This is a genomic window from Mycolicibacterium arcueilense (assembly GCF_058536225.1).
Map to the genome: position 1 here is coordinate 1 of NZ_JBZTYL010000022.1, position 55,682 is coordinate 55,682.

Sequence of the window (55,682 nt, forward strand, 5' to 3'; positions counted from 1 at the left end):
GAATCATCAGCCGCACAGAAAATGCAACAGCCACATAGTGACTGCAATCCGCCGCAACGACGACTACGCGTGCTCTAGGTGTTCGACCGCTCCATCGCGCGCGCCACGACGCCGCGCGCCGGGCGCTGACGCACCAGCTGCGGCCACCAGAACCAGCGGCCCATCAGTGCCGCGATCGACGGTGTCATGAAGGACCGGATCACCAGGGTGTCGAACAGCAGACCCAACCCGATCGTCGAGCCGACCTGGGCGACCACGATCATCTCGCTGACCACCATCGACATCATCGTGAACGCGAACACCAGCCCCGCCGCGGTCACCACCGAACCGCTGCCGCCCATGGCCCGGATGATGCCGGTGTTGATGCCCGCGGGCAGCTCCTCTTTGAGTCGCGCCACCAACAGCAGGTTGTAGTCGGCGCCGACGGCCAACAGCACGATCACCGCCATCGCCATCACCATGAAGTGCAGTTCGATGCCGATCAGGTGTTGCCACACCAGGATTGACAATCCGAACGAGGTTCCCAGCGATATCAGCACGGTGCCGACGATCACCGCGGCGGCGATCAGGCTGCGCGTGATGATCAGCATGATGATGAAGATCAGGCACAGGGCCGAGATGCCGGCGATGATCAGGTCGTAGTTGTTGCCTTCCTGCATGTCCTTGAAGGCCGACGCCGTACCGCCCATGTAGATCTTGGAACCCTCGAACGGCGTGTTCTTCATGGCCTCCTTGGCGGCCAGCTTGATCCCGTCGATCAGCTTGATGCCTTCCGGCGTCAGCGGGTCACCCTCGTGAGAGATGATGAAGCGCACCGCTTTTCCGTCGGGGGAGATGAAGCTCTTCATGCCGCGTTTGAAGTCGGCGTTGTTGAAGATCTCGGGCGGCAGATAGAAGGTGTCGTCGTTCTTGGCGTCGTTGAAGGCCGTGCCCATGGCGGTCTGGTTCTCCGACATCGCCGCCATCTGATCCTGCAGACCCTTCTGGGTCTGGTACATGGTCAGCATCATCGTCTTCATCGTCCGCATGGTCTCGATCTGCGGTTGCATCATGGTGGCCATCTGCGGCATCAGTTCGTCGAGGCGATGCATGTCGGGCATCAGTTCCTGGATGCTGTCGGTCAAGGCGTCGACACCGTCGAGGCCGTCGAACACCGAACGCATCGACCAGCAGACCGGGATGTTGTAGCAGTGCGGTTCCCAGTACAGGTAGTTGCGCAGTGGCCGCAGGAAGTCGTCGAAATCGGAGATATGGTCCCGGAGTTCCTTGACGTCGACGACCATCTGGTCCATCTTGCCGACCATGTTGTGCGTGATGCCGCTCATCTCCTGCATCAACGCGATCATCTGATCCATCGTGTTGATGGTCTTCTGCATCTCGTCGGCCTGCAGCAACATGTCGTCGGCGCGGTCGGTCAGGTACTTGCGGTTCATGGTCTGCATGACCCCACCCATGCTCATCTGAGCGGGAATGGTGCTGAATTCCAGCGGTTCACCCTGCGGTCGGGTGATGGCCTGCACGCTCCCGACCCCGGGCACCTCGAAGATCTTCTTGGCGATCCGGTCGATCACGAGGAAGTCCGCGGAATTGCGGATGTCGTGGTCGGTTTCGATGAGCAGTAGCTCGGGGTTCATCTTGGCCGCCGAGAAGTGCCGGTCGGCCGCGGCGTAACCCTCCTGCGCGGGCAGATCGGTCGGCAGATAGTTGCGGTCGTTGTAGTTGGTGCGGTACCCCGGCAGGGTCAGCAGACCGACCAGCGACAGCAGGATGGTGCCCAGCAGCACCGGACCCGGCCAGCGGACCACGAAGGCGCCCAGCCGCCGCCAGAAGCGGATGCGCATGGCGCGTTTGGGTTCGAGCACCTTGCCGAACCGGCTGGCCACCGTGATCACCGCCGGCCCCAGGCTCAATGCAGCCAGCACCGTGACGGTCATGCCGACAGCCATCGGAATGCCCAGGGTCTGGAAGTAGGGCAGCCGGGTGAAATGCAGACACAACGTCGCGCCGGCGATCGTCATACCGGAGCCGAGGACCACGTGCGCAGTGCCGTGGAACATCGTGTAGTACGCCTGTTCTCGGTCCTCGCCGACGCTGCGGGCCTCCTGATATCGCCCGATCAGGAAGATCGCGTAATCGGTGGCCGCGGCGATCGCGAGCGTGACCAAAAGCTGTGTCGCGAACGTCGAGAGGCCGATCAGGTTGTGATAGCCGAGGAATGCGACGAAGCCGCGGGCCACGGACAGCTCGATCACCACCATCACCAGCACCAGGAGCACCGTGATGATGGACCGGTACACCAGCAGCAGCATCGTGATGATGACGAGGAAGGTGACGCCTTCGATGATCTTGACGCTGCGATCGCCGGAGATCTGCTGATCGGCTGCCAGGGCGGTGGGTCCGGTGACGTACACCTTCAGCCCCGGCGGCGGGGACAGCTCCGCGATCAGCTTCTGGACGGCCTCCACCGATTCGTTGGCCAACAACTCACCCATGTTGCCGGCCATATAGACCTGGACGTAGGCGGCCTTGCCGTCATTGCTCTGGGCGCCGGCCTCGGTGAGCGGGTCGCCCCAGAAATCCTGGACGTGCTCGACGTGCTTCTTGTCGGCCTCGAGCCGGTCGACCATGTCGTTGTAGAACCGGTGCGCGTCGTCGTTGAGCTTGTTGTCCCCCTGGGCCTCCAGCACGATCATCGCCGAGCTGTCGGAATGAAACTCGTCGAACACCTTGCCGACGCGCTTCATCGCGATCACCGACGGTGCCTCTTCGGGGCTCATCGACACCGAGCGCATCTGACCGACCACCTCGAGCGGCGGGACGGTCACGCTCAGAAACGCCAGGAGGGCGATCCAGCCGACAATCACCGGAACGGCGAGTCGACGGATCCATCGAGCAATCCCCGTGTGGGGAGCTCTGGAATCGGCCATCAGGAACCCTTGGTGGTCGGTGGGGAGGACACGATGCAGCGGTCGGGCATTGTGTGAAGGCTTACCTTACTACGCGGTGTCGTTCCCACCGTCTTACCAGACGCGCTACGGCGACAGGCGGCCAGCTTTCGTCACCAGGCGCTATACGCCGACTGGTTCGGCCTCGTCGACTGGGCCCAGCCGCCACCTTCCCTCGCCGAGCAGTTCCAGGTGGGTGTTGTGGTGGCGGTGGACCGTGGAGCGGTGGGTGACGCTGACCAGCACGGTGTCGGGTAGTTCGCGGCGGACCAGGCTGTAGATCATGAACTCCAGCGGCTCGTCGAGCGCCGAGGTCGCCTCGTCGAGGAACGCCACCTTGGGTTTGGTCAGCAGCACCCGGGCGAATGCGACCCGTTGCTGTTCGCCGGGGGAGAGCACCTTGGCCCAGTCGGCGTCCTCGTCGAGCCGGTCGACGTAGCGCGGCAGCGCGACCGCGAGCAGGGCATCGCGCAGCGCCGAATCGGGCAGCGCCCCGGGTTGCTGCGGATAGGACACCACGGTCCGCAGATCACCCAACGGGATGTAGGGCACCTGCGACAGATACAGCGTCTCGTTGTCACCCTGAGGACACCGCACCGCCCCGGAGGCGTACGGCCACAGCTGGGCGATGCTGCGCAGCAGTGTGGTCTTGCCGGTGCCCGACTTGCCGGTGATGATCATCGCCTCGCCGGCGGCCAGCGACAGGGTCAGATCGTCGATCAGCTGCTCGCCCGCCGGGTTCCGCACCTCGACGTCGTCCAGCTCGACCAGGCTGTCGGTGTCGGTGGCAAGCCCTGCGACGTCCAGCTTGGGCAACTCGCGGCTCTGCTTGTCGGCGGTGACCAACCCGTGCAGGCGGATGATCGACGCGCGGTAACCCGCGAAGGTGTCATAGGAATTGCGGAAGAACGACAACGCGTCCTGGATGGCGCCGAACGCGGCCACCGACTGGTTGACCGTGCCGAGCTGGATCTGGCCGGTGAACAATCGCGGAGCCTGCAGCATCCACGGCAGCGGAATGATGATGTGGTTCATCGACAGGTTCCACCCGGTGAAGGCCATGGTCCGGTTGATGAAGTGCTTGTAGTTGGTGACGACGGCCGCGAAGCGTTCGCGCAGTTGTGACCGCTCGGCCCTCTCCCCGCGGTACAGCGCCACCGATTCGGCGGCGTCGCGCAGGCGCACCAGCGCGTAACGGAATGCGGCATTGAACTTCTCGTTGTTGAACGACAGCCGGATCAACGGTCGGCCGAGAGCGAAGGCGACCACGGTGGCGAACGCGACATAGACGAACACCGACCAGAACATCGCCCGCGGAATCTCGACCCCGAACAACGAGAGGTCGCCGGAGAGGTTCCACAGGATCGAGGTGAACGAGATGACCGAGACGATCGACGAGATGGCGCCGAACGGCAGTGTGCCGTTGCTGGTCTGGTGCGGGGTGTTGGGCTGCGGGCCGGACAACGCGGTGAATACGTCGATGTCGGACTGGATGCGCTGATCCGGGTTGTCGATGGTCTGGTCGATGAACCGGGACCGGTAGTAGGCGCGGCCGTCGAGCCAGTCGCCGGTGAGCCGGTCGGTCAGCCACGCACGCCAGGCCAGCATGAAGCGCTGCGTCATGAAGAGGTCGATCAGAACCCGCGTGACCAGAATCGCGGCCAGCCCCATGAACGTCGCCAGCGCGACCCAGAAGCCGCGGATCCCGGAGTCCCTGACCTCGTCGTTGCCGGTGGCCAAACCTTCGACGGCGACCTGGGCCGAGGTGAACAGGTCGTTGCCCTGATAGCTGAACAGCACCGACAAACGCACGCCGATGATCACCGACAGCAACATCGCGGCCAGGATCAGCCAGGGCTTGATGCTGTGGCGTCCGGTGAAGTAGGCGCCGGTGACGGTCCAGAACTGCCGCCCCCAGGTGGTGAACCGGGCGAGCAGGGTCAGTACCGCCAGGGTGCAGACCGCGGTGATGGTCCAGGCCTGGACCAGCCACCACAGCGAGTGCAGTAGCTCGTTGCTCCAGTCGATCGAGGGCGAGAACGGTTTCAGTTCATTCACCGGGGCCCTCCTGATGTGCCGTCCGGATTACCAGACGTGTCTGCGTGAAGCTACCGCAGCGGATGGGTCCGGCCGCCACGCAACACCGGAAGTCGGACAAGTCCGCCGCGAACGTTAAAAGGTCCAAACTTTGGGGCTCTATTGCCAAAGTGGCGCGCCAATACCGGCGTTCGTCGGTAGTGTGACGTTTGTCGACAGAGCAGGTCCCGGCAACGTTAAGGAAACCTGTTGGTTCTCTACGAATTTCGGTGTGCGTCCGGTTGCGGCGTGACCAAGAAGATGTACTCGATGAGTGCCCGTCCGGACGCGATCGACTGCCCCGACTGCCGGGGGCCTGCGCGCCGGACCATCGCCGCGCCGAACCTGGGCCGCGGTGGCTCGAGCGCCATGGCGCTTCAGGACGCAACCCGCGCCACGGCCGATCGTCCGGCGTTGGTGACCGGATCGCCACCGGCCGGTCGGCGACAGTCAGTGACCACCAACCCGCTTCACCAGAAGTTGCCCCGTCCCTGAAGTCTTCGAAGGAGGATCAATGCCTGAAGTCGTATTCCCGCTCGACTCGACCAAGAAGTTCACCGATCAGGAGAAGCTGGGCCACAACCGGTGGCACCCCGACATCCCGGCCGCGGTGACGGTCAAACAGGGCGACTCTTTCCGGGTTCACTGTCGCGAGTGGTTCGACGGCGCGATCGTCAACGACGATTCGGCCGACGACATCCTCAACGCCCCGCTGACCACGGTGCATGTGCTCTCCGGCCCGATCGCGGTGGAGGGCGCCAAGCCCGGCGACCTGCTGATCGTCGACATCCTCGATGTCGGTCCGATCCCGCAGGAGGACTCCGGGCCGCTGGCCGGCCAGGGCTGGGGCTACACGGGTATCTTTCCCAAGCTCAACGGTGGCGGGTTCCTGACCGATCAGTTCCCGGACGCCTATAAGGCGATCTGGGACTTCTCCGGCCAGAAGGCCACGTCACGCCACGTGCCGCACGTGGAGTTCACCGGCATCGTGCATCCCGGGTTGATGGGCACCGCGCCCTCGACCGGGCTGCTCGGCAAGTGGAACACCCGCGAGGCCGCACTGATCGCGACGGACCCCGACCGGGTGCCGCCGCTCGCCCTGCCGCCGGAACCGCGCGACGCGATTCTGGGCGGGCTGACCGGGGACGCCTTCACCAAAGCAGCCGCCGAGGCTGCCCGCACCGCACCGCCGCGCGAGAACGGCGGCAACCAGGACATCAAAAACCTCACCAAGGGCAGCCGGGTGTTCTATCCGGTGTACGTCGACGGGGCGAACCTCTCGGTGGGTGACCTGCATTTCTCGCAGGGCGACGGCGAGATCACCTTCTGCGGTGCCATCGAGATGGGCGGCTTCATCGACCTGCGCGTCGACGTGATCCCCGGCGGCATGGAGACCTACGGGGTGAGCGAGAACGCCATATTCATGCCGGGTAACACCGATCCGCAGTACTCCGAATGGATCGCGTTCTCCGGCACCTCGGTCACCCTCGACGGTGAGCAGCGCTACCTGGACTCGCACCTGTCCTATCAGCGGGCCTGCCTGCACGCGATCGAATATCTGACGAAATTCGGTTACAGCCCCGAGCAGGCGTACCTGCTGTTGGGTGCAGCACCCATTGAGGGGCGGCTGTCCGGTGTCGTCGATATCCCGAATGCCTGTGCGACGGTGTACATCCCGACTGCCATCTTCGATTTCCCGGTCGCGCCGTCGGCTTCGGGACCGGTGAAGATCGACCCGGGTATGGGGGCCCCGCACTCGTCGTTCGGCTGACGCGTCCGGACACCGCTGGCGGCGGGCCGGGCCGCGGTCGAACTATCCTCGTCACCGAGACGACCGCTGCCCGCCCCACTCCGAGGGGCATGGTGCAACCGGAAAGGATCGCGCAATGACCCCGCCCCCTGGTGCCTCGCGCCTCGGCACCCGGTTCGGACCCTACGAGCTGAAATCGCTGATCGGTGTCGGTGGCATGGGTGAGGTGTACCGCGCCTACGACACGGTCAAGGAACGCATGGTGGCGGTCAAGCTGCTGCGCACCGAGATCGCCGCCGACGCGAGCTTTCAGGAGCGGTTCCGGCGTGAGTCCCGCGTGGCGGCCCGGCTGCAGGAACCCCACGTCATCCCGGTACACGATTTCGGCGAGATCGACGGCGTCCTGTACATCGACATGCGCCTGGTCGAGGGCGCCAGCGTCAAGGAACTGCTGCGGTCGGGCGGCCCGCTCACCCCGGAACGGGCCACTGCCATCGTCACCCAGGTGGCTGCCGCGCTGGACGCCGCGCACGCCGACGGCCTGGTGCACCGCGACATCAAGCCGGAGAACGTACTGCTCACCCCGGACGACTTCGCCTATCTGGTGGATTTCGGCATCGCCCACGTCGGGGGTGAGGCCAGCGTCACCATGACGGGCGTGCTGATCGGGTCGAGCGCCTACATGGCGCCCGAGAGGTTCTCCGGAGGCCCGGTCGGACCGGCCGCCGATGTTTATGCGCTGACCTGCCTGCTCTACGAGATGATGATCGGCCGGCCGCCGTACGAGGCCGGTGATCTGCGCCAGCTGATGAGCGCCCACATGTTCTCCCCGGCGCCCCGACCCAGCATCATGCGTCGCGGCATCCCGCGGGCATTCGACGAAATCGTCGCCAAAGGCATGGCCAAGGACGCTGTCGACCGCTATTCCAGTGCCGGCGAACTGGCCAAGGCTGCCCGAGTTGCCACGACGTCCGGTCCCTCGACGGCACCTCCGCCACCTCCGCCACCACCGGTACCGCCCACTCCGGCTCCCGCGCCACCACCGCTACCGTCACCGACACCGCCATCTCCGGCAGCGACACAGTCGCACCCGCCGGGCACCCGGGAGTTCTCGTCGATCTACCCGAACCCGGATCACACCGGCTTCACGCCGTACCCGCCGGCGCCGCCCGCACCGCAAGCGCCGCAGGCTCCGGCCCGCAGGCCGCGGTTCAGCCGGACTCAGCTGAGCTTGATCGTGGCGTCTGTGGGGTTGTTCGGGATCGCCGCGGTGCTGGCCGCAGTGCTTGCCGGCGGCGGCGACAGCTCCTCGACGCATGAGACGCTGACCGCGCCGACCCCACCGAACACCACGTCCGAGTCGCCGACGACGACCACCACGAAGGCCGGCTCGGCGACAGCCGACGTCAGCGGCACCGACGAGCAGGGCTTCATCGATCACACCGCGCGCTGCGTCGAGGGGACCACCCCGGCCGCCGTGATCCGGACCGCGTCGTCACTGGCGGTCATCTGCCAGAGCGGTCCCGATTCCTTCTCCTACCGCGGTGAGCGGCTCAGTGACGGCGCCAATCTCCAGATCCCCACGGCCGAGCGCTCCGGAAACGGTTTCGTGGCAACCAATCCCGCTGACGGTGCCCGCTACGAGGTCGGGCCCGACGGGCTCACCATCAGCAGCTACGGCCACGTCGATTCGTCAGAGCCGCCCCTGGAGTACGGCGAGCGCTGACACGTCGGGGCGTACACGGCCACCGGGTTGGTCTTGCCCTTGAGCGCCAACCCGGGGCGGGCCTCGAAATGACCTTGGTCCCTGGTGAGTTGACTCAACGTGGCCCCGGTGAGCAGCACGGTGTCACCGGTCTGGCGGGTCGCGGTCTCCACCCGGGAGGCGATGTTCACCGCGTCGCCGATCACGGAGAACTCCAAACGTCCTGCGCCACCGACATTTCCGGCCACCACCGGCCCGGAGTTCAGTCCCACGCCCACCGACAGCGTGCCGCTGAACTCGTCGTGCACGGCGGCGGCGATCTGCAGCGCCGCGCCCAGGGCGTCGTCCGCGTGGCGGTCCTGGTGCCGGGGCGCGCCGAAGACGGCCATCAGTCCGTCGCCCGCGTACTTGTCCACGTGGCCGCCGTGATCGTGCACGATCGGGACGATTCGCTCGAACAGCCGGTTGAGCGTCGTGACCACCTCGGTGGGCTGCAACTGCTCGGCAAGCGTGGTGAATCCGCGGACGTCGACGAACATCAGCGTGACGTCCACCTCCTGGGCTTCCACCGATCCGGCGGCGCACAGAATGTGTTCGGCCACATCGCGATCCACATAGGTGCCGAAGGTATGACGGATGCGCTCGCGTTCGGCCAGGCCCGCCGTCATCGTGTTGAAACCGGCTTGCAGGCGCCCGATCTCGCTGGCGTCGTCGACCTCGACCCGCGCACCGAAATCACCGGCCTGCACCTGGGCCAGAGCCCGGCGCAGCGCGGTGACCCGCTCGGTGACCGACCGGATGGCGATCAGGATCGCGAACAGCCCAACCACGATCGCCACTGCCACCAGGATCAGGATCGCCGCGAAGGTGCGTTGGGCGCGGAAACCGACGTCGGCCAGATAGCCCACCGCCAACACCGCCACGCCGAACAACGGAACCCCGGTCGCCAGCAGCCAGGCCATCATCAGCCTGCGCCCGATCGTCGGGCCGAACCGTCGGTCCGGGGTGGAGCCGTCGAGGGCACGGGCCGAGACCGGCCGCATGACCCGCTCGACGATCAGATACCAGACCGCGCTCGTCGAGATACCGCCCAGCGCCACGACACTGAAGATGTACACCGCGGTGGACACCTGCTGACTGAGCGCCAGCGACCCGAAGATCACCGCGCCGACACCCCACACCGCCGCCGACAACCGCACCGCCTCCCCGGAGGCACCCAGTGTCATCCGCTGCTCCTTCGGGGTGGGCGCACGGCCCTCACTGAGCCAGGCGGTGCCTGCGGCGAACCGGTGGCGCCGGACCCGCATCATCACCGGGACCGCGACGGCCAGGAATACGACCAGCACGGTGCCGCCGCGCATCAGCAGGTGTTGGGTGTCGGCCGGGCTCAACACGATGGGAGCAGCGAAGGCCAGGAAGGCGCCGACTATCCCGCCGCCACCGGCGCCGACCACGGCCGCACTGAGCACCCAGCGCTTGAAGGTCTGATCCCGAAGTTCGGCCCCGGCGTCGCGGGGGGTGACGTCGGAGGCGACAGCGACGGGCGCCCTGAGGTGGGCCAGGCCGTTCACGGTGGCATCCATGAGCTGAGCTTGCGCGCGTAACCAGAGCGGCCGATAGCGTAGTCGGCTACCTGCTTTTCGGTCGGTGTGCAAACCCGATGGGTACTCCCACCGCCCTCTAGTCTGGGATCGGAGGCACGAACCGGACCGCACGAACGGAGCAAGGGGACCCACATGAAGGTAGTGCTCGGGTATGACGGGTCGCTGGCGGCCAACTCGGCGATCAACAGCGGTGCTGCGCTGTTCCCGGCAGCCGATGCGGTGGTCGTCTATCTGTGCACGCCACCGTTCGGCAGCAAGGGGCTGCGGGCCCGGCTGCGGCACTCGGCACGCAATGTCGACGAGCTGATCGATCTCGTCGACAGTGAAAGCGAGGGTGAGGCTGCGCGACTGGTCGACACCGGCGCGATCCTCGCCCGGGCCGCCGGCTGGAATCCCGAGGCGTTGGTCAAGCGGACCTGGGCGGGAGAGGGCCTCGGGCTGGCGCAGGTGGCCGAACAACTCGAGCCCGACGTGCTGATCGTCGGTGCCCGCGGCGCAGGCGCGAGCGACTCGAAGCTGGGCAGCGTCTCGGATCTGGTGGTCCACCACGCACCCCGCGCGGTGCTCGTGGTGTCGCAGAACATGATCTCGGCCGAATACGAGGCGGTGGCCGACGGGCCGGTCGTGGTGGGAGTCGACGGTTCGAAGGGTTCCGACCGGGCGCTGGCCACCGCCGGCGCGCTGTTCCCCGACCGCGAGGTGGTCTCGGTCGGGGTGGACGACGGTGGCGCGGTCGACGTGGCTACCGCCCAACCCGGGCACCGCGTGCCCAGGTTCCGCGGATCAGGCGCCGGCGCCACCGCCGATGCGCTCGTGGCCTTTGCCGAAGACCAACGGGCAAGCGTCGTGGTGGTGGGCTCGCGCGGACGGTCCGCGCTGAAGAAGGTTCTGTTGGGCAGCGTGGCTGCAGCGACGCTGCAGCGCACGTACCGGCCGGTCCTGGTGGTGCCGGGAGGCTAGGAGCCTTACCTGCTCATCCCGCTGTCTTGCCGGCATCGACGATGTAGACCGCACCGTGCACGGCGGCTGCGTCGTCACTGGCCAGGAACGCGATGGTCTTGGCGACATCGGCCACGTCCATCATTCCGCGGGGCGCAGCGATCCTCATGATGAGATTCCAGTCGGCGTCCTCCGGGGCGGCGAACTCGGTGGTCTGTGGAGTGAGCATGCCGCCCGGGCACACCGCGTTGACGCGGAGGCGCTCCGAGGTGAACTCGATGGCCAGGGCGCGGGTGAGTCCGACGAGACCGTGCTTGGCGGCGCAGTACCCCGCCGAGTACACCTCACCCTCGATGCCCGCGATCGACGCGACGTTGACGATGTTGCCGCCGGCCTCCAGCAGATGTGGAAGTGCCGCCCGGCACAGGAAGAACGGGCCGTTCAGGTTCACCGCGAGATCCTTGTCCCAGTCCTCGTCGGTTACCGACACCGTGTGGCGCATCTGGTGGAATCCCGCGACGTTGATCAGTGCGTCGAGACGGCCGAACTTCTCGACGCACTGGGCCACCGCGTCCCGGCAGGCTTCCGAGGAGGAGATGTCCACCGAGGCGTACGCGCCTCCGGGCACATCCTCGAACACCGTGGCCATCCGTTCGGCGTCGCGGGCCACCCCGAACACCTTCGCGCCGCGCGCGGCGAACAACTGGGCCACTGCCGCGCCGAGTCCCGATGAGGCACCGGTGACGAGCGCGACCTTTCCATCCAGAGCAGTCATGGCTCACACCTTCTCACGCGGCCTGGCCGGCGGAACCGCGGCCAGCAGGGTCCGGGTGTAGGAGTGCTGCGGCGCCCTGAACAACTCGGCGGCCGGGCCGTACTCGACCACCTCGCCGGCCCGCATCACCAGCACGTCGTGGCACATGCGGTGCACCACCGCCAGGTCGTGCGCGATGAACAGATAGGTCAGACCCAGCTCACGCTGCAGCTCGGACAGCAGGTCGAGCACCCGTGACTGCACCGACACATCCAGCGACGCGGTGGACTCGTCGAGGATCAACAGATCCGGCTCGGTGGCCAGCGCACGGGCGATACTGACCCGCTGCCGCTGACCACCGGAGAGCTCGTGCGGATAGCGAGATGCGAAATCCGTTGGTAATCCAACGAGTTCGAGGAGTTCTGCCACCCGCGCGGCGCGGGCACGCCGTCCTGCCGCCAGCCGGTGCACCCGCAGCGGCTCACCGATCGCCGAGCTCACCCGGGCCCGTGGATCGAGTGAGGCGAACGGGTCCTGGAAGACCAGGCTGATCCGTCGGCGCAACTCATGCCCGCCGGCGAAGACGTCGTCGCCGGCCAGTGTCGCCGTGCCCGCCGACGGTGCCGCCAGTCCGGTCAGGGCGGCTGCTACCGTCGACTTGCCCGACCCTGATTCGCCCACGATGCCCAGCGTCGTCGCCCGTCGGATCTCGAACGACACGTCCTTGACCGCCTGCACCGCGCCGTAGCGCACCTCAAGTCCCTTGGTCTGCAACAGAACCGGTGTATCGACGTCAGCCGGTTCGGGCCCGGGGCCGTCCACCAGGGGGCGGGCCGCCAGCAACTCACGGGTGTAGGCGTGCTGCGGATGATCGAAGACATCGAGGATCGGCGCCTGCTCGACGGCTTCGCCGTCACGCAGCACCGTCACCTCATCGGCCACCTGACCGATCACCCCGAGGTCGTGGCTGATCCACACCACCGCGGTGCCGAAATCCCGCTGCAGGTCCGCGACCAGCTCGATGATCTGGGCCTGGGTGGTCACATCGAGGGCGGTGGTGGGTTCGTCAGCGATGAGCAGTTCCGGATCGCAAGCCAGCGCGATCGCGATCATCACCCGCTGTCGTTGCCCGCCGGACAGTTGATGCGGGTAGGCATCGAGCCGGTCCTGGGGGAGTCCGACGGCATCGAGCAGCTCGCCGGCGCGGACACGGGACTGACGGCGGGTCATCTTGCGATGTGTCTCAAGGGTTTCGGTGATCTGACGTTCCAGAGTCAGCAGGGGGTTCAGCGACGTTCCGGGATCCTGGAAGACGAATCCGATCCGGCTTCCGTGCACCGCCCGCAGGGCCCGGGCCGACGCCCCGACCAATTGGGTGCCACCGGTCAGCGTGCTGCTCCCGGCGACCACCGCGCCCGGTGCGTCCAACAGACCGGTGGCAGCCAGCACCGTCATCGACTTGCCGGACCCGGATTCTCCGACGATGCCGACGGTCTGCTCACGGTGCACGTCGAACGACACACCCCGCACGATCTCGCGGCGGCCGATCGCGACCCGGAGGTCGCTGACTTCCAGTACCGGTGAGGTCATCGTCGACCCGCCCTTCTCGCCTCGATGGACGTTCGTTGCTTGGGGTCGAGGACATCTCGGAGACCATCACCGAACAGGTTGAACGCCAACACCATCACGAAGATCGCCGCACCCGGGAACACCGCCATCCACCAGGCCAGGGTGACGAATCCCTGGGCGTCGAAGATCATCCGGCCCAGCGAGGGCTGCGGTGGCTGGATACCCAGCCCCAGGAACGACAGTGCGGCCTCGGCCAGGATTGCGAACGCCAGCGACAACGACAGTTGAACGATCAACGGCCCGGCGATATTCGGCAGGATGTGCCGAATCAGGATGTAGCCGTCTCCGGTACCCATACTCCGCGACACCGCGACGAACGGTTCCACCCGCACGCCCAGCGCCGACGCCCGGGCCACGCGGGCGAAGATCGGAATGTAGACGATCCCGATGGCCAGCATGGTGGTGGTGATGCCGGGGCCGAGAACCGCCACGATCGCCAGGGCGAGCAGCAACACCGGAAACGCGAACATCACATCGACGATGCGCATGACCACGGTGTCGATCCAGCCCCCGCGGTAACCGGCGAGGACACCGATCAGTACGCCGATCACCGCGGCCAGCGTCACCGAGACCACCGCCACCCGAAGCGACGCCGCGATCGCCACCAGTACCCGCGAGAACACATCGCGGCCGAGTTCATCGGTGCCGAACCAGTGTGCGGTGCCGGGGCCCTGCAGCGCGCTGGGCACGTCGATGTCGTTGATCCCGTACGGCGCGATCCACGAGGCGGAGACGGCGACGATCAGCACGGCGAGCAGTACCGCGGCGCTGATCGCCGTCACCGGATTGGACAGCAATAGTCGCCACGAGGCGACGCGGGAATCCTGAGTTTCTGTCATGACAGCCGGATCCTCGGGTCGACGATCGCATACAGCACATCCACCAGCAGGTTGATCAGCAGGAACAGCACCGCGATCAACAGGACCGCCCCCTGGATCACCGGATAATCCCGGGCGGCAACCGAATTGAACACCAGTCGACCCAAACCCGGCCAGGCGAACACGACTTCGACCACGATCACCCCACCCAGGATCGTGGCCAACTGGATTCCGGTGATGGTCAACACCGGCAGCAGCGCGTTGCGCACAATGTGACGGAACGTGACCACCGGCGGGGGCAAACCCTTCGACCGTGCGGTTCGGACATAGCCCATGGCCGCGACCTCCAGCACCGCCGAGCGCACATACCGGGTCATGATCGCGCCGGCCACCAGGCCCACGGTCAGTCCGGGCAGGATGATGTGGCGCAGCCAGCCGCCCGGATCCGCAAGCAGCGGGCGGTATCCCGAGGTGGGCAACCAGCCCAGCGTCGAGGCGAAGAGCCCGATCAGCAGGATGCCCAACCAGAAATCCGGGACCGACACGCCGAATTGGCTGGCGACCCGCACGATTCCGTCGCTGAGCCGACCTTCCCGCAGCGCCGAGAAGATCCCGGCGGGCAGCGCGATCACCAACGCGATGAGGATCCCGACCACGCCGAGGGACAACGTGGCCGGCAGCCGGTCGAGCAGGGTCAGCGTGACCGGGTCACCGTCGCGGAAACTGACGCCGAGGTCGCCGGTCAGCGCCGAGCCGAGATAGGAGAAGAACTGCTCGACGATGGGCCGGTCCATACCGCTGGCGGCCCGCAGCGCGTCGTAGGCCTGCGGGGTGTAGCGGGTGCCGAGCGCGATCCGGACCGGATCGCCGGGCACCAGATGGACCAAGGCAAATACCACGATCAGCACGCCGATGAGCACCACCGCCGAGTACAGCAGCCGTCGGGCCAGGAACTCCGCGATCGGGTGGTCGGCACGGGCCTTGTTGAAAGCTGTCAGATTCACCGGGTTTCACCTTGATCCAGGTCGGCAGTGCGGAACCGGACGGCGCCGTCGCGGCGCACCTGATACCCCGACAGGTTGTTGGCCCAGGCCTGGATCACCGACGGGTTGTACAGGTAGATGTAGCTGGCCTCATCGGCGATCCGGGTTGCGGCCTTGGCATAGAGGTCTTTTCGTTTGGCGACATCGGTTTCGGTGCGGCCGGCGTCCAACAGGTGGTCGACCTCGGGATCGGAGAACTTCTGGGCATTGCTGGTGCCGTTCGTGTGGTGCTGGGCGTAGTAGAAGTCATCCGGGTCGATATTTCCGAGCCAGCCCATCATCAACATGTCGAAGTGTCCGGTGTTCTGTTCATCGAGCCAGGTGGCGAAGTCCACGGTGCGAATGTTCACCGTGATGCCAAGGGGTGCAAGGTTGTCGGCGATGATCTGGGCCGCCGTCACCGTCTCGGGGTACTCACTGGTCACCAGCATGTCCAGGTTGTGCGGTGCGGCGCCGGCTTCGGTGAGGAGCTTTCGCGCTTCTTCGACGGAGTAGCGATAGCGGTGGTAATCGGTGAACCACGGGCTGCCCTGCGGGATCGCCAGTTGATTGGTCTCGGCAGTGCGATAACTGGTGGCCGTGGCGATCGCGTCGCGGTCGATGCCGTACGCGATGGCCTGCCGCACCCGCGGGTCATTCCACGGTGCGCGGGCCTCGTTGAGTGCGAGGTACCAGTAGTCGTTGCCCGGTGTGACGGCCAGTGTCAGCGAATCGTCGTCACGCAGCTGGGCGACGCGCTGTGGCGGTACCGAATCCGTCCAGTCGACCTCGCCGGCCTGCAGCGCCGACAAGGCCGTCGTCGGCTCGGAGATGAACCGGAACGTCACCCCTGAAATCGGGGGAGGGCCGCCCCAGTAGTGCGGGTTGGCCTTCAGAGTGATGGAGTCACCGCTGCGGCGTCCGGCGAACGAGAACGGACCGGTGCCGACCGGATGGGTCGCGATCTGGCCGCTCTCGACGTTGGCCCGCTGCACGATCGCCATGCCCTTGAACCCGCCGAGATTGGTCAGCAGATTCGGCGTGGGCCGGCGGACCGTGATCCGGACGGTCGCGGGATCGAGCGCGGTGACACCGCTGACGGCACTGAATTTGTCGACGTTGGTCAGCTGCTCGTCGATGATGCGCCGGTACGAATACACCACGTCGTCGGCCGTCAGCGGGGTGCCGTCGTGCCAGCGGACGCCGTCGCGCAGGTGAAAGGTCCAGACCAGTTGGTCGTCGCTGACATCCCAGGACCGGGCCAGCGCGGGACGCATCTGCAGGTTCTCGTCCGGCTCGACCAGCGTGTCGAACACGTTCTCCAGCACCTCGAACGAGAAGTAGGCACTGGTGCGGTGCGGGTCGAGTTGATCGGGTTCTCCCGCGATGGCCGCGATGAGATTGCCCGCCGATTCGTCGCCGAGGTCCACCCGGCTGCCGGTGGAACACGCCGTCGAACAGGCAGCCAGCACGAACACCAGGACTGCTGCCAACGCTTTCACCGCTGGTCGTGTGGTCACGATTTCTCCAGGATCACCGCGGGCGATCCGCCACTGCGCTCACCCGCTGGGGCCGTCAGGCGGGTCCAGATTGACGCGTATGGGCCCATACCGGTGACGACGCTGATGAAGACTGCGATACTCACCCATTGTGACCTTCAAGCGCACGGCGGCCGCGACCGCCCTGATGTCGGCCCTGGGAATCGGACTCAGCCTGGGGGTTGCAGCTCCTGCACAGGCCGAGCCGCTCATGCAGGGCATCTACAACTACACGCAGGAGGGCCTCGCGCACGAGTCCTGGTCGGTCTGGCCGTCCTGCGTCCCGACGGTCGGAGATCTGCGTGAGCCGCTGGAGTTGGCGGTGGCGTGCCGACTGCACGTGGAAACCACCCGCGGCACCAAGGGCGGCGATGCCCGGCTGACGGGCGGACAGTGGGTCTATTCGACCGCGGTGCTCGAGGGCATCGAGTGCTCGGATGGCAGTTGGGCGCCGACCAACGAGACCTACAAATTCGACGACATCGCACTCACCGGCACCCGCAGCGTTGCGAACAACGAGGCGTGTGGCGGCACGTTGGCGCCGGCGATCCACACCTTTCCGTTCACCTTGAAATACGATCGGCCGCTGCAGATTCCGGTCGACACCTATCCGCTGAATTGTCAGACCTGGGGCCTGCGCTTGTGCATGTGAGCGGTGCCGTCCCGTTGATCGACGGCAAGGTCGTCGACATCACCGGGCCGGGACGCACCGACCGGTTCGGGGTCACCGCCACCGATCTCGGCGCGTCGATCATCGCCCCCAACGGCAAGTTGGTGTCGGTGTTCGGTGACACGTTCTCCGGCAGCCGCGTCGGGCAGGGCGACTGGCGTTCACCGGTGGTGCTGATCGGCACCGGCGACGCCAACCACGAGATCGTCTACGAATACGCCGGCGGGCCCGACCCCGCCTATGCGCGGCAACTGTGGGATTACCTCCACGACGACGAGGCGTCCGGTTGGCGGCGCGGCGGCATCAGCACCGTGATCCCGTCGGATCTACTGCGCGTCGGCGACTCGCTGTACCTGCACGCGATCGTCAACCATGGCTTCGGCACGGTCATCTGGACCGAGATCTGGCGCTCCGACGACAGCGGGGTGTCCTGGACCCATATGGGGGAGCAGGCGAAGTTCCCGGCAGATCTGCACGACGGTCACGCGCAATGCTGGTCCTGGGACTACGACCCCCACGACGGTTGGGTGTACGTGGTGGCGACCGGATTTCAGCGCGACAAGGGCATCATCCTGATGCGGGTGCGGCCCGACCAGATCGGCCGGCGGTCGCAGTATTCCAGTTGGGGGTTCGTCAACGGGCGCTGGCAGTGGGGAACCCAGGCCACTCCGATCACCCCACCCGACGAGCACTGGGGTGAGCTGAGCTTCCGCCGCACCGCCCCCGGCCGATGGGTCCTCGGCGGATTCCTCGCGTCCTCATATGCGTTGGGCTACCGGGTGGTGTCCTCGCCGGTGGCCAACATTTACACCACCCCGATTCAGACACCGATCACCGGATCGTCGTGGGATGCCGAGGACCAGGCGAACAGCAAGGTTGCCCAGCTGTACGGCGGCTACCTGCTGCCGGGCTCGCGCTTCGGCATCACCGGCGGTGTCGGGCTGGTGGTCTCGCAGTGGCGCACCGACACCGGATGGCCTTACCGCGCAATGCAATTCAAGTCCACACTGAAGGACACGTCCAAGAAGCCGCAACGGCCCGACCCGATCAACCTGTGAGCGATCAGGCGGTGAAGCCGCCGTCCACGTTCCAGTTCGCCCCGGTGACGTAGCCCGACTCCGGGCCGGCCAGGAAACTCACCACGGCCGCGATGTCGCGGGTATGCCCGTAGCGTCCCAGCGCGGTGGTCTGCCGTACGGCATCGGCGAATTCGCCTTCGTCAGGGTTCAAGTCGGTGGCGATCGGCCCTGGCTGCACGTTGTTGACGGTGATACCGCGAGGCCCCAGATCGCGGGCCAGGGCGCGGGTCAGGGAGGACACCGCCCCCTTGGTCATGGCGTACACGGCGGTCCCACCGGTGGGTACCCGGTCGGCGTTGATGCTGCCGATGTTGATGATCCGGGATCCCTCACCGAGATGGCTGACCGCGCTGCGGATGGCCGAGTACACCCCGCCGATGTTGATGGCGACCAGCCGGTCGAACTGCTCCTGCGGGAAGTCGTCGATCGGGGCCAGGTACGCCGTTCCGGCGTTGTTGACCAATACGTCCAATCCGCCGAGCGCGCCCACCGCCTCTTCGACGGCGCTGGACACCTGCGCCGGATCGGCGCTGTCAGCCTGGATCGCGACGACCTTCGCGCCGTCGGCGCTCAACTCGCCGACCAGTTTGTCGGCCTCGGCGGCTGAGGCCCCGTAGGTGAAGGCCACCGCGGCGCCGTCGGCGGCGAGCCGTCGCACGATTCCTGCGCCGATTCCGCGGGATCCGCCGGTCACCAGTGCGCGTCGTCCGGCCAGTGTGTTTGTGCTCATCGGAGTCCCTTTCGTCCTGAGTTCGAAGCTGTGCGAAACCGATCGATTACTAAGGACATGCGGCCGCGCGATATCGATGCCCGGTGTGACCGGTATCACCGCGCGAACATCTGGCGACGGGCTGGCCGGATCCGCCACGGGGAGGTACCTAGTACACCTAAGGTGAACGCCGTGACGAAACGAGTTGTGGTCTGGGGCACCGGGTTTGTGGGCAGCATGGTGATCGCCGAGATCATGCGGCATCCGCTGTTCGAGCTGGTCGGCGTCGGTGTCAGCAATCCGGAGAAGGTGGGCCGCGACGTCGGCGAGATCTGTGGTCTGGGCGCTCCGATCGGCGTCACCGCCACCGACGACATCGCCGCGCTGATCGCGCTGAAGCCCGATGCGCTGGTCCATTACGGTCCCACGGCGGCCCACGCGGACGTCAACATCGACGTCATCACCCGGTTCCTGCGGGCCGGTATCGACGTCTGCTCCACCGCGATGACCCCGTGGGTGTGGCCCAAGATGCACCTCAACCCGCCCAACTGGATCGAGCCCATCACCGAGGCGTGCGAGGCAGGCGGGGCGTCGTGCTTCACCACCGGAATCGACCCCGGCTTCGCCAACGACCTGTTCCCGATGACCCTGATGGGCCTGTGCTCGGAGGTGCGCCAGGTGCGGGCCTCGGAACTGCTCGACTACACCAACTACACGGGCGACTACGAATTCGAGATGGGCATCGGCAAACCGCCTGAGCACCGGGCCCTGCTCGAAACCCCGGACATCCTCATCTTCGCCTGGGGCGCAACGGTTCCGATGATCGCGCACGCCGCGGGGATCGAACTCGACGAGATCACCACCACGTGGGACAAGTGGATCACCCCCGACGAACGCAAGTCCGCCAAGGGCATCATCCCGGCCGGCAACGTGGCCGCGGTGCGGTTCACGATCAACGGTGTATACCGCGGCGAGACGCGGATCCAGCTCGAACACGTCAACCGGATCGGCCTGGACGCCGCACCGGACTGGCCATCCGGAAACGACAACGACGTTTACCGCGTCGACATCGAAGGCACTCCGAGCATCTTCCAGGAGACCGCGTTCCGGTTCACCGACGGTTCCGGTCGCGATGCCGCTGCCGCGGGCTGCCTGGCCACCGGACTGCGCGCGCTGAATGCCGTGCCTGCGGTGAATGAACATTTGCCCGGCTGGGTGACTCCACTGGATCTACCTCTGATTCCTGGGTTTGGCACCATTCGCTAGGTAACGCTCGCCGCGTCAAACGAGATGGAATACCGGATAGGGTCCTTCTCGAAACGGGGTGACATGGCTGACGGGATCGGGTTGTCGATCGGATCGACGAACCTCACAGCGGTAGTGGTGGGCCGCGCCGCGGTGACGCGGTCGCCGGTGCTGACGCTCTTCGGCCACCGGGCTCCCGAAGTTGGCGTACCCAGCGAGAACCCCAACCTGAACGAACGCGGTCTGATCCTCACCGACTTCGTCGAGCGGGTGGGCGATCCGGTCGGCATGCTGGCTCCCGACGGCTCGTCGCACCGGGGCGAGACCGTGCTGGCAGACGCCCTGGCGGCGCTGCTGCGCACGTTGACCGGGGGACGCCCGCCGGCCGATCCGATCGTGGTCACCCATCCTGCCCATTGGCGGGCCAACCAGGTCGAGGCGCTGCGCGCCGAACTGGCCGCCCTCGGCGGGTTCGGTGATCCGGTTCTGGTGCCCGACGCGAAGGCGTCGTTGGTCGCACTGCAGGACAACCCCGGGGTGCCGACGCGGGGTGTGATCGCCGTGTGTGACTTCGGGGGCAGTGGCACCAGCATCACCCTCGCCGACGCCGACCGCGGCTTTCAGCCGATCGCTCCGACGATCCGACATTCCGATCTGTCCGGCGACCTGATCGACCAGGGACTGCTCACCCATGTGGTGAACGACCTGTCTGCGGCCGGGACGATCGACCTGGCCAGCACCTCCGCGATCGGCTCGCTCGGTCGTCTACGCGCCGAATGCCGGCGGGCCAAGGAACGCCTGTCCACCGAATCCGTCACCGCTCTGGTCGCCGAACTTCCGGGCCATCGCAGCGACGTGCGGCTGAACCGCAACGAACTCGACGACGTGATCGCCCAACCTCTGCGCGAGTTCATGTCGGTCCTGCAGGGTGCGATAGAACGCACCGGGCTGCGCCCCGGAGAACTCGTGGCGGTGGCGTCCATGGGCGGGGGCGCCCGGATCCCGGCGATCACGACGACGCTGTCCGAACATCTCCGCCTGCCGGTCATCACCGCGGCCCAGCCGGAGCTGACCCCGGCCATCGGTGGCGGCCTCATCGCGGTGCGCGGCACCGTCGAGGACGGGAAGACGGCCATGGCCCCGGCCTCCATGGCCGCGGCCCCGCCGACGCAGGCCGCGGCCCTGGTGGCGCCCGAGCCTCCGGCCGCGTCACAGGCACTGGCCTGGTCCGATGCCGAGAACGTGCCCGACGTCGCGCCGATCGATGACTACCGGGCAGAGGAGTACGGCGACGACTACGGGACCGACTTCGATACCGGGTTGGACGCCGCGGGCGGAGGACGGACCACGGCGCGACCGCAACTCGAGTTCGGTGAGCGGGAGCTGACCGAACGCGACGAGATCGCAGCCATGCCCTGGTATCGGCGGCCGCCGGTCCTCCTGGGTGCCGGCGCCGCGGCGGTGTTGGTCGGTGTTGTCGCGGTGTTGGTGAGCATCATGGGGAGTGACGAGCCCACCCGTCCGGCGTCCACCTCCAAGGCGGTCACGTCGAGCACCGCAGCCCCGGATGAGCAGGCTCCTGCTACGGCGGTCGACCAACCGGATAATGACCAGGCGCCGCAGACCGTCACTCGGGAGGCGCCGGCCCCGCACACCGTGACGCAGACGGTGGAACAGCCGGCCCCCGAGGCCCCGCCGGTGACGGAGAACCCGCCGCCCGCCGAGACGCCGCCACCGCCGACGACCACGGAAGCGCCGCCGACGACGACGGAAGCTCCGCCCACCACCACGACACAACCGCCGACCACCACGCAGGCGCCCACCACCACGCAGGCGCCCACCACCACGCAGGCACCGTGGAGTCCGACCGCCCCGTATCCGACGATCCCCGGCCTGCCGTGGGTGCCGGCACCCGGCGGCGGTCACACCGGGGGCTGAGGCTCAGCGCCGAACCGATTCGGTGTCGCCGTTGCACGGTGGGCCCCACAGGCCGCGATGCGCTTGTCGCGCTTCGTTTTCGGCCGCCGCGATCGCGTCATAGCGCGTGACGGGACGGTGACCGTAGACGTAGGCGTGGGCCATTCCGGCCCTCGCGGCTTCCACTGAGTAATCCCAACCGTCGGCTCGGACCAGGTACGCCAGGGTGCGGTTAACTGCAGTTGGATGATCCACGTGGTGCGGCTGTGCAGGCTCAACTTGTCGGCCGGTGCGTTTAGTCTCCACGCAGATTGAACTTCCGGACCAGGGGCTGTGATGGATGACGGGATCGAACCGAGACTTGTGGAGGTTCTCGATGTCCCGAGGCTTGGTGCGGTCGTTCGCGGCAATGCGGGCTCGTTGCCGTGGCGTTTGGTCGACGAGTCGGGTGCCGGCGTAAACCACGTCAATCTGTGGTTGGCCGACCTGTTCGCGTGCGACAACTCGCCTGCGACGCTGCGCGCCTATGCGTACGACCTACTGAGCTGGAGTCGTTTCCTCGGCGCACTGCAGGTTTCGTGGACTCAGGCAACGCGGGGCGAAGTCCGGGACTGGGTGAGGTGGTACCGGTGTCGCGCGAACCCGCAACGACGCCGCGGATCGAGTGCGGATACTCATCGGCCGACCCCAGGTTCTGTGAACGAGCGGACGGGCAAGGCCTACCTGGAGTCTTCCTACGCGCGGTCGTCGATGAATCGCAGACTGTCGTCGCTCAGTGGCTTCTACGAGTTCGCCCTGGAGTCGGATCTCGGGCCGCTCATCAACCCGGTACCGAAATCGCGCGACGATCTCACTCGACTCGACGTGCACCGCCAGCACTTCGATAACCCGCGCCCCCAAAAGCGCGCGCCTTATCGGCAGAAGCTAGTGGAACGTGCGCCGCGCGCGCTCAGCGACGACCTGTACGAGGAGGTATTTGCATCGCTGAGAACAAACCGCGACCGTGCCATTGTCGCTACGGCGATCTCCTCTGGTTTACGCGCCAGTGAACTGCTCAGCATGCGGCGGGGGATGCTCCATGCCGCCGACCAAACCGCCGATGTAATACCCAAGGGCGGGAATGGAAGTCGTGTCATGGTCCGTATCAGTCCCACTGCGTATCTCTGGATCGCCCGGTACCTTGCTGAGCGCCCCGTGGGTCCGCCTGAAGAGCCAGTCTGGCTGACATTGCGCGGCACACCGCGGCCGCTGAGCTATTGGGCAATGCGACAGATCCTTGAACGCAGCAACGCGCTGCTGGGCTCCAACGTCACGATGCATGACTTCCGGCACACCTTCTGCATGCGTCTCGCCCAGGACGAGAACATGACCATCGCGGAAATGCAGGAGCTGATGCGGCACGCGTCGATCGCCAGCACCACACGCTACCTGCGACTCACCGTAGCCGAACTCGTCGACAAACTTGATCAGCACTGGAATAGACCCCCGTCACCGCAGCCCACGCCGGCGAAAGGCTATGCGGCAGAAGATCTCCAAGTTCTTTTCGGTCGGGCATTCTGATGGCGCGGGTGCTCACGCGTGCCCAGTCGCTGGCGAGTTCGTCTGCGTTTGCCAACCATCCAGTCGAAGTACTGCCTTCGCTGTCCCCGACGCCCGAGGACCATCCGTGGTTCGGAAACACTGTCACCTGCGCCGAACGTGAACGCATCATCACTGCGGGACTTCCGCTCGTGATGGCACGGATGAGTGAGAAGTACCGCAGCGAGGCAGTAGCCCGCAGCGGTGCACGGCTCTGGCTGAGTCGCCTATTGGACTGGCTGGATGGCTTTGTCGGCGACAGTTATCAAGACCGTTGGATCGCCAGCGATTCCGATCGCCAGCCGAAGGCGTGGTGCCCAGCCTTATCAACCGGATCGCATACACGGCTTGGGGCAAGGCTGTCGATCAACGCACTCATAATGCTGGGGGTCATTCGTCCCGGCCATGACTGGTTGATCGAGAACAAGCAGGCGCGGTTCTACCGTGACTGGACGACCACGCACGAACCGAAGGCGTGGGATCGCTACTTCGCCGCCGCGGAGCACGAGGGCGCACCGGAAGTGAAGAAATGGCGAACCGCCACCCACCTGGTACGTATCAGCATCTGCAACGGGCTGCCAATCACCGAGCTGCACAGCCAGCATGTGTTGGCCTACCGAGACTTTCTCGTCTCGACCGGCAGGATGCCGGGGGATCTTCTCGCCATGTGGCACTACGGACGCCGCGGCGGACTGTTCGCCGGTGAAGCCGACGACCTGCGGCACTACCTCATCGCCAAACGTCTCAGTCCCACCGAACTGGTCGACCGCTTCAATGTGCGAGCTCCCAGCGTGCGAGGACTGTTGATCGCCTACCTCGCCGAGATCGCCGTCGGTCAGGACTACGCCAGCCTGGACGGAACCAGCCGAAACCTGGTGAAGCTGTTCTGGAAACCGATCGAAGACGCCAACCCCGGCATCGACACAATCAGTTTGACGAAGGCCCAGGCATCCGCCTGGAAAGAGTGGTTGCGCACCAAACCGGATGGGACTCCGCGCCGGCACGCCGAGAGCATTCTGGGAGCGGTCCGCAGCTTCTACCTCGACGTGGCTGCCTGGTCCCACGAGGATCCCTCGACGTGGGCCCATTGGGCTGTCTCATGCCCGGTCAGCATCCGCGACGTCCGAGGCCAGCAGAAGCGCCGGGCCCAGCGGGCACACCGCATGCATGCCCGCACCCGCACCCTCACCCCGCACGTCGATGCACTCGTCGCTGCAGCCCGGCGGGCGTACGTGCAAGCAGCAGAGCTGCAAGCGGTCGCGACGACAGCGCCGTTCGGTGAACCGTTCGCCGTGCACGGGAGCACCTACATCAAGCACACACCGGGCAAGCGGGCCGACCGAGTGCGCATCCATGTTCTGCAGGATGGATCGGAGAAGCGGGTTGACATCCACTACACCGTGACACGGGCCTTCATGACCTGGACGATCATCGAGGTGTTGCGCCACACCGGTATCCGGATCGAAGAGATGCTGGAGCTGACCCATCTGAGCATCAAGCAGTACCGCAAACCCGATGGCACCGTGATACCGCTCCTGCAGATCGCACCGAGCAAGACCGATCAGGAGCGGATATTTCCCTGCAGCCCGGAGTTGACCACCACCTTGGCGCGACTGGTCGAGTTCGTCAGCATCGATGGCCGCGTTCCGCTGTGCTGCCGAATCGACACACAGGAACGCCAGGTGTCGGCGCCGATGCCGCATCTGATCCAGATCCGAGAGGGTGGACGGTCGCGGGTAATCAACCAGTGCACGGTCCGAAAGTGGTTATCAGAGCTGGCCAACAGCATGGCCTTGAAGGACGCTGACGGTACTTCGCTGCATTTCACGCCACACGACTTTCGCCGGATCTTCATCACCGACATCGTCAACGCCGGGTTCCCGATCCATTTGGCCGCAAAGATGGTGGGCCACAACAATATCGAAGTCACGCGCGGCTACACCGCGGTGTATCAGAAAGATGTCTTCGAGGCATATGACCGGTTCATCGACAACCGTAGACAGGCACGGCCATCGGCCGAATACCGTGAGCCCACCCAAGCCGAATGGGACGAGTTCGTCGAACACTTCGGCCAGCGCCGGATCGCGCTCGGCAATTGCCACCGCCCCTATGGATCTGACTGTTCCCATGAACATGCCTGCATCCGGTGCGATTTCTGCGAGGTTGAACCGGCCCAGGCCGCAAGGCTCGATGAGATCCGTGACAACCTTCGCCTCCAGGTGGTCGAGGCCCAAAAGAACCGGTGGCTGGGCGACGTTAACCAATTACGCCTCACCATTGAGCACGCCGACCGCAAGGCGGCGAGGCTGGCAGCCCTCACCGAGGCGGCCCCGGTACTCCTTGCCGCGCACACGTCCTGACGCGAGCAGTAAGGGACCGTCCTTCTGACAGCTAGGTGCAGCAGTTGGGGTCGAGGACGACGCAGAGTGCCTGCAGGGCTTCGGGTTTGACGCGGTGAAAGACGTTCATGCCGCGCCGGTCGGAGATCACCAGCCCGGCTTTGCGGAGCTGGCCCAGGTGGTGGCTGACGGTGGATTCACTCAGGTCGAGCACCGCGGCCAGATCGCCGCTGGTCTCTTCGCCGGGGCGTGAGCTGAACAGCAGCGACATCATCTTGACCCGCACCGGGTCGGCGAGCGCCTTGAGCCGCATCGCGACCTGCAGGGCATCGGCGTCGCTGATCGGGCCCGCGGCGACCGGGGCGCAGCACACCGGGGCGGACATGTCGATCACGGGCAGCGCTTTGGGCATGACCCCATCCTGCCACCTGTCTTGACATATATCAAAAAGGTGGCATCCTGAGGTCGACGCGCCAGTTCGATATATGTCTCATCCCTAGTGGGAGGTCCATCATGTCCCGTATGCAACTCGCCCTCAACGTCGATGACCTCGACGAGGCGATCACGTTCTACACCAAACTGTTCGGCGTCGACCCCGCCAAGGTCAAGCCCGGCTATGCCAACTTCGCCGTCGCCGAGCCGCCGCTGAAGCTGGTGCTGCTGGAAAATCCCGGTAAGGGCGGCACCATCAACCACCTCGGCGTCGAGGTCCAATCCAGCGACAAGGTGCACGCCGAGATCGCCCGCCTGACCGGCGAGGGGCTGTTCACCGATGAGGAGATCGGCACCACGTGTTGCTTCGCCACCCAGGACAAGGTCTGGGTGACCGGGCCGGCCGGAGAGAAATGGGAGGTCTACACGGTGCTGGCCGACTCCGACACCTTCGGCACCAGCCCACAGCACCTCGACGATTCCGCCGACGGCGAGGGTGGGGTGTGTTGCGGCGGAGCCTCCAAGGAGGCTGACCCCGCCGCAGCGTCCTGTTGCTAGCCGATCGCACCTGCCGCGGCCGTGGTCACATGGCCGCGGCAGGCGCATGATCGGGGCATGGACCGCGATGCCATCGCTGCCGATCTGGAGCGCGCGCGTGTCACGTTCCACCAGCTACTGGCGGCCGCCGGCCCCGACGACTGGGATGCGCCGACGCGCGGAACCCGGTGGACCAACGAACAATTGCTGTTCCACATGGTGTTCGGCTACGTGGTCGTGCAGCGGCTGCTGCCCCTGGTGCGGGTGATGGGCCGACTACCTGACCGCGTCAGCGGGGCATACGCCCGGTTGCTCAACGCCGCGACCACGCCGTTTCATCAAATCAACTACTACGGATCATGCGCCGCCGCCATGGTCTACAACCGGCGCAGGATGGGCGCCAAACTCGACCGGGTCATCGACTCACTGCAACACCGGCTCGCCCGCGAGACCGACGACACCCTGCGGCGCGGCATGCATTTCCCGCCGGGATGGGATCCGTTCTTCTCCGACTACATGACGCTGGAAGACGTCTACCGCTACCCCGGGCGCCACTTCGACTTCCACGCCGCCCAACTCACCTTCACCTGACGTTTCATTTGCCAACAACTTCGATATCCGTCAATATTGATGTATGTCGAAGTCGCAGGAGTCGTTGACCGACGGGGACGCGTGCTGCCCACCCGGGGCGCTGCTGCGCGAACCCCTTACCGCCGCGGACGCGGCGGACATGGCGGTCAAACTCAAAGCGCTGGCCGATCCGGTACGCCTGCAGCTGTTCTCCGCGATCGCCAGCCACGCCGGTGGTGAGGCCTGCGTCTGCGACATCTCCGCCGACATCGAGGTGTCACAACCGACCATCAGCCACCACCTCAAAGTGCTGCGCGACGCCGGGCTACTGACCTCACAGCGCCGGGCCTCCTGGGTGTACTACGCCGTGGTGCCCGACGCGCTGGCCAGCCTCGCCGTCCTGTTCGGCATTGACGCAGCCGCCGGGGTGTCGGCATGACCGACACCACCACCCCGGCCCCAGCGGTCGTGGGCAAGCTCTCCACCCTGGATCGGTTCCTGCCGCTGTGGATCGGCGCGGCGATGGTCGCCGGGTTGCTGCTGGGCCGCTGGGTTCCCGGCTTGAACACCGCGCTGGAAAGCGTTCAGCTGGACGGGATTTCACTACCCATCGCTCTTGGCCTGCTCATCATGATGTACCCGGTGCTGGCCAAGGTCCGCTACGACCGCCTCGACACCGTCACCGGCGACCGCAAGCTGCTGCTGTCCTCACTGGTCCTGAACTGGGTGCTCGGCCCCGCGCTGATGTTCGCGCTCGCGTGGCTGCTGCTGCCCGACCTGCCCGAATACCGGACCGGCCTGATCATCGTCGGCCTGGCCCGCTGCATCGCCATGGTCATCATCTGGAACGACCTGGCCTGCGGCGACCGGGAAGCCGCCGCCGTCCTCGTGGCGCTCAACTCGATCTTCCAGGTCATCATGTTCGCCCTGCTGGGCTGGTTCTATCTGTCGGTGCTGCCCGGCTGGCTCGGCCTGGAACAGACCACCATCGACACCTCCCCGTGGCAGATCGCCAAGTCCGTGCTCATATTTCTGGGCATCCCGCTGCTGGCCGGCTACCTGTCGCGCCGGCTCGGCGAGAAAACCAAGGGCCGTGACTGGTACGAGGCCAAGTTCCTGCCCCGGATCGGGCCGTGGGCGCTCTACGGGCTGCTGTTCACTATCGTGATTCTCTTTGCGCTGCAAGGCGACCAGATCACCCACCAACCGTTCGACGTCGCCCGCATCGCCCTGCCGCTACTAGCGTACTTCGCGATCATGTGGGGCGGAGGCTACCTGCTCGGCACCATGCTCGATCTCGGTTATGAGCGCACCACCACCCTGGCGTTCACCGCCGCGGGCAACAACTTCGAACTCGCCATCGCCGTCGCGATCGCCACCTACGGCGCCACCTCCGGCCAAGCCCTGGCCGGCGTCGTCGGCCCGTTGATCGAAGTCCCGGTCCTGGTCGGGTTGGTCTACGTGTCCTTGGCGTTGCGCAACCGGTTCCACCACCACACCTCCCAACACCTTCCTGCCGACGGCTCGACGACGAGAACGGAACCCAATCCATGACTGACAGCCCCGTCACCCACGAGCTTCGCCACGATCTGTCCATCGACCAGCAACTCGCCCTGAAAACCGCGGCGACCCGGCTGGGCGGTGAGTTCGATGGCACCTTCGGTACCGAAACCATCGAACGGTTCTTGCATTCGTCCTACGACCAGTTCGCCGGCCGGGCCACCATTCCGAACTTCCTGCCGCTGTTGGCCGAACGGTTCGCCCGCCAACGCCTGCACGCCCTGGCGAGAGTGGAAGGAAAGATCAGCGACGGCAAACCGACCGTGTTGTTCCTGTGCACCCACAACGCCGGCCGCTCGCAGATGGCGCTGGGCTACTTCACCCACCTGGCCGGTGACCGGGCCGTCGCCTGGTCCGGTGGATCCGAACCCGGCAACGAGATCAACCCCGCCGCGATCGCTGCCATGCACGAAGTCGGTATCGACATCACTGGCGAATACCCCAAACCCTGGACCGACGAAATTGTGCAGGCGGCCGACGTCGTCATCACCATGGGCTGCGGGGACGCCTGCCCGATCTTCCCCGGGAAACGCTACGAGAACTGGGAACTGCCCGACCCCGCCGGCCAGGGCCTCGACGCCGTCCGCCCGATCCGCGACGACATCGAAGAACGCGTCCACCGTTTGTTGGCCGACCTGAACGTGCCCGTCACCCGGTAGCCGCGAAAACCTCAAGGGAACACACCGAATATGGCTGACACATCAGTGTTGTTCGTCTGCGTCAGTAACGCCGGAAAATCGGTCATGGCCGCCGGGCTCATGCGCCAGATCGCCGGACCGACCATCCACGTCAGCTCGGCGGGCACCCGCGCCAAGACCGCCGTCAACGACCTCTCGGTACAAGCCTTGGCAGAAGTCGGCGTCGACATCAGCGACCATCAGCCCGCCCAACTCACCGCGCAGATGCTCGACGACGCCGACCTGGTCGTCATCGTCGGCAGCCAAGCCCACCTCGACGAGTACTGTCCCGGCGTCACCATCCAGCGGTGGGATACCGACGAACCCTCCTTGCGCGGCATCGACGGAATCGACCGCATGCGAATCATCCGCGACGACATCACCACGCGCGTCCAGGCCTTGGCCGCCAACCTTTCCACCGCGATCACACCACCCACCGGCCAGCCATCCCGATCCAACGCGCGTATTGAGCGAAGCTAGATGTATGCGTGTGGAACTTCTCACGAGCCCGGGATGTCCGAATGCAGCGGCGGCTCGGCGCTTGCTCGCCGAGTGTCTGTCTGAGGTTGATATCGCTGAAGATGTGGTGGTGGAAAGGGTCGGTGGATATCCATCGCCAACAGTGCTCGTTGATGGTATGGATGTCATGAAGCCGGGCACTGAGCTGGCAGCTGATGCGTGCCGATTGGACCTTCCGACCAGGGATCGCGTGCTGGCGGCGCTTCGGAGTGCGACGCCGTTGACGTGATCGATCCGGGGTCTTACCCCGATGTTGCGGCCCCGAGTTCAGCTGGCTGCCGTGGTCTTCTGGTTGCGGGTGTGGGCCAGCCGGTGGGAGTCGGTTCCGGTTTCGATGATGGTGCCCCCGAGGGGCTTGGTGCGTCCGGCGCGCACGCCGTTGGCGATGACGACGATTTCGGCGAGTTCGTGCACCGCGACGACCGCGGCCAGCCCGAGGACACCGGTGAGGGCGAGCGGAATGAGCACCGTAATCAATGCCAGTGAGAGGCCGACGTTTTGCAGCATGATCCGCCTCGCGCGCCGCGCGTGGGCCAGTGCTTGGGTGAGGTGGCGCAGGTCTTCACCCATCAGCGCGACGTCGGCGGTTTCGATGGCCACGTCGGTGCCCATCGCGCCCATGGCGATACCCAAATCGGCAGTGGCCAGGGCCGGGGCGTCGTTGACGCCGTCACCGACCATGGCCGTCGAGGAACGTTGGCGCATTTGACCAATTAGCGCGGCTTTGTCTTCGGGCCGCAGATCGGCATGCACGACCTCGATGCCCACCTGCTTGGCCAATGCGTGGGCGGTCGCTTGGTTGTCACCGGTGAGCATGGCCACCTGATACCCGCCGCGGCGCAGCTGGGCGACGACGTGGGCGGCTTCGGGCCGCAGCTCATCGCGCACCGCGACTGCCCCGATGATCTGGTCGTTGTCTTCGATGAGCACGGCGGTGGCGCCGGCGGCCTGCATGGCCGCGACCTGGCCGGCCAGCGGGCCGGGGTCAAGCCAGCCGGGGCGGCCCAGCCGCAATCGACGGCCATCCCGCGCGCCGGTCAACCCGGCACCGGTGACCGCCTGCACGTCATCAGCCGGTTGCACGGGGCCCTGCGCGGCGGCGAGAATCGCTGCCGCGAGGGGGTGTTCGCTGCGGGCCTCCAACGCCGCCGCCACATCCAGCACGTGCTCGCGGGTGGCGCCGTTGGTGGTGGCGACGTCGATGACGGTGGGTGCGTTGGCGGTCAGGGTGCCTGTCTTGTCCAGCGCGATCGTGCGGACCGCGCCCAGGGCTTCCAGCGCCGCCCCGCCCTTGACCAAGACACCGAGCTTGCTAGCCGCGCCGATCGCGGCGACCACCGTGACCGGCACCGAGATCGCCAGCGCGCAAGGAGAGGCCGCCACCAACACCACCAGGGCACGTTCGATCCACACCAGCGGATCGCCCAACACGCTGCCGATGGCGGCGATGAGGACCGCGGCGATCATGATCGCGGGGACCAGGGGTTTGGCGATGCGGTCGGCCAGGCGCTGGGCTTCGCCCTTGCGGGACTGCTCGGCCTCCACGATCGCCACGATGCGGGCCAACGAGTTGTCAGCAGCAGTGGACGTGACCTCAACCTCCAGCACGCTGGTGCCGTTGATCGACCCGGCGAACACCTCATCACCGGGCCCGGCCTCTACCGGCACGGATTCGCCGGTGATGGCCGAAACATCCAGCGCCGTGCGCCCCGACACGATCGTGCCGTCGGTGGCGACGCGTTCGCCGGGCTTGACCAGCATCCGGTCACCCACCGCCAACTCTGCTGGGGCGATGGTGGTTTCGGTACCGTCGCGGAGCACGGTGGCCTCATCGGGCACCAGCGACAACAACGCCCGCAGACCTCGGCGGGTGCGGGCGAGGGAGTATTCTTCGAGGCCCTCGCTGATGGAGAACAGGAACGCCAGCATGGCGGCCTCGCCGACCTCGCCGAGGATCACCGCGCCGACCGCGGCGATCGTCATCAGCGTGCCGACCCCGATCTTGCCCTGCGCCAGCCGGCGCAGCGTCGAAGGCACGAACGTGTAGGCACCGATCACCAAGGCGAGCGCATACAGGCCGATTTCGACCGCATGGGGGCCGCCGGACCAGCCGACCACATAGCCGGCCAAAAGCACCACGCCCGCCACCGCGGCGGCGCGCAGTTCGGTGATCTCCCAAAGCCGTTCGGGTTCCTGCTCGTCCTCGCCGGGGCGGTCGTCGCTGCCGCAGCCGCACGCCTCACTCATCGCGCAACCTTCTTCCGCTCAGTCGGGTGGCCGTAGTTGGGGCACAACGCCACCGCGTTGCCGGTGGCCTCCAAGACAGCTTCGGCGGCCCGCAACATGTCCAGTAGTTCCGGGCGGGCCAGCCGATACACCGAGGCGCGGCCCTGCGGCCGGAAATCCACCAGCCCGCAGTCGCGCAGGCACGCCAGATGCGCCGACACCGTCGACTGCGCCAACCCCAACTCGCCGGTCAGATCCACCACCCGCGCCTCACCGACCGCCAGCCGGCGCAGGATCGCCAACCGGGTGCCATCCGAGAGGCTGTGAAACAACGCCGTCGCCGCATCCACATTCCCGCACATCGCGGGATCGACCGAACCACTTTTCATCGCCACACGACGATGATAGCGTCCAACACTATTGATCGGTCAACCCCGCCAACATCGATACAACCCGATGGATGAGGACGCAGGGCGGGGACGGGCCGACCGGGAAGGAGCAGGCGATGGCACTGACTGCACTGGGCCTGTTCGCGATGTTGATGCTGGTGATCGGGGCCTGTCGGCGCCGGATCCAGCTGGCCCGCATCGGCGACAGCGGCAACCGGCGGGGTTGGCGGCCCGACGGCACCCTGGAATGGTGGGCGCTCGCGCTCGCCGACGTGGGCTATCTGCTGGTCGGCGTCGGCGCCCCAGCGGCGGCCCTGGCCGGGCTCGCCCCACTGCGTTTCGCCGACCATCTGCTGGTTCATGCGACTGGGATCGCGGTTGCGGTGGTGGGCATCGGGCTGACCTTGCAGGCCCAGCTGGGGTTGGGGGCCTCGTGGCGGATCGGGGTTGATGAGACCGAACGCACCGAGCTGGTCACCGGCGGCCCGTTCGCGATTGTGCGCAACCCGATCTTCACCACACTGCTGCTCACCCTGACCGGCCTGACGCTGATGGTGCCCAACCCGATAGCGATCGCCGGCCTGCTGATCGCGATCGCCGGCATCCAGCTGCAGGTGCGCGAAGTGGAAGAGCCCTACCTGCGCCGCGTCCACGGCCACACCTACCGCGACTACACCACCCGAGTGGGGCGCTTCCTACCGTGGCTCGGCCGCACCAGAGATGAGACCAATGATGCTGCCCGACACTACACCTGACTTCGACACGGTCGAGGCGACGGCGGCGTTTGTCGACCTGGCCGGCTACAGCATCCTCACCGAAATCTGCGGCGACCACGAAGCCGCCCAGCTCGCCGCGCGGCTTGCCGACCTGGCACAGGCTGCACTACAACCGGGCGTGAGGCTGGTGAAGACGATCGGGGACGCGGTCATGTTGACCGCCGACACACCCACCCAGATGCTGGCCACCCTCACCGACCTGGCAGAGCAGGTCGCCGGCGAGGACGGGTTCCTGGCGCTGCGCGCCGGAATCCATCACGGACCCGTCATCGCCCGCGGCGGCGACGTGTTCGGCCACACCGTCAACATCGCCGCCCGCATCACCGCACTCGCCGGGGCCGGCCACGCCGTGATCACCGACCCGATCGCGGCTGCCGCTACCCGACAAGGCCTGTCCACCCCAGCGATCGGTGCTCCGCCGCTGCGCAGCATCACCACCCCGATTCCGCTACACACGCTGGCCCTGACCGAGGCCCGCTACCCCCGCGACCCGGTCTGCGGCATGCGGATCAACCCGGAAACCGCCCGGGCGCGACGCCGCTACCAGGACCGGGATTGGTGGTTCTGCTCGACCGACTGCGCCCACCAATTCACCACCACCCCAAGCACTTACACATCGACACTCCCGGTCACCGCCAGTGAACGGCAGCCGACATGAGCCGCCCCTGGGGCCGCAACCGGCTCAAATTCGCCCTGGCCGGACCGCTGTTCGAAGCCGGCAACCGGTTCATCCCCGGCCGACCCCATGACCGGCTCGCCCAGCTCGTCGCCGACCAGAAACCGAAACGAGTGCTCGAACTGTGCGGCGGCACCGGCTACGCCGCCCGCCTGCTCGCCCGCAAATCCCCGAGCACACGAGTGGATTGCCTCGACATCTCCCCGGAAATGCTGGCCGTCGGCCGCCGCTACCTCACCCGCGCCGGGATCGGTACCGTGGCGCTGCATGAAGGTGACGCCGCCGCACTGCCGTTCGGCAATGACACCTTCGACGTGGTGATGAGCGTGTTCGGCTGGCACGAACTGCCCACCGACATCCGCCACCGCGCCATCGACGAAGCCATCCGCGTTCTACGTCTCGCCGGCCAGGTCATCGCCATCGACCTCGACCCACCACCCACCGCCCGCACCATCTTCGAGACCTACATGCGGCTCGCCGAACGACCCCACGCCCGCGACGTCCTGGGCACCGGCCTGGCCGACGCATTCACCGCACACGGACTGGCCGTCACCACCCATCTGCCCGCGCGCAGCTGGGCCGCCCCGTTCCAGATCGTCCACGCCCACAAAAGAGGTATCTGAATGGCGCGCACCAGCCGCATCCTGCTCACCGCGTTCGTCATCGCCGCCATGGCGATCGGGGCGCTGGTCTACCTGTCAGTGCGCGACCGCGACTCGACCACCACGGCACAGCCCGATACCGGCGAGGCCGGGCAGGTGGTGCGCGAGAACAGCCACCGACTCAACACGGTGCCCGACAGCACGGTGACGTTCGTGGAGTTTCTCGACTTCGAATGCGAGGGCTGCCGCGCGGTCTACCCAGAGATCGAAAAAGCGCGGGCCGAATACGGCGACCGGGTGAATTTCGTGATCCGCTACTTCCCGCTGCAAGCCCACGTCAACGCCGAGCGGGCCGCCCGCGCGGTGGAAGCCGCCGCCCAGCAAGGCCAACTGGAGGCGATGTATCGCAAAATGTATGACACCCAAGCCCAGTGGGGTGAAAAGCAAACCCCAGCCGATGACGTATTCCGCGGATTCGCAACAGAACTCGGCCTGGACATGGCCGAGTTCGACGCGGCCTACGCCAATCCCGCCACCCTCGAACGCATCCAACTCGACATGGCCGACGGCCGCGCCTTGGGCGTGCAGGGCACCCCGACCTTCTTCCTCAACGACACCCGCATCCAGCCACACAGCTATGAAGACCTAGCCCAGGCCTTCGATCAAGCGCTCGCCGAGAACTAGGCGCGGCCTGCCGCATCCATCGGCTTGACCGCCCCTCTCCACATCGACACTCATCTCAGTCCGGCCAGGAGGTTCACCCATGCCCGCCACCGCGCTCGTTCTCTACCTGGTCTTTGCCGTCTTAGGGTTCGGCTGGCGCAGCTGGACCCAGCACCGCCGCACCGGCTCGACCGGGTTTCGCGGCATCCACGGCCGGCCTGGCTCGCTGGAATGGTTCGCCGGCGCCGGATTCATCGCTGCCATCCTCGCCGGGGCGGCCGCACCGCTGCTGCAACTGCTCGGCATCCTCACCCCGATCGCGCTCCTGCAGGCGCCGTGGATTCAGGTGGGCGGGACGGTGCTGGCGGTGGCGGGTATCGCGGCCACCCTCTACGCCCAGCGCGACATGGGCGAGTCCTGGCGGATTGGCGTCGACCCCAGTGAGACCACCACATTGGTGCTCCGTGGTGTGTTCGGGCTGGTGCGCAACCCCATCTTCACCGCGATGCTGATCTTCGCCGCCGGCATCACCCTGATGACCCCCAACCCGCTCGCCCTGGTCGCGTTCGTCGTGCTGCTGGCCACCATCGAGCTGCAGGTCCGCGTCGTCGAAGAGCCCTATCTCAACGCTATCCACGGCCAGGCCTACCGGGACTACTGTGAGACGGTCGGCCGGTTTGTTCCCCACATCGGACGCACCCGAATCGTCTGACTGGCCGACTCGAATCGAGGTGAACCATGGCCACCGGTGATCGCACCGCCCGATGGAACCGATACTGGGACAAGAAATCCCGTACCTACGACCGCGAAATCGGATTCTTTGACCGCCACCTGTTCGGCGACTCCCGCCAATGGGTCTGCAGCCAAGCGGCCGGCACCACCCTGGAAGTCGCCGTCGGCACCGGCCTCAACCTCGAGTTCTACCCCGACACCGTCACGCTGACCGGGATCGACTGGAGCGAACAGATGCTCGACCTGGCTCGTCAACGTGCCGCCGACCTCGGCCACCCCGCCACGCTGCAACAAGCCGACGCCCACCACCTACCGTTCGACGACGCCACCTTCGACACCGTCGTCTGCACCTTCGGGCTCTGCGCCATCCCCGACCACACCAAAGCCCTCAACGAAATGACCCGCGTCCTGCGCCCCGGCGGACAACTCATCCTGGTCGATCACATCCGCAGCAGCGTCGCCCCCGCCCGAGCCGTGCAACGCTTCCTCGAACTGTTCACCGTTCCCCTCGGCGGCGAACACTTCCTGCGCCGCCCCCTCAACCACATCCGCAACGACCCCAACCTCGACATCGAACGCGTCGAACGCTTCAAACTCGGCCTCGTCGAACGCCTCACCGCCCGCAAACCCACGTAACCCGAGGCGAACTCACCGACCATCCAGCTAGAGCTGTCCCACATCAACAGCTCAGCCGCGCCCTCGAAGGCTCCAAAGACTCCGACTGATGACCGGCCCCGGTGAACGGATTGACTAGTGCAGATAAGTGCGCCCATATCGATCCGTCCTGTCTTGAGTCGGATCGGGCTGAAGCGCCACCCGTTGTCCGACCATGTTCGACCTCGCGAACTCCGTCGCCTCCGGGCCCCAGCAACCGACGGTGTAGCCAGGCTTCTTGGTTTCAGGCGTGTCGATGCCCAGGATTCGCACGCGAAGCCGACCCCGCACGTCGTCACGGATGTCGATGGTGTCGCCGTCGACCACTCGCAATACTTCTGCTGTCGTCGCGACGGGGTCGGCCGAGACCAGCGGAGGGGTGAGGAAAGCGAACAGGCACACTACGACACCGACAACGCGGATCGCGATCGTCGATGCCACGGTGGGTCAGGACTTCTTCTCGCAGGCGATGCCGTCGCCGTCGCGATCGAGGTGGGCGGCATAGCCGGGATCGTCGGTAGTCATGTTGAACTTGCCGTCCGCGTAGGCGTCCTTGCAGTATCGATACGGTGGGTCGGCCTGTGCCATAGGGGCTACACCGATGGCGCCGCCGATGATGGCCGCCGCGACCATGAAGGCACGAAACATGTGAACCCCCTTGTGATCTTGAATTGACGCGATCGTAAGTAAGCGCATCGTAATACGCGCGAACCCATCGGAGGGTGCGTTTGCTGAGGAATCTCGTCAGTTGCGCCTGACAAGACTTGCGGTCCGGACCTCTGTCAGCCGAGCAAGAGTGACGTTGCCGCTCAGCCTCGCGTGATCGCGTCGATGGCCGCCGTCGCCTCCGAGGTGTAGGTGATGGCGGGGTCGAGAGTGGTTGCGGTACGCAACGTAACGGCCAACGCGGCGGCGGCGAGGTCGACCAGGACCTCGATGTCCACATCGCGGTGGGTGATGCGGTCGATCATCATCTCGTCGAGGAATCCGATCCAACCGTGCATGGCGGTGCGCAGGGTGGGCGCTACGGGCTCGGCGATACCCAGGGCCGACAGAATGCGTTGCGAACCCAACCATCGGAGGTGTTCGACGGCCGACTGATGTTCGGGATCGGCGCCCAACGCGCCGTGCAGCAGCGCGACGAAACTGTCCGAGTACGAATCGATGTGGGTGATGTGGCTGCGCAGGGCATGGCGTAGCTGGTCTGCCAGGCTCGCACCCGGCGGTGCGGCGGCGGTCTGAACCGCGGCGATCTCCTCCGCGATTTCGTTCATCACTGCCAGGTACAGCCCGCGTTTGTGGTCGAAGTGGTGGGCGATCAGGCCGTAGGCCACACCGGCATCCTTGGCGACCTGCGCGGTGGTGACCTGGTCGTAGGGCTTGGTCGCGAAAAGTCTCCGCGCCGCATCGATGATGAGCTGCCGGCGGTCGGTTGACTTGGCTTGCGCGTTCACCGAATTGGCCCGGCCAGTGCGCCGCGGGTATCGACCCGCCGACCGCCCACTGTGGCGAGCATCCGGCCCAAGGCTGGAACCTCCAGGGGGAGAAGCGAATATCGTGGATGAACGACCCGTCGGGCGCCGCGATCCAGCCCGCGGACGATGGCCGCGGCGATGGACGCGGGCGCCACCGGCGGCAATGTCGGCGGCGGGGTGGTTTTCCACGGCAGCTCATCGATGTCGCGCAGTGCTGTGTCGGTCGCACCGGGCACCACCTCCAACACCCGGATGCCGGTTCCGGCCAGCTCCAGCCGCAGTGACTTCGTCGCCTGGGCCAGGGCGGCTTTGGATGCGGAGTAATAGCCGAGCAGGGGGATCGGCACGGCCTGAACAGTGGAGGTGACATTGACGATCACGCCGGAATCGGCTGCCCGCATGGCCGGCAGCAGTGCGGAGGTGAGCGCCAGCGGGGACCAGACATTGACTTCGAAGACGGCCCGGGCAGCAGCCGAGTCGGCCACGAGCGATTGTGCTCCGGTCAGGTTGGTACCGGCATTGTTGACCGCGATGTCCACCGTGCCGAGTGCATCCAGGGCCCGGCGGCCGAGTTCGACCGCGGAACCGGGTATGGCCAGATCGACGGGGAGCACGGCGGGGCGGGGCACTCCCGTGCCCGAAATCTCGTCGGCGAGGGCGTCGAGCAGATCCTTGCGGCGGGCCGCGAGCGCCAGCGTCGCTCCCCGCTGCGCCAGGGCCAGGGCCAGCTCGCGTCCGATCCCGCTCGATGCCCCGGTGATCACCGCCTTCTTGCCGGAAAGGTGGATTCCGCGGTGTCGCATGTCTGGCTCCGCTCAGCCCGTTGGGATGTAGACGATGTAGACCCACGGTGCCAGACTGACTGATAATCAGTCAAGATCTCGCGGTGGCATCCCGAGCGGCTGCCGACCAATATGGACGGGTGCACAACGGCGGGCAGAAAACTGAAAATGGCGCGCGGAGCGTCTCATGAGCACCGGCGCCGAAGTGGTGGTGAACCGCCTGCTCGCCGAGGGCGTCGACGTGTGCTTCGCCAACCCGGGCACCTCGGAGATGCATTTCGTTGCCGAGCTGGATGCCGCTCCGGCCATGCGTCCGGTGCTGTGTCTGTTCGAAGGCGTCGCCACCGGAGCAGCCGACGGCTATGCCCGCATCGCCGGCACTCCCGCGGCGACCCTGCTACACCTCGGCCCAGGGATGGCCAACGGTCTGGCCAACCTGCACAACGCCCGGCGCGCGTTCACCCCGGTGGTCAACGTCGTCGGCGATCATGCGACCTACCACCAACCACTCGACGCGCCGCTCGAATCGGACATCGGTGCGCTCGGGTACTGGACAGGCGGTTCGGTGCACCGGCCTGAATCAGCCGCCGACCTCGATGCTGCCGTGCACGCTGCGGTGCAGAGCGCGACTGGCACACCCGGACGTGTCGCCACCCTGGTCCTGCCTGCCGACTATTCCTGGGGCAGCGCGCCGCAGAACCCCTTGCCCGACACAGGTATCGGACATCCAGTTGGCGACGGACCGGCCGGCCTGATGGATGTCGCCGGCGCCGCCGAGTTGCTGCGCACCCAGGGGGAGCGTGCGGTGGTGTTGCTGGGCGGTGCTGCGACCCACGCGGACGGTCTACGGGCAGCGGCGCGGATCGGTGCGGCAACCGGGGCGCGCGTGCTGGTCGAGACTTTTCCGGCCCGGCTGGCCCGCGGACAGGGCGTGCCGCCCATTGAGCGACTCGGCTACCTGGCCGAGCAGGCCACCCAACAACTCTCCGGGGCAACGCATCTGGTGTTGGTCGGTGCGAAATCGCCGGTGTCGTTTTTCGCCTACCCGGGCAAGCCGAGTGTGCTGGTACCCGAAGGTGCCGAGGTGTGTGGGCTGTCGGTCCATGAATTGGCCGCACTGGCAGACGAATTGGGTGGAACGCTACCCGCCCCGCCGCCGCCCGGCCCGACCGAGTTGCCCACCGGCCCACTCAACCCACAGAATCTGGCGCAGGTGATCGCGGCGCTATTGCCTGAAAACGCGATCATCTCCGACGAGGCCAACACCAGCGGCGTGTTCCTGCCGGCAGCCACCGCGTTCGCGCCGCGCCACGATGTCCTCACCCTGACCGGCGGTGCCATCGGACAGGGCTTGCCGGTCGCGGTGGGAGCCGCGATCGCCGCGCCGGACCGACCGGTGATCGCCCTGCAGTCTGATGGCAGTGCCGCATACACCATTTCGGCCCTGTGGACGATGGCTCGCGAGCAACTCGACGTCACCGTGGTGATCCTGAACAACCACGCCTACGCCATCCTGCAGCTCGAGTTGTTGCGGGTGGGGACTCAGGCCAACGGGGAACGGTCGCGCTCACTGCTCGACCTGAGCCGGCCGGATATCGACTTCGCCTCGATAGCGCAGGGATTCGGAGTTCCGGCTACCCGGGCCACCACCGCCGACGAGCTTGCCGACCAGTTCCGCGCGGCGCTGTCGGAGCCGGGACCGCATCTGATCGACGCGGCTCTACCGGCCTGGTCGCCGGTGTGATCACTGGCTCGGCCGGCGTTTCTCCAACACCACCGCGGCGATCGGAATGCGCATCTCCTCGGGCTCGGCGGACAACCGTGCCGCGATGCACGCATGCAGCCGGTCGTAGAACACCGGCAACCGGTCGGGTCCACCTTCTAGTGTCGCCCCCAGATCGGCGAATGCCGTGAACCTGAGGAAATCGGCCCAGCGGGTGCCGAAAGCGCCTGCGTCCTTGTCACTGCGGTAGGCGTTGAAGATTCGGTCCTCCGCGTCGATCAGTTCGACGTGCTGGATCTCCAGCCGCTCGAACCGCCCCGACGGCGCGAACGGTGCGGTGAAATCCGCGGCACGCCGTCCCGCGATCGGCAACGACATGCGCGTCGCCTCCTCGGCGCTCACCACACCGGTGGCGATCAACTCGGTCAGCGCCCCGACGACGGCGCGGAACAGCGGGCGATAGCCCAAATCACCGTCATCGTCCACTGCGGTCGTCAACACCACCAGGCGACCACCCGGACACAGTTCGCGGCCGCGGAAAGCGATGAACTCGTGCCAATCATGAGCTGCCTGCCTGACATAGGCAGCGCGCACCCGCTCGTCGTTGCTGTAGGCCGCGACGACGTGGTCGGCGACCGGCATCGGCACCGTGCTCAGTCGCGCTACCGCCCAGGCCGACCAGCCCAGGTGCACGCTGTTCGACGGCAGGATCTGGCTGTAGAACGACCGGCCGATCGCCGAACTGAAGGTGGCCGAATCTCGGTGCCGATAGGACTCCGGATCCTCCTCCAGGATCCGGAACATCGTGGAGAAGTCGTTGTCGGCGACATCGGTGTGTGTCACCAGAATCGAGTGCTCGGGTCGGGTGCGGCTGCGCACCGCGGCGATGGCGGCGTTGATCGGTTGCATCGAATTGTGCGCGGTGCCGGCCCCGTAGTCGGCGATGACGACGGGTTGAGGCGCCGCCGGGATCGGTACCGTGTGCGCCGCGAGCTCGAGAAGCTTGATCGCCGAACTCATTCCGGCGGTATGCGGGCGGGGTGTGGTTCGGCGCGGTCTGGCCATGATCAGGTTCGCCGTCGCCGGCGCAGCAGCAGTCCGATGAGTAGGCCCATGACGAAAATGATGACCAAGGTGAACCACATCGGCGACTCGACGGTCACCCACAGCACGTGTACACCCACCCGATCACGGTTCTGCGCGACGAAGATTGCAGCCAGGGCGACCAAGATCAGCGCCACCCAGTAGCGCAGCGCCAACCGGCGTGCCGGTCGGGCGGTCTCGGTGCTCTCCGTGTCGTCGCGAGGCATACCCCGACGGTAACCCGCCACCGACCGGCTATGACACACTTCGGCGATGAGTAACGGAGGGGGCGCCCCGCGGACGGCGATCATCGTGTCCGTCATCGCCTTGGTCATCGGTGTTCTCGGCATCTTTGCGTCGGTGATGGTGAACGCGTTCGTCATCGCAGATGACGATGCCTACGGCGAGGTGCCGATCCCGGGCTCGGCGAGTCTGGAGTTGCCCGCCGGCGACGTGGACATCGCCTACCGTGCCACGACCCTCACCGTGGGCGGCAAGGGGGTGATGGTGCCTCCGATCCAACTGGCCATCACGCCGCCGACCGGAGTGGCCACACCGCTCATCACCGACTCCATGAGCAGTTCATCGAAGACCAACCGGGAAATCACGGTGCGGGTCTTCACCGCCCACATCAAGGAGGCGGGCACCTACCGTATCGACGCCAAGGCCTCGGTCTTCGAGTCTCAGAATCCGAGGCTGACATTCGGACACAGCAGCCCCTATTACTGGGTGATGTGGCCCTTCATCGGGATGACGGTCCTGGCCGCTGTCGCGCTCGGCCTGTCGATCATGTGGAGCCTCCGCTCGGGGAAGCGGGCGACTCCGCTGCCCAGCTACCCGACGACGTACACACCGACCGGCACCCCGACGTACGCACCCACATATTCCGGATCCCAGGTTCCCAGCGATCAGGATGTCCGGATCGAACAGATCAAAACCATTGCTGCCCTGCGTGATACCGGTGCGTTGACCGAGGCCGAGTTCGAAGCGGAGAAGCGCCGGATCCTGGGCAGCTGAGGCTAGGCGGCCCGCGTCACCAGGCCGGAGCGCTGGAAGGATCCGACGGGGACGAACCGCTCCAGTAACGCGTCGGCCGGCTCACCGGAGAACTCGGTGATCAGCTGCTTGGCGGCGGCCACCGAGTCGAGACGTTCGACCGGCCTCGGATCATTCAGCAGTCCATAGAGTTTCGAGGCGAACCGCGGGCTGCCCTGTGCCGCCGCGAAGAACAGGTTGCCGTACTCGGCCAGCTCGGGATCGGACAGGAACAAGCGGGTGACCAGTTGCGCGGCCCGTGCCCGGTCCGCATAGAAATCCTCGAATGCGTTGCGCAGCCACGCCTCGTCGAACGGTCCGTCGTGCTCGGCTGCCTTGCTCACCAGTGCTGCGGCCTGTATCAGGCCGCCTTGGGCGCCCTGGCCGGCGATCGGATCGTAGGTGACGGCGGTATCGCCCAGGGCGGCCACTGGATGGCCGCCGGCGGTGCGGCCCACCCCGCCGCGCACCACCTGGGTGACGGCGCCTTTGAGCCACGAGTGCGGATCGGTCTCGATGGTCTTGAGCTCACCGACCTCGGGCAGATCCCAGTCGATGAAGTCACGGTGCAGCGCGGTGACGATGTCGAGTGCGGATTGTGCGTCCTGCGCGCCGGCGAACCGGTTCTCCCACTCGCTGCCGGGGCGCGCCCAGCCCAGGAACGCCCAGGTCGGTCCGGCATCCTTGTGCAGGTATCCGCCCCACCAAGCCTCACCCTGATCGGAGACCACCGTCAAGGCGCTGTGGCGCCCACCTGCGCCGCTGCGATGGGCGAAAACCTCAGGCCCGTAAGGTAAACCGGTCAACGTCACCGTCAACAGACTGCGCTGGGGCCGATCGTAGGCGGAGCGCTCGGCGTCGACAGGAAACAGAGACGACAACCCACCGCGCCCGGTGGCAACCAGCGTGAGGTCGACACTCGCAGCGATCCGGTCCAGGCGCACCGGGTCGACGGCCTCGACCACGAACCGCCCACCGCGCTGCTGGAACAGGGTGAGCCGATCATCGGCCTTGAGCCGGGTATCCACCGCAAGCCCGACGAAGCCATCGAAGTCGACGTCGAAGGCGATCTCCTCCGACCGGTCCGGACCGGAACCGTCCACCACGCGCACACTTTCCCCGGTCGAAGTCGGGGCGGTGGCCAGGTAGGTGTTCAGACCCAGCGACTCCTCGGCCCGCTGGGCCTCCCCGAAGATCAGCGCGGTGCCGGTGGCCGGAACGTCGTCGCGCAAACTGCGCTGGTCACGGTCGCTGTACAGGGTGACCTCAAACCCGTTGTCCAGCAGCCCGAGAGCGGCCGTCACCCCGGTTTGTCCCGCGCCGATCACCGCTGCGGTGCGCCCATCTGAACTCGTCATGGGTGCCACTATGGCGGCGCCGCCGCCTGCCGGTAAGGGACTGGCTCAGCGTGATCGCAACCCGGGGTCAGTGCCCGCGCGCAACCCATTCGTCGTAGTGGACGATCTCGTCGCCGATGGTGGTGGTGTCACCGTGGCCGGTGTAGACGACGGTCTCGGCGGGCAGCATCCCCAGCCGCTTGGAGATGGAGTCCAGGATCGTCGGGAAATCCGAGAACGACCGACCGGTGGCACCCGGGCCGCCCTGGAACAGGGTGTCGCCCGAGATCACCGCGTTGAGTTCGGGGATCGACCAGCAGACCGAGCCGGGGGAGTGACCCGGGGTGTGCAGGGCGTGCAGTTCGATGCCGCCCGCCCGCAGCACCTGACCCTCCTCGACCGTACGGAAGTCGTTGTCGGGGTGCACGACTCGCCACAACATCTCGTCGGCGGGGTGCAGCAGCACCGGTGCGTCCAGTGCCTTGCCCAGTTCGGGCGCAACGGTGATGTGGTCGTTGTGGCCGTGGGTGCAGACCACTGCGACGACGTTGCGGCCGCCCACGGCCTCGATGATCGGCGCGGCAGTGTGGGCGGCGTCGAACACGATGACATCACTGTCGTCGCCGACGATCCAGATGTTGTTGTCGACGTCCCAACTGCCGCCGTCGAGTTCGAACTTGCCGCTGGTGACAACGCGCTGAATCTGCGAAGGCCCGCTCATTTCTTCAACACCACCACCGAGCGCAGCACCTCGCCGGCGTGCATCTTGTGGAAAGCATCCTCGATCGAGTCCAGTCCGATGCGCTCGGAGACGAACTTCTCCAACGGCAGCCGGCCCTGCAGGTACAGGGAGATCAGGGTGGGGAAGTCACGTTCGGGCAGGCAGTCGCCGTACCAGGAGGACTTCAACGATCCGCCGCGGGAGAAGAAGTCGACCAACGGCATCTCCAGGGTCATGTCCGGGGTGGGGACACCGACCAGCACCACGGTGCCGGCCAGATCGCGCGCGTAGAACGCCTGCTTCCAGGTTTCGGGGCGGCCGACCGCGTCGATCACGACGTCGGCGCCGAAGCCGTCGGTGAGGTCCTGGATGGTCTTCACCGCGTCGAGCTCACGGGCGTTGATGGTGTGGGTGGCACCGAAATCGCGGGCCCAGTTCAGCTTCTTGTTGTCGGTGTCGACGGCGATGATCTTCTTCGCGCCGACCAGGGCGGCACCGGCGATCGCCGCGTCGCCCACGCCGCCGCAGCCGATGACGGCGACGGTGTCGTCTCGGGTCACCGCACCGGTGTTGATCGCCGCGCCGATGCCTGCCATCACACCGCAGCCCAGCAGGCCGGCCACGGCCGGGTCGGCCGCGGAATCGACCTTGGTGCACTGGCCTTCGTGGACGAGGGTCTTGTCGGCGAACGCGCCGATACCGAGCGCCGGAGTGAGCTCCGTGCCATCGGTCAACGTCATCTTCTGCGCGGCGTTGTGGGTGTCGAAGCACAAATGCGGGCGGCCACGTTTACAGGCGCGGCATTCTCCACACACCGCGCGCCAGTTGAGGATGACGAAATCGCCGGGTTCGACGTGGGTGACTCCCTCGCCGACCGACTCGACCGTGCCCGCGGCCTCGTGGCCGAGCAGGAACGGATATTCGTCGTTGATACCGCCCTCGCGGTAGGTCAGATCGGTATGGCACACGCCGCAGGCGATGATGTCGACCACCACCTCACCGGGACCCGGATCGGGGATGACGATGTCGACCAGTTCGACCGGCTGACCTTTGGACCGAGAAATCACACCACGCACCGTCTGGCTCATGCCTATAACCTAATGCAAACCGGACAGGTGTCCAATTAGTGGCCGGATGTCGTCGTCCACTGAATCTCGGTCCGGTGGAGCGCCCGCGCGTTACCGTGGGTTGTGGTCGACGATCGAACCCAACTGCTGGTGGTCGCACGCTCGGCGTATCGGCGAAATGACTGGCGTACCAGCTACGAATCCTTCAGCCGGGTCGACGGCGTGCTGACCCTCGACACCGACGATCTTGCCGTGTACGCCGCGGCGGCCTGGCGGCAGGGCCATGGCCGCGAATCGGTGCGGATCAACGAACAGGTGCACACCCGGCTGCTGCGCACCGACCCGGTGCAGGCCGCGATGAAGGCGGCCGAACTCGGCCTGGCCTGGTTGGCTCGCGGTCACGTGTCGCTGGCGGGCAGTTGGGGGCAGCGGGCGCAGATGCTGCTGGACGGCGTCCCGGAGACCACCGCGCACGGTTACCTGACATACCTACTCGCGGCGACAGCGGCCGACACCGGCGATGACGACCAATTCGGCGCTGCGACCCGCCAATTGTCCGTCCTCGCAGAGAACTTGGACGACGCCGCCCTGGCCACACTGGCGCGGGCGCTCGTCGGCATGGCCGCCGTCGCGGCCGGCGATCCGACCGGTTACCAGGCGCTCGATCAAGTACTGCTGCCGGTGCTCGACGAACCGGTGCCGGTGGAATGGGCGGCGGATGTGTACCGACGGTCGTTGAGCCTGGCGCGGCGGCAAGGTGCCGGTGATCGGTTGACGTCGTGGACACAGTCGATGCAGCAGTGGTGTGAGGCCACCGAACCGGACTCACCGGAGTCGGCCTATCGCGCGGTCCTCGACGTGCACCGGCTCTCGGCGGTTGCGAACCCCGATCCGCAGGAGTTGGTTCGGCGGGTGGTCGGACTGCGCCGCCTGGTCGCCGACGTGGATGCGGTGGCCGCGGGCATGGTCGAGGAGATGCTGTCCCGGAGTCTGGGGCGTGCCCGATAGATTTGGTCTCGATGAGCGCCGCCGAAGTTCTCCGCGTTATCGATACCTGGCCCGTCGACACGGCGGCTGCGGCAGTGGTCGGCCCCTCGGGTGTGTTGGCCGGCCATGGCGATCTCGATAAACCCTTCACGCTGGCCTCGGTGACCAAACCGCTCGTGGCCCGGGCCGCGCAGATCGCGATCGAAGAGGGCGCGGTCGAACTCGATACTCCGGCCGGCCCGCCCGGTTCGACGATCCGGCACCTGTTGGCCCACGCCTCGGGCGTGTCGATGCGTTCGGCCGAAGTGCTCGCCCGGCCGGGGCAGCGTCGGATCTACTCGAACTACGGATTCGAACTGCTGGCGCGTGCTGTCGAGAGTGCTGCCGACATCGAGTTCGCCAGCTATCTGACCGAGGCGGTCTTCGAGCCGCTGCAGATGACCAAGTCCACTCTGTTGGGCGGGACGCAGGCGGCCGGGTTCGGCGGTGTTTCGACCGTCGGGGATCTGGCGGCATTCGCCCGGGAGTTGCTCCGCCCGGCACTGGTGTCGCAGCAACTGCACGACGACGCGGTGACGGTGCAGTTTCCCGGGCTCGACGGGGTGTTGCCGGGGTTCGGGGTGCAACGGCCGAACGACTGGGGGCTGGGCTTCGAGCTCCGGGACGGCAAATCGCCGCACTGGACGGGGTCGGCAAACTCGGCGCGCACGTTCGGGCATTTCGGTCAGTCGGGGACGTTCCTCTGGGTCGATCCGGCCGCTGACCTGGCCTTGGTGGTGCTCACCGACCGCGACTTCGGGGACTGGACCTACCCGCTGTGGCCCGCGATATCTGATGGAGTGCTGAGAGAAAACGGGACAGACTAGCGCAACACTGGCCACACAGGGCACAATAGACACGCGCGGCACACACAACTGCATGCTCGATCGGAATACCAGGCCGTTGGGGAAGACGTCCCTCGTATCCGAAGGAGTAGCAGATGCGTGCGTCGAACCAGTTCGCCGACGCGGCGACGGGCGTGGTGTATGTCCATGCCTCACCCGCGGCGGTATGCCCGCATGTTGAGTGGGCGTTGTCGTCGACCCTGTCGGCGCGGGCGAACCTCAAGTGGACGCCGCAACCGGCCATGCCCGGCCAGTTGCGCACGGTGACCAACTGGGTTGGGCCCGTCGGCACCGGGGCGCAGTTGGCCAATGCCCTGCGCTCCTGGTCAGTGCTGCGCTTCGAGGTGACCGAGGACCCCAGTGCCGGGGTGGACGGGCACCGCTGGTGCCACACCCCCCACCTCGGTCTGTGGAGCGGTGCGATGAGCGCCAACGGCGACGTGATGGTCGGCGAGATGCGGCTGCGCTCCCTCATGGCCGGCGGCGCCGACATGCTGGCAGCCGAACTCGACACCGTGCTGGGTACCGCATGGGACGAGTCGCTCGAGCCCTACCGCAACGGCGGTGACGGCGCCGAGGTGTCTTGGCTGAACAGGGGCGTAGGGTAGCTCGTCAGCTACGCGCCCAGAGGCAGTAGCCGCTGAGCTTCGTCGTGAACATGTGGTCGCTGACCTCGATGGTCAGCGACTGGCCCGGGTCTGCGCTGAACGTCTGCGGCTCCGATGTCCTGCCTGCGCCCAGGACATCGACCACTTCGGCGCCACAATGGGCCTCGGCGGTCTGCGGGGTCGCTGTCCAAGTGCCCGCCCGGGCTTCCGGGTTTCGCCTGCCCTGCCCGTGCAGTATCACCTGGGGCCCGGTGGTCAGCCAGCGATCCGACGAGGGATAGGGGCCGCCGAACGTCTGCCAGGTCCCGGCCGTGCACTGCAGCAGACGCCGGTTGTTGCCGGTCTGTGCGGGATCAGCCGGAGTCAGTGTCCCGTCGACGTTTTCGGCGCACGACGAGTCTGGTTGAGGCGCTGTGGTTTCCGATGGTCCCTGCGGCACCGGCTCGGGATCGGCGTGCGCACAGGCACTCGTGCTGAGTGCGGCAGCCACGGTCAGGACCGCCGCACTCAACGCCAACGTTCGAGACATCCGGCTACACCGAGACCGTCTTCATCGTGGACAGGTCGGTCTGCATCAACCGGACGTTGTAGTCGCCCCAGTAGGACAAGTTGTAGTACAGGTACTGCGAGTTGTCCTCCACGACATTGCCGTTGGCGTCGACCTTGTTGAAGTAATCGGTGCCCGACATCGGGTGGACCATGGGTGCATACATGCCGGTGTTGGTCGTCAGGTTGTTGTTCACCAGCGTCGTCGTATCCGACCATTCACCCTGCGGTGAATCCGACACCCGCATCACGACGTTGTTGCCGCCATCGGTGTAGAGCACGACGTACTTGCCCAGATACTCGTTGTACTGCACCGACATCTCGCTGACATTGCCGCCCGTGGGCAGCCCGCCGACCCAGATGCCGTTGGCGATCTTGGTGAACAACCCGAAGGTGAAGAAGTCCGCCACCTTGTAGAGCGTCGGCAGGAAATCGGTGCTGCTGGAGCCGAACACCGGAACCGCCGCCGACGGATCACCCGTCACCCACTTCCCGGCGCCACTGGAATCCTCACCCGACCAGTACTCGTAGGCATCCAGATTGGTGATCTGATCCTTCTGCACCCGAGCTACGTACGCCGAACCCTGCCTGCCCGAGGGAGTTCCGTACACGTAGACGTACGGGTCGGTCGGGTCGTCCGACATCACCAGCGCGTTCTGCTGGAAATGTTCGTCGCCAGGGACGTAGGCCGGGCCGGCTCGGAACCAGCCCGACGAGCGCACGGTGTCGCGGTCGACGGTCCAGGTCTTGCCGCCGTCGTCGGAGTAGGCGATCGCGGCGTAGTTCGTGGTCCAGCTGCCCGGGTTGTCCCAGGTGCGGATCGACATCACCGTGGCGTACTGCCGGTAACCGCCTGCCGCGTCGGGATTCTCGATCGCGATGGCCGACGTCGGGATCATCGTGTAGGTCTGGCCGAACAGCCCGTTGAGGCCGCCCGGATCGTAGATGATCTGAGAGGCGCCCGCAGGCGCACCACCGGTGCCGTACCACTCATGAGTCCCGTTGGGGTCGCCGGGATATTGCGCCCCAGCATTGATCACCGCACCGTCGAATTGCAGACCGTCGGACAGATCGGTGTCGATCGTGCGGAACAGCACGTTGTTGCGCCAGTCGCCGGCCATGCCGGGCTCGCTGTAGGTATCGCCGAACAGCGTGTAGATGACCGGTTTTCCGGTGACCGGGTCGGTGTAGCCGCTGTTCCACATGATGCCAAGGTCGGTCCCCGCGACGTACCAGTGGTCGGTGACGCCTACCCCGGTCACCCACTTGAGCGCTGTGGTGGCGCTCGCCAGGGAAGACGGGACCTGAGGCTTGGGTGTCAGGTCATCGGTCTGCACAGCGGCATTGGGGGCGGCCGCAGCCATCGGCTGGATCTCACCCTCGGCGACCACCGAGGCGGCGTCATTGGCCGACACCACACGCGACCCGACCGGATTGATCGTCCGCTCGAATTCCCTTCGTGTCCAAGCCATCATGGCCCACAAAGCGGGCGACTGGCCGGGTGCGACCGGGGTGTTACCCGCACCGAACGGCGACAGCCCCGCGACACTCAGCAGGGCTGAGACGACGGGCGGTGCGCTGATCTTGGGTGCGGTGGCGGGAGCAGCCGGGACGGTGGTCTTCTCCGGCACGATGTCGGGGATAGTGGGGATGTCGAACTTCGCGACCTCGGTGCCCAGGGTGGAGGCGGCCTCGTTCAGACGCACCACCACCGTGTTGGTGTTGGGGCGTTGCGTGCGCTTCAGCGTCGGCGCAGACGTCGCCGCGTCCGGGGCGATCCGGGTGTTGTCTGTCTTCGTAGTGATGTCGGCCTTGTTGCCGGTTTCGGGGACATTGGTGAGTGTGCCCTGAATCTTGCTCCGGGCCTTGGTGGTCCGGTTTCGCAGCGGGGTGCGGGCGGTGTCCAGGCGGCTCTGCGTCTGCTTGAGCGTGTCGCCGACATCGTTCAGTCCCGACTCGACGTCCTTGCGGATCCGCTCGCCGATCTTCGACAGTGCGCCGGACGGCGTCGTGGCCGGCTTCTTGATCGTCGAGGGTTTGCTCGGGTTCTTCTTTGTCCCCGGGCTCGAGGTGGAATCGTCGGCGCTGCCCGTCGTTGATTTGCCGGGATCGCCGGACCCACCGTCGGCCCAGGCGATTCCGGTCCCCGAGGTCAACGCTGTGCCGATGCCGAGAGCAACGGCCAGTGCGCCTACGCGGCCGATGTACTTGGTCGATTCCATGACGCTCCGTACCAGTCCACTCCACTCAGAACCCCGACCCAGACGAAACGTACCGTGTGCCGTTCACGGTGTCGGGCAAACACGCCGAATCGCCGGGGGTGGGTGGGTACCGCGAAGGCTCGCCGTCACCTGATCCGGTAGTGGGCGGGGTCCGGTGCGGACAGCATGCGCGTGAGGGTAGCCCGGTCGAACGGCCACAGGTCGATGGTTCCGGCGTCGGTGAAGTACCACGAGTTGCACCCGGTGTTCCAGACCGTCGGACCGAGCGCGTCGGCGACTGCGGCGTTGAACTCGTCGGTGGCCTCTTCGGTGACCTCGACCTCGCAGAGTTCGCCGTTCTCAAACCGCTTGAGCCAGGCCACGATGTAGCCGGCGGTGCGCTCGGCCGAGTACTGCAGCGGGATCGATCCCGTCGGTGAGTTCGGGCCGAGCACGGTGAACAGGTTCGGAAACCCGGGGATTGCTGTCATCCGGTAGGCCCGTGGACCCTTGACCCACGCCTCATCGAGGGTGATCCCGTCGCGGCCCACGACGGTCATCGGCCGCATGTAATTGTGTGCCTGGAAACCTGTGGCCAGCACCGCGACATCCACGTCGTGGTGCGTGCCGTCCGCGGTGCGGATACCTGTCGGGGTGAATTCCTGGATGGGATCGTCGACCAGCGTGGCATTGGGGCGCTTGATGGCGCGGTAGTACGTGCCCGAGACCACTTGCCGCTTACACAGCGGTTCATAATCCGGAATGAGTTTCGCCCGCAGCGTCCGGTCACGGACCTGGGCGGCCAGGCTCCACCGGGCATAGGACTGCACCAGTTTGCGTCGCCACGAGGGCGTGGTGACGACATCGGCGAGGATGTTCGAGCCCCACTGCAGACGTCGGAAGAGAAAGCCATGCCATCCCGGCCGCCGGTGCAGGACCTTGGCGAGCACCGACGACTGCCGCAGCGACATCGGTGCCCACAGGATCCACTGCGGGGATCTGGCGAAGTGCAGCAGCGTGCGGGCCTTGGGTTGCAGGGCCGAAACCACCTGCACGCCGGTCGATCCCGTGCCGATCACGGCGATTCGCCGACCGTCGGTCTCCACCCCCGGATCCCACCGCGCGGTGTGCACGATCTGCCCGCCGAAGGTGTCCATGCCGGGAATGTCGGGTATCGACGGATGGTGCAGCACCCCGGTGGCACAGATGACGAAATCGGCCGTCAGAGTGTCGCCGTCGGCCGTCGTGAGTGTCCATGACGTGGCGGTGCTGTCGTAACGCGCCTCGGTCACTTCGGTGTCGCACCGCAGATGGGCGTCGAGTCCGAACCGTGCCATGACATCGCGGTGATAGCGCTGGATGTCCTCACCGGTGGCCCAGATGTGGCTCCAGTCCGGTTTCGGTGCGAACGAGAACTGGTAGATCTGCGACGGCACGTCACAGGTGAGTCCCGGGTAGCGGTTCCAGTGCCAGACGCCTCCGACGTCCGAACCTTTTTCCAGGATGGTGAAATTTGTGAATCCGGCTTGCTGAAGCGTGTAGGCGGTGGCGATTCCGGCCATCCCCGCGCCGATGATGACGATGCGGACTTCGCGGCTCATCGAGCTTCCTCGCTGACGGCGAGTGCCCGCCGGACCGTGGTAGGTGCGGTCAGCATCGATGCCTCGAACGCCGACTGCCGCCGGTCACGGCGCATGAAGTGGGAACCCAGGCCTGCGAGATCTGCCGCGTCAGGACGGATGAGGACCACCTGGGTGCCACGCGCACGCACCGCCGCCACTTCGCGGTCCAGACCCACCGACATCGGCCGGCGCAGCAGACCGTGCTCCAGCCTGCCGCCGAGTCCCGGTGCGCGCGTTCCCGGTTCGGAGGCCATGGGGGTGATCACGTAGATCGTTTCGGCTTCCTCGGGTCCGATCAGATCGACGGATGCCGTCGAGGCGGCGCCACCGTCGACGAAGTTCCTGCCGCCGATCGTGACCGGCGGCATCCAGCCGGGGACCGCCCAGGATGCGCGTAGGGCTTCACCTGCGGTGGCCTGCGGCGCACCTGGCGCGCCGAAGGCGACACGTTCGCCACGCTGGTAGTCGAACGCGACCATCCGGGCACCGGGGTGTCTCATCCAACCTGTGCCATCGGAGAATCCGTCGGCAAGGCGCTGCAGCCAGTCGGTGTTGCCTCGACCGACGGGGGCGATGCCGGTGGCGGCGGCGAGACCCTTTTGGCCGACGAGCAGCCGGGGGTTGAGCAGGCGGGGCGCAGGAATCGGCGGCACGCTGGGCGGCGTGTCCGCGATGTGGCGGCGCAGGCGCTCGTCGGTAGAGGTGCCGCGCTGCATCGAGATCAGATCGCCCACCGTGGCACCGCCGCCGAGAATCGTGACGAGCTCGGCTCCCGCCGAGGTGCCCTGCAGCACAGCGGCGTCGCGCGGATCCCATCCGGTTTCTTCGGCCAGGGCATGCAGCGCCGCGACTGTCCACGCTCCTCCGATGGTCCCACCGCAGCCGATCACCAGTGCCTTGGTCATGGCGCCACCTCGGAATCGGACTGTGCACCATGGGCTTTCGACTGGCGGTCGAGACGCTGCAGGTAGCTGGATCGGCCCTGCGCATCGAGGGCGGTCAGGGCGCGGCGGTCGTCGATCCTGGCACGCACCGCGCTCTGGAGTGCCTCGGGCACCAACGCGTCCACCAGGGCCCACCCGGGAGCGACCCAACCCGGCACCGAGGTGCGGGCGGCGTGAGTGCGGACAGTTTTGAGGATCGCGCGTGCGACATCATCGGGATCCACTGTGGGAAGGCCGTTTCCGAGCTGCACGCCAGAGGTGAGTTCGGTTCGAACCGCTGACGGCAGCACTGCCGACACGGTGATCCCGGTGCCCGCGTACTCGCGACGTGCGGCCAATGACGCGCCGAGTGCGGCGAACTTGCTGGCGTTGTAGGTCACCATGCCGGGGATCGGGATCATGCCCGCCATCGACGCGACATTGACGACGTGCCCGCGCCCACGGGCCACCATCGACGGGACCACGGCGCGCATGCCGTTGAGGACGCCACGAACGTTGACGTCGAGGATCAGGTCAGTGGTGGCCTCCGGTTCGGCGTCGAATGCACCGAGGGGCATGACCCCGGCGTTGTTGACCAGGATGTCGACGCGGCCCGATTCCCGGACGACGTCGGAGACGAAGCGATCCCACGACGACCGCTGCGTGACGTCGAGGTAGGCCGCCCGGCAGCGGGGGATACCGGCCGCGGTCGTCGCAGCCACATCGGCATCGACATCACCGATCCATACCGTGGCGCCACGGGCCGAGAACAGCTCCGCCGTCTTGGCACCGATGCCCCGCGCCCCGCCGGTGACGATCACCACCGCGCCGTCCACCGACGCCTTCCGCTGTGAAAACCGCACGTCATGCCTCCCCTGAAGTCGCTTCACGACCGTTCGGATACTGACGGTATCTGAATACTTTGAGTTAAATCAATACCCAAAGTCTGCTGCGCTCTATCATCAGCGCATGCCGCGGCTGACCAGGGCTCAACGCCAGGAACAGACGCGGGCCGAGCTGTTGCAGGCCGCCAAAAAGCGCTTCCTGAGCCACGGGTATGCCGCCACGAGCCTCGAAGACATCGCCGACGACGCGGGCTTCTCCAAGGGAGCCGTGTACTCCAACTTCGGCAGCAAACCCAACCTCTGCCGCGATGTCCTCGAGTTGATCCACCGCGAGAAGTTCGCCGAGATGGCCGAACTCGCGATATCCGATGCCGAGTTGGACACCCGCGTGGAGGCGTTGAGCGCCTGGCTGGAGCGCACCGCAGGCGACGTCGGCTGGACCATGCTCGAACTCGAATTCGCGGTCCTGTCGCGGAACAACCCCGAGCTGGCCCAGATGATCACGGCGTTGCG

Annotated in this window: 55 protein-coding genes and 1 pseudogene (1 of these 56 running past the window's edge); 28 read left to right on the top strand and 28 right to left on the bottom strand. The window is 66.4% G+C overall.

Translation table 11 applies throughout. The features are described from left to right. Positions 1–74: 74 nt before the first annotated feature. Together AC4LGL_RS21070 and AC4LGL_RS21075 are read right to left on the bottom strand one after the other, a co-directional pair. Entirely contained in the window at positions 75–2,927 is a 2,853-nt protein-coding gene (locus AC4LGL_RS21070) for an MMPL/RND family transporter (protein ID WP_491840479.1), read from the bottom strand. Between the two features lie 141 nt (positions 2,928–3,068). Next, a complete protein-coding gene (locus AC4LGL_RS21075; RefSeq protein ID WP_491840480.1) occupies positions 3,069–5,003 on the bottom strand; it encodes an ABC transporter ATP-binding protein/permease in 1,935 nt (644 codons plus the stop codon). A 267-nt stretch (positions 5,004–5,270) separates the two neighbouring features. Here AC4LGL_RS21075 and AC4LGL_RS21080 point away from each other — a divergent pair, with 267 nt between their 5' ends. The 3 genes from AC4LGL_RS21080 to AC4LGL_RS21090 all read left to right on the top strand — a co-directional run bounded on the left by AC4LGL_RS21080 (position 5,271) and on the right by AC4LGL_RS21090 (position 8,497). Beyond that, entirely contained in the window at positions 5,271–5,516 is a 246-nt protein-coding gene (locus AC4LGL_RS21080) for a zinc ribbon domain-containing protein (protein ID WP_491840481.1), read from the top strand. A gap of 19 nt (positions 5,517–5,535) precedes the next feature. Then, complete coding sequence (gene fmdA / locus AC4LGL_RS21085) at positions 5,536–6,792, top strand: formamidase (RefSeq protein WP_055115280.1); 1,257 nt, start codon at positions 5,536–5,538, stop codon at positions 6,790–6,792. A 115-nt stretch (positions 6,793–6,907) separates the two neighbouring features. Then, positions 6,908–8,497, top strand: coding sequence for a serine/threonine-protein kinase (locus tag AC4LGL_RS21090; protein ID WP_491840482.1), 1,590 nt, complete (start codon positions 6,908–6,910; stop codon positions 8,495–8,497). Here AC4LGL_RS21090 and AC4LGL_RS21095 read toward each other — a convergent pair. Further along, positions 8,446–10,059: an adenylate/guanylate cyclase domain-containing protein gene (locus tag AC4LGL_RS21095; RefSeq protein ID WP_491840483.1), complete on the bottom strand. Its 1,614-nt coding sequence runs from the start codon at positions 10,057–10,059 to the stop codon at positions 8,446–8,448. The genes AC4LGL_RS21090 and AC4LGL_RS21095 overlap by 52 nt on opposite strands. 153 nt (positions 10,060–10,212) lie before the next feature. Here AC4LGL_RS21095 and AC4LGL_RS21100 point away from each other — a divergent pair, with 153 nt between their 5' ends. Further along, entirely contained in the window at positions 10,213–11,040 is an 828-nt protein-coding gene (locus tag AC4LGL_RS21100; RefSeq protein WP_491840484.1) for a universal stress protein, read from the top strand. 13 nt (positions 11,041–11,053) lie between these two features. Here the strand turns inward: AC4LGL_RS21100 and AC4LGL_RS21105 are convergent, their stop codons facing one another. From AC4LGL_RS21105 to AC4LGL_RS21130, 6 genes are read right to left on the bottom strand one after another with little or no spacing between them, the layout of a single operon-like run. Further along, complete coding sequence (locus AC4LGL_RS21105; RefSeq protein ID WP_055115276.1) at positions 11,054–11,794, bottom strand: SDR family NAD(P)-dependent oxidoreductase; 741 nt, start codon at positions 11,792–11,794, stop codon at positions 11,054–11,056. 3 nt (positions 11,795–11,797) lie between these two features. Beyond that, positions 11,798–13,363 carry a dipeptide ABC transporter ATP-binding protein gene (locus tag AC4LGL_RS21110; RefSeq protein WP_491840485.1) on the bottom strand — a complete coding sequence of 522 codons (1,566 nt, stop codon included), beginning with the start codon at positions 13,361–13,363 and terminating at the stop codon, positions 11,798–11,800. Further along, on the bottom strand, positions 13,360–14,241 hold the full coding sequence (locus tag AC4LGL_RS21115) for an ABC transporter permease (protein WP_491840486.1): 882 nt from the start codon (positions 14,239–14,241) through the stop codon (positions 13,360–13,362). The genes AC4LGL_RS21110 and AC4LGL_RS21115 overlap by 4 nt, the downstream gene beginning before the upstream one ends. Beyond that, the gene (locus AC4LGL_RS21120; RefSeq protein ID WP_491840487.1) at positions 14,238–15,224 is read right to left on the bottom strand and encodes an ABC transporter permease; all 987 of its coding nucleotides are present in this window, start codon (positions 15,222–15,224) and stop codon (positions 14,238–14,240) included. Before AC4LGL_RS21120 ends, AC4LGL_RS21115 begins: the two co-directional genes overlap by 4 nt. Then, positions 15,221–16,744 carry an ABC transporter substrate-binding protein gene (locus tag AC4LGL_RS21125; protein ID WP_491840754.1) on the bottom strand — a complete coding sequence of 508 codons (1,524 nt, stop codon included), beginning with the start codon at positions 16,742–16,744 and terminating at the stop codon, positions 15,221–15,223. The genes AC4LGL_RS21120 and AC4LGL_RS21125 overlap by 4 nt, the downstream gene beginning before the upstream one ends. A gap of 14 nt (positions 16,745–16,758) precedes the next feature. Next, positions 16,759–16,887, bottom strand: a complete 129-nt coding sequence (locus tag AC4LGL_RS21130) for a hypothetical protein (protein WP_491840488.1) — start codon at positions 16,885–16,887, stop codon at positions 16,759–16,761. 5 nt (positions 16,888–16,892) lie between these two features. Here AC4LGL_RS21130 and AC4LGL_RS21135 point away from each other — a divergent pair, with 5 nt between their 5' ends. Together AC4LGL_RS21135 and AC4LGL_RS21140 are read left to right on the top strand one after the other, a co-directional pair. After that, on the top strand, positions 16,893–17,432 hold the full coding sequence (locus tag AC4LGL_RS21135; RefSeq protein ID WP_491840489.1) for a hypothetical protein: 540 nt from the start codon (positions 16,893–16,895) through the stop codon (positions 17,430–17,432). After that, the gene (locus AC4LGL_RS21140; protein ID WP_491840490.1) at positions 17,429–18,508 is read left to right on the top strand and encodes a glycoside hydrolase family 183 protein; all 1,080 of its coding nucleotides are present in this window, start codon (positions 17,429–17,431) and stop codon (positions 18,506–18,508) included. The genes AC4LGL_RS21135 and AC4LGL_RS21140 overlap by 4 nt, the downstream gene beginning before the upstream one ends. 4 nt (positions 18,509–18,512) lie before the next feature. On the opposite strand, the gene AC4LGL_RS21145 is transcribed toward AC4LGL_RS21140, so the two are convergent. Next, positions 18,513–19,259 carry an SDR family oxidoreductase gene (locus tag AC4LGL_RS21145; RefSeq protein WP_491840491.1) on the bottom strand — a complete coding sequence of 249 codons (747 nt, stop codon included), beginning with the start codon at positions 19,257–19,259 and terminating at the stop codon, positions 18,513–18,515. A gap of 171 nt (positions 19,260–19,430) precedes the next feature. On the opposite strand from AC4LGL_RS21145, the gene AC4LGL_RS21150 reads away from it, so the two are divergent. Continuing rightward, on the top strand, positions 19,431–20,504 hold the full coding sequence (locus AC4LGL_RS21150) for an NAD(P)H-dependent amine dehydrogenase family protein (RefSeq protein ID WP_491840492.1): 1,074 nt from the start codon (positions 19,431–19,433) through the stop codon (positions 20,502–20,504). 63 nt (positions 20,505–20,567) lie between these two features. Further along, positions 20,568–22,421 (top strand): Hsp70 family protein, encoded by a 1,854-nt coding sequence (locus tag AC4LGL_RS21155; protein WP_491840493.1) that lies wholly within the window; start codon positions 20,568–20,570, stop codon positions 22,419–22,421. Positions 22,422–22,424: 3 nt separating this feature from the next. On the opposite strand, the gene AC4LGL_RS21160 is transcribed toward AC4LGL_RS21155, so the two are convergent. Next, the gene (locus tag AC4LGL_RS21160) at positions 22,425–22,706 is read right to left on the bottom strand and encodes a thermonuclease family protein (RefSeq protein ID WP_491840494.1); all 282 of its coding nucleotides are present in this window, start codon (positions 22,704–22,706) and stop codon (positions 22,425–22,427) included. 30 nt (positions 22,707–22,736) lie between these two features. On the opposite strand from AC4LGL_RS21160, the gene AC4LGL_RS21165 reads away from it, so the two are divergent. Beyond that, the gene (locus tag AC4LGL_RS21165; RefSeq protein WP_067771209.1) at positions 22,737–23,960 is read left to right on the top strand and encodes a tyrosine-type recombinase/integrase; all 1,224 of its coding nucleotides are present in this window, start codon (positions 22,737–22,739) and stop codon (positions 23,958–23,960) included. Positions 23,961–24,358: 398 nt separating this feature from the next. Further along, positions 24,359–26,338, top strand: a complete 1,980-nt coding sequence (locus tag AC4LGL_RS21170; protein ID WP_099962892.1) for a tyrosine-type recombinase/integrase — start codon at positions 24,359–24,361, stop codon at positions 26,336–26,338. A gap of 31 nt (positions 26,339–26,369) precedes the next feature. Here AC4LGL_RS21170 and AC4LGL_RS21175 read toward each other — a convergent pair whose 3' ends face one another. Further along, positions 26,370–26,729, bottom strand: coding sequence for an Rv2640c family ArsR-like transcriptional regulator (locus AC4LGL_RS21175; protein WP_003887760.1), 360 nt, complete (start codon positions 26,727–26,729; stop codon positions 26,370–26,372). A 101-nt stretch (positions 26,730–26,830) separates the two neighbouring features. On the opposite strand from AC4LGL_RS21175, the gene AC4LGL_RS21180 reads away from it, so the two are divergent. The 6 genes and pseudogenes from AC4LGL_RS21180 (at position 26,831) to AC4LGL_RS21205 (ending at position 30,573) form a co-directional block, all read left to right on the top strand. Beyond that, positions 26,831–27,307 carry an ArsI/CadI family heavy metal resistance metalloenzyme gene (locus AC4LGL_RS21180; RefSeq protein ID WP_013470142.1) on the top strand — a complete coding sequence of 159 codons (477 nt, stop codon included), beginning with the start codon at positions 26,831–26,833 and terminating at the stop codon, positions 27,305–27,307. A gap of 57 nt (positions 27,308–27,364) precedes the next feature. Next, on the top strand, positions 27,365–27,877 hold the full coding sequence (locus AC4LGL_RS21185) for a DinB family protein (protein ID WP_099962890.1): 513 nt from the start codon (positions 27,365–27,367) through the stop codon (positions 27,875–27,877). 43 nt (positions 27,878–27,920) lie between these two features. Next, positions 27,921–28,295: an ArsR/SmtB family transcription factor gene (locus AC4LGL_RS21190; protein ID WP_003887763.1), complete on the top strand. Its 375-nt coding sequence runs from the start codon at positions 27,921–27,923 to the stop codon at positions 28,293–28,295. Continuing rightward, positions 28,292–29,365, top strand: a pseudogene (gene arsB / locus AC4LGL_RS21195) (ACR3 family arsenite efflux transporter); the annotation flags it as partial. The gene AC4LGL_RS21190 and the pseudogene arsB, both read left to right, overlap by 4 nt. Before the next feature lie 41 nt (positions 29,366–29,406). Then, positions 29,407–30,075, top strand: a complete 669-nt coding sequence (locus tag AC4LGL_RS21200; protein ID WP_013470140.1) for an arsenate reductase ArsC — start codon at positions 29,407–29,409, stop codon at positions 30,073–30,075. 30 nt (positions 30,076–30,105) lie between these two features. Further along, on the top strand, positions 30,106–30,573 hold the full coding sequence (locus AC4LGL_RS21205; RefSeq protein ID WP_006246586.1) for an arsenate-mycothiol transferase ArsC: 468 nt from the start codon (positions 30,106–30,108) through the stop codon (positions 30,571–30,573). A gap of 306 nt (positions 30,574–30,879) precedes the next feature. On the opposite strand, the gene AC4LGL_RS21210 is transcribed toward AC4LGL_RS21205, so the two are convergent. Together AC4LGL_RS21210 and AC4LGL_RS21215 are read right to left on the bottom strand one after the other, a co-directional pair. After that, positions 30,880–32,859, bottom strand: coding sequence for a heavy metal translocating P-type ATPase (locus AC4LGL_RS21210; RefSeq protein WP_084032479.1), 1,980 nt, complete (start codon positions 32,857–32,859; stop codon positions 30,880–30,882). Next, the gene (locus AC4LGL_RS21215) at positions 32,856–33,227 is read right to left on the bottom strand and encodes an ArsR/SmtB family transcription factor (protein WP_050982640.1); all 372 of its coding nucleotides are present in this window, start codon (positions 33,225–33,227) and stop codon (positions 32,856–32,858) included. Before AC4LGL_RS21215 ends, AC4LGL_RS21210 begins: the two co-directional genes overlap by 4 nt. 116 nt (positions 33,228–33,343) lie before the next feature. Between AC4LGL_RS21215 and AC4LGL_RS21220 the strand changes: the two genes are divergently transcribed. The 6 genes from AC4LGL_RS21220 to AC4LGL_RS21245 all read left to right on the top strand — a co-directional run bounded on the left by AC4LGL_RS21220 (position 33,344) and on the right by AC4LGL_RS21245 (position 37,312). Continuing rightward, the gene (locus tag AC4LGL_RS21220; RefSeq protein ID WP_006246589.1) at positions 33,344–33,982 is read left to right on the top strand and encodes a methyltransferase family protein; all 639 of its coding nucleotides are present in this window, start codon (positions 33,344–33,346) and stop codon (positions 33,980–33,982) included. Beyond that, the gene (locus AC4LGL_RS21225; RefSeq protein WP_006246590.1) at positions 33,957–34,661 is read left to right on the top strand and encodes an adenylate/guanylate cyclase domain-containing protein; all 705 of its coding nucleotides are present in this window, start codon (positions 33,957–33,959) and stop codon (positions 34,659–34,661) included. Before AC4LGL_RS21220 ends, AC4LGL_RS21225 begins: the two co-directional genes overlap by 26 nt. Further along, positions 34,658–35,302, top strand: coding sequence for a class I SAM-dependent methyltransferase (locus AC4LGL_RS21230; protein ID WP_006246591.1), 645 nt, complete (start codon positions 34,658–34,660; stop codon positions 35,300–35,302). Before AC4LGL_RS21225 ends, AC4LGL_RS21230 begins: the two co-directional genes overlap by 4 nt. Further along, positions 35,303–35,965 carry a DsbA family protein gene (locus AC4LGL_RS21235; RefSeq protein WP_006246592.1) on the top strand — a complete coding sequence of 221 codons (663 nt, stop codon included), beginning with the start codon at positions 35,303–35,305 and terminating at the stop codon, positions 35,963–35,965. Between the two features lie 79 nt (positions 35,966–36,044). Further along, positions 36,045–36,656, top strand: a complete 612-nt coding sequence (locus tag AC4LGL_RS21240) for a methyltransferase family protein (RefSeq protein ID WP_006246593.1) — start codon at positions 36,045–36,047, stop codon at positions 36,654–36,656. Positions 36,657–36,682: 26 nt separating this feature from the next. Further along, on the top strand, positions 36,683–37,312 hold the full coding sequence (locus AC4LGL_RS21245) for a class I SAM-dependent methyltransferase (protein WP_067774115.1): 630 nt from the start codon (positions 36,683–36,685) through the stop codon (positions 37,310–37,312). 114 nt (positions 37,313–37,426) lie between these two features. Here the strand turns inward: AC4LGL_RS21245 and AC4LGL_RS21250 are convergent, their stop codons facing one another. The 4 genes from AC4LGL_RS21250 to AC4LGL_RS21265 all read right to left on the bottom strand — a co-directional run bounded on the left by AC4LGL_RS21250 (position 37,427) and on the right by AC4LGL_RS21265 (position 39,608). Continuing rightward, positions 37,427–37,771, bottom strand: coding sequence for a thermonuclease family protein (locus AC4LGL_RS21250; protein WP_491840495.1), 345 nt, complete (start codon positions 37,769–37,771; stop codon positions 37,427–37,429). Between the two features lie 6 nt (positions 37,772–37,777). Beyond that, a complete protein-coding gene (locus AC4LGL_RS21255; RefSeq protein WP_491840496.1) occupies positions 37,778–37,978 on the bottom strand; it encodes an excalibur calcium-binding domain-containing protein in 201 nt (66 codons plus the stop codon). A gap of 161 nt (positions 37,979–38,139) precedes the next feature. After that, the gene (locus tag AC4LGL_RS21260) at positions 38,140–38,784 is read right to left on the bottom strand and encodes a TetR/AcrR family transcriptional regulator (RefSeq protein ID WP_491840497.1); all 645 of its coding nucleotides are present in this window, start codon (positions 38,782–38,784) and stop codon (positions 38,140–38,142) included. Continuing rightward, positions 38,781–39,608 carry an SDR family NAD(P)-dependent oxidoreductase gene (locus tag AC4LGL_RS21265; protein WP_491840498.1) on the bottom strand — a complete coding sequence of 276 codons (828 nt, stop codon included), beginning with the start codon at positions 39,606–39,608 and terminating at the stop codon, positions 38,781–38,783. The genes AC4LGL_RS21260 and AC4LGL_RS21265 overlap by 4 nt, the downstream gene beginning before the upstream one ends. 166 nt (positions 39,609–39,774) lie before the next feature. Between AC4LGL_RS21265 and AC4LGL_RS21270 the strand changes: the two genes are divergently transcribed. Next, positions 39,775–41,331 carry an acetolactate synthase large subunit gene (locus tag AC4LGL_RS21270; protein ID WP_491840499.1) on the top strand — a complete coding sequence of 519 codons (1,557 nt, stop codon included), beginning with the start codon at positions 39,775–39,777 and terminating at the stop codon, positions 41,329–41,331. Here AC4LGL_RS21270 and AC4LGL_RS21275 read toward each other — a convergent pair whose 3' ends face one another. Beyond that, the gene (locus tag AC4LGL_RS21275; RefSeq protein WP_491840500.1) at positions 41,332–42,330 is read right to left on the bottom strand and encodes a class I SAM-dependent methyltransferase; all 999 of its coding nucleotides are present in this window, start codon (positions 42,328–42,330) and stop codon (positions 41,332–41,334) included. Positions 42,331–42,377: 47 nt separating this feature from the next. After that, the gene (locus AC4LGL_RS21280; RefSeq protein WP_491840501.1) at positions 42,378–42,620 is read right to left on the bottom strand and encodes an LPXTG cell wall anchor domain-containing protein; all 243 of its coding nucleotides are present in this window, start codon (positions 42,618–42,620) and stop codon (positions 42,378–42,380) included. A gap of 46 nt (positions 42,621–42,666) precedes the next feature. On the opposite strand from AC4LGL_RS21280, the gene AC4LGL_RS21285 reads away from it, so the two are divergent. After that, positions 42,667–43,410 (top strand): SHOCT domain-containing protein, encoded by a 744-nt coding sequence (locus tag AC4LGL_RS21285; protein WP_491840502.1) that lies wholly within the window; start codon positions 42,667–42,669, stop codon positions 43,408–43,410. Positions 43,411–43,412: 2 nt separating this feature from the next. Here the strand turns inward: AC4LGL_RS21285 and AC4LGL_RS21290 are convergent, their stop codons facing one another. The 3 genes from AC4LGL_RS21290 to AC4LGL_RS21300 form a co-directional block, all read right to left on the bottom strand. Then, positions 43,413–44,786, bottom strand: a complete 1,374-nt coding sequence (locus AC4LGL_RS21290; protein WP_491840503.1) for a styrene monooxygenase/indole monooxygenase family protein — start codon at positions 44,784–44,786, stop codon at positions 43,413–43,415. 67 nt (positions 44,787–44,853) lie between these two features. Next, positions 44,854–45,486 carry an MBL fold metallo-hydrolase gene (locus AC4LGL_RS21295; protein ID WP_491840504.1) on the bottom strand — a complete coding sequence of 211 codons (633 nt, stop codon included), beginning with the start codon at positions 45,484–45,486 and terminating at the stop codon, positions 44,854–44,856. Further along, complete coding sequence (locus tag AC4LGL_RS21300; RefSeq protein WP_491840505.1) at positions 45,483–46,574, bottom strand: S-(hydroxymethyl)mycothiol dehydrogenase; 1,092 nt, start codon at positions 46,572–46,574, stop codon at positions 45,483–45,485. The genes AC4LGL_RS21295 and AC4LGL_RS21300 overlap by 4 nt, the downstream gene beginning before the upstream one ends. A gap of 102 nt (positions 46,575–46,676) precedes the next feature. On the opposite strand from AC4LGL_RS21300, the gene AC4LGL_RS21305 reads away from it, so the two are divergent. The 3 genes from AC4LGL_RS21305 to AC4LGL_RS21315 all read left to right on the top strand — a co-directional run bounded on the left by AC4LGL_RS21305 (position 46,677) and on the right by AC4LGL_RS21315 (position 49,032). Next, entirely contained in the window at positions 46,677–47,561 is an 885-nt protein-coding gene (locus AC4LGL_RS21305; protein ID WP_491840506.1) for a chemotaxis protein CheY, read from the top strand. Positions 47,562–47,572: 11 nt separating this feature from the next. Beyond that, a complete protein-coding gene (locus AC4LGL_RS21310; RefSeq protein WP_491840507.1) occupies positions 47,573–48,406 on the top strand; it encodes a serine hydrolase domain-containing protein in 834 nt (277 codons plus the stop codon). A 113-nt stretch (positions 48,407–48,519) separates the two neighbouring features. Continuing rightward, on the top strand, positions 48,520–49,032 hold the full coding sequence (locus tag AC4LGL_RS21315; RefSeq protein WP_491840508.1) for a DUF3145 domain-containing protein: 513 nt from the start codon (positions 48,520–48,522) through the stop codon (positions 49,030–49,032). Between the two features lie 4 nt (positions 49,033–49,036). Here the strand turns inward: AC4LGL_RS21315 and AC4LGL_RS21320 are convergent, their stop codons facing one another. The 5 genes from AC4LGL_RS21320 to AC4LGL_RS21340 all read right to left on the bottom strand — a co-directional run bounded on the left by AC4LGL_RS21320 (position 49,037) and on the right by AC4LGL_RS21340 (position 55,187). Continuing rightward, positions 49,037–49,561, bottom strand: coding sequence for a hypothetical protein (locus tag AC4LGL_RS21320; RefSeq protein ID WP_491840509.1), 525 nt, complete (start codon positions 49,559–49,561; stop codon positions 49,037–49,039). 4 nt (positions 49,562–49,565) lie between these two features. Then, positions 49,566–51,800, bottom strand: a complete 2,235-nt coding sequence (locus AC4LGL_RS21325) for a DUF4185 domain-containing protein (protein WP_491840510.1) — start codon at positions 51,798–51,800, stop codon at positions 49,566–49,568. Between the two features lie 125 nt (positions 51,801–51,925). Then, on the bottom strand, positions 51,926–53,380 hold the full coding sequence (locus AC4LGL_RS21330) for a flavin-containing monooxygenase (protein WP_491840511.1): 1,455 nt from the start codon (positions 53,378–53,380) through the stop codon (positions 51,926–51,928). Further along, positions 53,377–54,306, bottom strand: a complete 930-nt coding sequence (locus AC4LGL_RS21335) for a patatin-like phospholipase family protein (protein ID WP_491840512.1) — start codon at positions 54,304–54,306, stop codon at positions 53,377–53,379. The genes AC4LGL_RS21330 and AC4LGL_RS21335 overlap by 4 nt, the downstream gene beginning before the upstream one ends. Next, on the bottom strand, positions 54,303–55,187 hold the full coding sequence (locus AC4LGL_RS21340; protein ID WP_491840513.1) for an SDR family oxidoreductase: 885 nt from the start codon (positions 55,185–55,187) through the stop codon (positions 54,303–54,305). The genes AC4LGL_RS21335 and AC4LGL_RS21340 overlap by 4 nt, the downstream gene beginning before the upstream one ends. A gap of 106 nt (positions 55,188–55,293) precedes the next feature. On the opposite strand from AC4LGL_RS21340, the gene AC4LGL_RS21345 reads away from it, so the two are divergent. Next, positions 55,294–55,682, top strand: partial view of a TetR/AcrR family transcriptional regulator gene (locus tag AC4LGL_RS21345; protein ID WP_055115214.1) — the 5' portion only. Its footprint extends 247 nt past the window's final position; 389 of the gene's 636 nt are visible here — the first part of the coding sequence; its start codon is at positions 55,294–55,296; its stop codon lies beyond the right edge, outside the window.

What these genes read in the sequence shown, in the direction of transcription:
- AC4LGL_RS21275 (WP_491840500.1), bottom strand. Translation starts at nt 42,330, where the DNA reads ATGAGTTCGGCGATCAAGCTTCTCGAGCTCGCGGCGCACACGGTACCG.
- AC4LGL_RS21285 (WP_491840502.1), top strand. Translation starts at nt 42,667, where the DNA reads ATGAGTAACGGAGGGGGCGCCCCGCGGACGGCGATCATCGTGTCCGTC.
- AC4LGL_RS21175 (WP_003887760.1), bottom strand. Translation starts at nt 26,729, where the DNA reads ATGCCCAAAGCGCTGCCCGTGATCGACATGTCCGCCCCGGTGTGCTGC.
- AC4LGL_RS21200 (WP_013470140.1), top strand. Translation starts at nt 29,407, where the DNA reads ATGACTGACAGCCCCGTCACCCACGAGCTTCGCCACGATCTGTCCATC.
- AC4LGL_RS21215 (WP_050982640.1), bottom strand. Translation starts at nt 33,227, where the DNA reads ATGAAAAGTGGTTCGGTCGATCCCGCGATGTGCGGGAATGTGGATGCG.
- fmdA (WP_055115280.1), top strand. Translation starts at nt 5,536, where the DNA reads ATGCCTGAAGTCGTATTCCCGCTCGACTCGACCAAGAAGTTCACCGAT.
- AC4LGL_RS21095 (WP_491840483.1), bottom strand. Translation starts at nt 10,059, where the DNA reads ATGGATGCCACCGTGAACGGCCTGGCCCACCTCAGGGCGCCCGTCGCT.
- AC4LGL_RS21240 (WP_006246593.1), top strand. Translation starts at nt 36,045, where the DNA reads ATGCCCGCCACCGCGCTCGTTCTCTACCTGGTCTTTGCCGTCTTAGGG.
- AC4LGL_RS21170 (WP_099962892.1), top strand. Translation starts at nt 24,359, where the DNA reads ATGCTGGGGGTCATTCGTCCCGGCCATGACTGGTTGATCGAGAACAAG.
- AC4LGL_RS21295 (WP_491840504.1), bottom strand. Translation starts at nt 45,486, where the DNA reads ATGAGCGGGCCTTCGCAGATTCAGCGCGTTGTCACCAGCGGCAAGTTC.
- AC4LGL_RS21230 (WP_006246591.1), top strand. Translation starts at nt 34,658, where the DNA reads ATGAGCCGCCCCTGGGGCCGCAACCGGCTCAAATTCGCCCTGGCCGGA.
- AC4LGL_RS21280 (WP_491840501.1), bottom strand. Translation starts at nt 42,620, where the DNA reads ATGCCTCGCGACGACACGGAGAGCACCGAGACCGCCCGACCGGCACGC.
- AC4LGL_RS21335 (WP_491840512.1), bottom strand. Translation starts at nt 54,306, where the DNA reads ATGACCAAGGCACTGGTGATCGGCTGCGGTGGGACCATCGGAGGAGCG.
- AC4LGL_RS21255 (WP_491840496.1), bottom strand. Translation starts at nt 37,978, where the DNA reads ATGTTTCGTGCCTTCATGGTCGCGGCGGCCATCATCGGCGGCGCCATC.
- AC4LGL_RS21320 (WP_491840509.1), bottom strand. Translation starts at nt 49,561, where the DNA reads ATGTCTCGAACGTTGGCGTTGAGTGCGGCGGTCCTGACCGTGGCTGCC.
- AC4LGL_RS21300 (WP_491840505.1), bottom strand. Translation starts at nt 46,574, where the DNA reads ATGAGCCAGACGGTGCGTGGTGTGATTTCTCGGTCCAAAGGTCAGCCG.
- AC4LGL_RS21115 (WP_491840486.1), bottom strand. Translation starts at nt 14,241, where the DNA reads ATGACAGAAACTCAGGATTCCCGCGTCGCCTCGTGGCGACTATTGCTG.
- AC4LGL_RS21315 (WP_491840508.1), top strand. Translation starts at nt 48,520, where the DNA reads ATGCGTGCGTCGAACCAGTTCGCCGACGCGGCGACGGGCGTGGTGTAT.
- AC4LGL_RS21205 (WP_006246586.1), top strand. Translation starts at nt 30,106, where the DNA reads ATGGCTGACACATCAGTGTTGTTCGTCTGCGTCAGTAACGCCGGAAAA.
- AC4LGL_RS21100 (WP_491840484.1), top strand. Translation starts at nt 10,213, where the DNA reads ATGAAGGTAGTGCTCGGGTATGACGGGTCGCTGGCGGCCAACTCGGCG.
- AC4LGL_RS21190 (WP_003887763.1), top strand. Translation starts at nt 27,921, where the DNA reads ATGTCGAAGTCGCAGGAGTCGTTGACCGACGGGGACGCGTGCTGCCCA.
- AC4LGL_RS21210 (WP_084032479.1), bottom strand. Translation starts at nt 32,859, where the DNA reads ATGAGTGAGGCGTGCGGCTGCGGCAGCGACGACCGCCCCGGCGAGGAC.
- AC4LGL_RS21330 (WP_491840511.1), bottom strand. Translation starts at nt 53,380, where the DNA reads ATGAGCCGCGAAGTCCGCATCGTCATCATCGGCGCGGGGATGGCCGGA.
- AC4LGL_RS21220 (WP_006246589.1), top strand. Translation starts at nt 33,344, where the DNA reads ATGGCACTGACTGCACTGGGCCTGTTCGCGATGTTGATGCTGGTGATC.
- AC4LGL_RS21235 (WP_006246592.1), top strand. Translation starts at nt 35,303, where the DNA reads ATGGCGCGCACCAGCCGCATCCTGCTCACCGCGTTCGTCATCGCCGCC.
- AC4LGL_RS21225 (WP_006246590.1), top strand. Translation starts at nt 33,957, where the DNA reads ATGATGCTGCCCGACACTACACCTGACTTCGACACGGTCGAGGCGACG.
- AC4LGL_RS21180 (WP_013470142.1), top strand. Translation starts at nt 26,831, where the DNA reads ATGTCCCGTATGCAACTCGCCCTCAACGTCGATGACCTCGACGAGGCG.
- AC4LGL_RS21070 (WP_491840479.1), bottom strand. Translation starts at nt 2,927, where the DNA reads ATGGCCGATTCCAGAGCTCCCCACACGGGGATTGCTCGATGGATCCGT.
- AC4LGL_RS21245 (WP_067774115.1), top strand. Translation starts at nt 36,683, where the DNA reads ATGGCCACCGGTGATCGCACCGCCCGATGGAACCGATACTGGGACAAG.
- AC4LGL_RS21185 (WP_099962890.1), top strand. Translation starts at nt 27,365, where the DNA reads ATGGACCGCGATGCCATCGCTGCCGATCTGGAGCGCGCGCGTGTCACG.
- AC4LGL_RS21290 (WP_491840503.1), bottom strand. Translation starts at nt 44,786, where the DNA reads ATGACGAGTTCAGATGGGCGCACCGCAGCGGTGATCGGCGCGGGACAA.
- AC4LGL_RS21105 (WP_055115276.1), bottom strand. Translation starts at nt 11,794, where the DNA reads ATGACTGCTCTGGATGGAAAGGTCGCGCTCGTCACCGGTGCCTCATCG.
- AC4LGL_RS21155 (WP_491840493.1), top strand. Translation starts at nt 20,568, where the DNA reads ATGGCTGACGGGATCGGGTTGTCGATCGGATCGACGAACCTCACAGCG.
- AC4LGL_RS21110 (WP_491840485.1), bottom strand. Translation starts at nt 13,363, where the DNA reads ATGACCTCACCGGTACTGGAAGTCAGCGACCTCCGGGTCGCGATCGGC.
- AC4LGL_RS21310 (WP_491840507.1), top strand. Translation starts at nt 47,573, where the DNA reads ATGAGCGCCGCCGAAGTTCTCCGCGTTATCGATACCTGGCCCGTCGAC.
- AC4LGL_RS21325 (WP_491840510.1), bottom strand. Translation starts at nt 51,800, where the DNA reads ATGGAATCGACCAAGTACATCGGCCGCGTAGGCGCACTGGCCGTTGCT.
- AC4LGL_RS21270 (WP_491840499.1), top strand. Translation starts at nt 39,775, where the DNA reads ATGAGCACCGGCGCCGAAGTGGTGGTGAACCGCCTGCTCGCCGAGGGC.
- AC4LGL_RS21145 (WP_491840491.1), bottom strand. Translation starts at nt 19,259, where the DNA reads ATGAGCACAAACACACTGGCCGGACGACGCGCACTGGTGACCGGCGGA.
- AC4LGL_RS21165 (WP_067771209.1), top strand. Translation starts at nt 22,737, where the DNA reads ATGGATGACGGGATCGAACCGAGACTTGTGGAGGTTCTCGATGTCCCG.
- AC4LGL_RS21265 (WP_491840498.1), bottom strand. Translation starts at nt 39,608, where the DNA reads ATGCGACACCGCGGAATCCACCTTTCCGGCAAGAAGGCGGTGATCACC.
- AC4LGL_RS21090 (WP_491840482.1), top strand. Translation starts at nt 6,908, where the DNA reads ATGACCCCGCCCCCTGGTGCCTCGCGCCTCGGCACCCGGTTCGGACCC.